This window comes from Nonlabens sp., from assembly GCF_965657255.1.
In the GTDB taxonomy this organism is placed as follows: domain Bacteria; phylum Bacteroidota; class Bacteroidia; order Flavobacteriales; family Flavobacteriaceae; genus Nonlabens.
The window spans coordinates 57,672-115,342 of record NZ_CBFHNM010000005.1 but is presented as its reverse complement, the minus strand read 5'-3'; the positions used below and the strand labels follow the sequence as shown (position 1 = coordinate 115,342).

General features: G+C 35.3%; 48 protein-coding genes and 1 tRNA gene (1 of these 49 only partly in view). 21 read left to right on the top strand and 28 right to left on the bottom strand.

Annotated elements, in window-relative coordinates; genetic code table 11:
- The 4 genes from ACTF54_RS07900 to ACTF54_RS07885 form a co-directional block, all read right to left on the bottom strand.
- Positions 1 to 705, bottom strand: partial view of a glycoside hydrolase family 65 protein gene (locus ACTF54_RS07900; protein ID WP_438969108.1) — the 5' end (the start) only. The gene continues 1,599 nt to the left of window position 1, outside the view; only the first 705 of its 2,304 coding nucleotides appear in the window; the start codon lies at positions 703 to 705; its stop codon lies off the left edge, out of view.
- Positions 702 to 1,364, bottom strand: coding sequence for a beta-phosphoglucomutase (gene pgmB, locus ACTF54_RS07895; protein ID WP_438969107.1), 663 nt, complete (start codon positions 1,362 to 1,364; stop codon positions 702 to 704). Before pgmB ends, ACTF54_RS07900 begins: the two co-directional genes overlap by 4 nt.
- Complete coding sequence (locus ACTF54_RS07890; RefSeq protein WP_347196039.1) at positions 1,365 to 2,822, bottom strand: MFS transporter; 1,458 nt, start codon at positions 2,820 to 2,822, stop codon at positions 1,365 to 1,367.
- 122 nt (positions 2,823 to 2,944) lie between these two features.
- Positions 2,945 to 3,964, bottom strand: a complete 1,020-nt coding sequence (locus ACTF54_RS07885; RefSeq protein WP_347196038.1) for a LacI family DNA-binding transcriptional regulator — start codon at positions 3,962 to 3,964, stop codon at positions 2,945 to 2,947.
- Positions 3,965 to 4,154: 190 nt separating this feature from the next.
- Here ACTF54_RS07885 and ACTF54_RS07880 point away from each other — a divergent pair, with 190 nt between their 5' ends.
- The 4 genes from ACTF54_RS07880 to ACTF54_RS07865 all read left to right on the top strand — a co-directional run bounded on the left by ACTF54_RS07880 (position 4,155) and on the right by ACTF54_RS07865 (position 12,575).
- Positions 4,155 to 7,058, top strand: a complete 2,904-nt coding sequence (locus ACTF54_RS07880) for a SusC/RagA family TonB-linked outer membrane protein (protein WP_347196037.1) — start codon at positions 4,155 to 4,157, stop codon at positions 7,056 to 7,058.
- A gap of 11 nt (positions 7,059 to 7,069) precedes the next feature.
- On the top strand, positions 7,070 to 8,659 hold the full coding sequence (locus ACTF54_RS07875; RefSeq protein WP_347196036.1) for a RagB/SusD family nutrient uptake outer membrane protein: 1,590 nt from the start codon (positions 7,070 to 7,072) through the stop codon (positions 8,657 to 8,659).
- Positions 8,660 to 8,675: 16 nt separating this feature from the next.
- Positions 8,676 to 9,785: a SusE domain-containing protein gene (locus ACTF54_RS07870; RefSeq protein WP_347196035.1), complete on the top strand. Its 1,110-nt coding sequence runs from the start codon at positions 8,676 to 8,678 to the stop codon at positions 9,783 to 9,785.
- 87 nt (positions 9,786 to 9,872) lie between these two features.
- Positions 9,873 to 12,575 carry an alpha-amylase family glycosyl hydrolase gene (locus ACTF54_RS07865; protein ID WP_438969106.1) on the top strand — a complete coding sequence of 901 codons (2,703 nt, stop codon included), beginning with the start codon at positions 9,873 to 9,875 and terminating at the stop codon, positions 12,573 to 12,575.
- 134 nt (positions 12,576 to 12,709) lie between these two features.
- Here the strand turns inward: ACTF54_RS07865 and ACTF54_RS07860 are convergent, their stop codons facing one another.
- From ACTF54_RS07860 to ACTF54_RS07810, 11 genes are all read right to left on the bottom strand, one after another.
- Positions 12,710 to 13,639: a DUF58 domain-containing protein gene (locus tag ACTF54_RS07860; protein WP_347196043.1), complete on the bottom strand. Its 930-nt coding sequence runs from the start codon at positions 13,637 to 13,639 to the stop codon at positions 12,710 to 12,712.
- Positions 13,640 to 13,788: 149 nt separating this feature from the next.
- The gene (gene trxA, locus ACTF54_RS07855) at positions 13,789 to 14,106 is read right to left on the bottom strand and encodes a thioredoxin (RefSeq protein ID WP_347196033.1); all 318 of its coding nucleotides are present in this window, start codon (positions 14,104 to 14,106) and stop codon (positions 13,789 to 13,791) included.
- 126 nt (positions 14,107 to 14,232) lie between these two features.
- Positions 14,233 to 15,075 (bottom strand): 16S rRNA (adenine(1518)-N(6)/adenine(1519)-N(6))-dimethyltransferase RsmA, encoded by an 843-nt coding sequence (gene rsmA / locus ACTF54_RS07850; protein WP_347196032.1) that lies wholly within the window; start codon positions 15,073 to 15,075, stop codon positions 14,233 to 14,235.
- A gap of 76 nt (positions 15,076 to 15,151) precedes the next feature.
- Entirely contained in the window at positions 15,152 to 15,475 is a 324-nt protein-coding gene (locus tag ACTF54_RS07845; RefSeq protein ID WP_347196031.1) for a DUF4286 family protein, read from the bottom strand.
- Positions 15,476 to 15,498: 23 nt separating this feature from the next.
- Positions 15,499 to 17,289 carry a tetratricopeptide repeat protein gene (locus ACTF54_RS07840; RefSeq protein ID WP_438969105.1) on the bottom strand — a complete coding sequence of 597 codons (1,791 nt, stop codon included), beginning with the start codon at positions 17,287 to 17,289 and terminating at the stop codon, positions 15,499 to 15,501.
- 10 nt (positions 17,290 to 17,299) lie between these two features.
- Complete coding sequence (gene serS, locus ACTF54_RS07835; RefSeq protein ID WP_347196029.1) at positions 17,300 to 18,571, bottom strand: serine--tRNA ligase; 1,272 nt, start codon at positions 18,569 to 18,571, stop codon at positions 17,300 to 17,302.
- A 68-nt stretch (positions 18,572 to 18,639) separates the two neighbouring features.
- Positions 18,640 to 19,980 (bottom strand): HTTM domain-containing protein, encoded by a 1,341-nt coding sequence (locus ACTF54_RS07830; protein ID WP_347196028.1) that lies wholly within the window; start codon positions 19,978 to 19,980, stop codon positions 18,640 to 18,642.
- Positions 19,961 to 20,896 carry a bifunctional riboflavin kinase/FAD synthetase gene (locus ACTF54_RS07825; RefSeq protein WP_347196027.1) on the bottom strand — a complete coding sequence of 312 codons (936 nt, stop codon included), beginning with the start codon at positions 20,894 to 20,896 and terminating at the stop codon, positions 19,961 to 19,963. Before ACTF54_RS07825 ends, ACTF54_RS07830 begins: the two co-directional genes overlap by 20 nt.
- A 144-nt stretch (positions 20,897 to 21,040) precedes the next feature.
- The gene (gene pth / locus ACTF54_RS07820) at positions 21,041 to 21,679 is read right to left on the bottom strand and encodes an aminoacyl-tRNA hydrolase (protein WP_347196026.1); all 639 of its coding nucleotides are present in this window, start codon (positions 21,677 to 21,679) and stop codon (positions 21,041 to 21,043) included.
- Between the two features lie 63 nt (positions 21,680 to 21,742).
- A complete protein-coding gene (locus ACTF54_RS07815) occupies positions 21,743 to 22,375 on the bottom strand; it encodes a 50S ribosomal protein L25/general stress protein Ctc (protein WP_347196025.1) in 633 nt (210 codons plus the stop codon).
- Between the two features lie 24 nt (positions 22,376 to 22,399).
- Complete coding sequence (locus tag ACTF54_RS07810) at positions 22,400 to 23,341, bottom strand: ribose-phosphate pyrophosphokinase (RefSeq protein WP_347196024.1); 942 nt, start codon at positions 23,339 to 23,341, stop codon at positions 22,400 to 22,402.
- 133 nt (positions 23,342 to 23,474) lie between these two features.
- Between ACTF54_RS07810 and ACTF54_RS07805 the strand changes: the two genes are divergently transcribed.
- The 6 genes from ACTF54_RS07805 to ACTF54_RS07780 all read left to right on the top strand — a co-directional run bounded on the left by ACTF54_RS07805 (position 23,475) and on the right by ACTF54_RS07780 (position 26,996).
- Positions 23,475 to 23,556 (top strand) — tRNA-Leu (locus ACTF54_RS07805).
- Between the two features lie 272 nt (positions 23,557 to 23,828).
- Positions 23,829 to 24,572, top strand: a complete 744-nt coding sequence (locus ACTF54_RS07800; protein ID WP_347196023.1) for a MotA/TolQ/ExbB proton channel family protein — start codon at positions 23,829 to 23,831, stop codon at positions 24,570 to 24,572.
- Between the two features lie 22 nt (positions 24,573 to 24,594).
- Entirely contained in the window at positions 24,595 to 25,074 is a 480-nt protein-coding gene (locus tag ACTF54_RS07795) for a hypothetical protein (RefSeq protein WP_347196022.1), read from the top strand.
- A gap of 3 nt (positions 25,075 to 25,077) precedes the next feature.
- Positions 25,078 to 25,710: an ExbD/TolR family protein gene (locus ACTF54_RS07790; RefSeq protein WP_347196021.1), complete on the top strand. Its 633-nt coding sequence runs from the start codon at positions 25,078 to 25,080 to the stop codon at positions 25,708 to 25,710.
- Positions 25,711 to 25,712: 2 nt separating this feature from the next.
- Positions 25,713 to 26,198 carry an ExbD/TolR family protein gene (locus tag ACTF54_RS07785; protein WP_347196020.1) on the top strand — a complete coding sequence of 162 codons (486 nt, stop codon included), beginning with the start codon at positions 25,713 to 25,715 and terminating at the stop codon, positions 26,196 to 26,198.
- Between the two features lie 87 nt (positions 26,199 to 26,285).
- Positions 26,286 to 26,996, top strand: a complete 711-nt coding sequence (locus ACTF54_RS07780; protein ID WP_438969104.1) for a porin family protein — start codon at positions 26,286 to 26,288, stop codon at positions 26,994 to 26,996.
- Positions 26,997 to 27,005: 9 nt separating this feature from the next.
- Here the strand turns inward: ACTF54_RS07780 and ACTF54_RS07775 are convergent, their stop codons facing one another.
- From ACTF54_RS07775 to pyrH, 7 genes are all read right to left on the bottom strand, one after another.
- The gene (locus ACTF54_RS07775; protein ID WP_347196018.1) at positions 27,006 to 27,611 is read right to left on the bottom strand and encodes a hypothetical protein; all 606 of its coding nucleotides are present in this window, start codon (positions 27,609 to 27,611) and stop codon (positions 27,006 to 27,008) included.
- Between the two features lie 6 nt (positions 27,612 to 27,617).
- A complete protein-coding gene (gene rpoN, locus ACTF54_RS07770) occupies positions 27,618 to 29,075 on the bottom strand; it encodes an RNA polymerase factor sigma-54 (RefSeq protein WP_347196017.1) in 1,458 nt (485 codons plus the stop codon).
- A gap of 166 nt (positions 29,076 to 29,241) precedes the next feature.
- Positions 29,242 to 30,690, bottom strand: coding sequence for an asparagine--tRNA ligase (gene asnS, locus ACTF54_RS07765; protein ID WP_347196016.1), 1,449 nt, complete (start codon positions 30,688 to 30,690; stop codon positions 29,242 to 29,244).
- Between the two features lie 145 nt (positions 30,691 to 30,835).
- Complete coding sequence (locus ACTF54_RS07760; RefSeq protein WP_438969103.1) at positions 30,836 to 33,229, bottom strand: efflux RND transporter permease subunit; 2,394 nt, start codon at positions 33,227 to 33,229, stop codon at positions 30,836 to 30,838.
- Positions 33,230 to 33,310: 81 nt separating this feature from the next.
- The gene (locus tag ACTF54_RS07755) at positions 33,311 to 35,503 is read right to left on the bottom strand and encodes a DUF5686 family protein (protein ID WP_438969102.1); all 2,193 of its coding nucleotides are present in this window, start codon (positions 35,501 to 35,503) and stop codon (positions 33,311 to 33,313) included.
- Positions 35,504 to 35,632: 129 nt separating this feature from the next.
- A complete protein-coding gene (gene frr / locus ACTF54_RS07750; RefSeq protein WP_347196013.1) occupies positions 35,633 to 36,187 on the bottom strand; it encodes a ribosome recycling factor in 555 nt (184 codons plus the stop codon).
- A gap of 44 nt (positions 36,188 to 36,231) precedes the next feature.
- Complete coding sequence (gene pyrH, locus ACTF54_RS07745; protein WP_347196012.1) at positions 36,232 to 36,939, bottom strand: UMP kinase; 708 nt, start codon at positions 36,937 to 36,939, stop codon at positions 36,232 to 36,234.
- A 250-nt stretch (positions 36,940 to 37,189) separates the two neighbouring features.
- Between pyrH and ACTF54_RS07740 the strand changes: the two genes are divergently transcribed.
- The 11 genes from ACTF54_RS07740 to ACTF54_RS07690 all read left to right on the top strand — a co-directional run bounded on the left by ACTF54_RS07740 (position 37,190) and on the right by ACTF54_RS07690 (position 51,731).
- Entirely contained in the window at positions 37,190 to 37,753 is a 564-nt protein-coding gene (locus ACTF54_RS07740; RefSeq protein ID WP_347196011.1) for a DUF3109 family protein, read from the top strand.
- Between the two features lie 361 nt (positions 37,754 to 38,114).
- Entirely contained in the window at positions 38,115 to 39,107 is a 993-nt protein-coding gene (locus tag ACTF54_RS07735; protein WP_347196010.1) for a ribonucleotide-diphosphate reductase subunit beta, read from the top strand.
- A 136-nt stretch (positions 39,108 to 39,243) separates the two neighbouring features.
- Positions 39,244 to 41,841, top strand: a complete 2,598-nt coding sequence (locus ACTF54_RS07730; protein ID WP_347196009.1) for a ribonucleoside-diphosphate reductase subunit alpha — start codon at positions 39,244 to 39,246, stop codon at positions 41,839 to 41,841.
- Positions 41,842 to 42,118: 277 nt separating this feature from the next.
- On the top strand, positions 42,119 to 42,565 hold the full coding sequence (locus ACTF54_RS07725) for a ferritin-like domain-containing protein (RefSeq protein WP_347196008.1): 447 nt from the start codon (positions 42,119 to 42,121) through the stop codon (positions 42,563 to 42,565).
- A gap of 360 nt (positions 42,566 to 42,925) precedes the next feature.
- A complete protein-coding gene (gene dnaE, locus ACTF54_RS07720; RefSeq protein WP_347196007.1) occupies positions 42,926 to 47,275 on the top strand; it encodes a DNA polymerase III subunit alpha in 4,350 nt (1,449 codons plus the stop codon).
- A gap of 152 nt (positions 47,276 to 47,427) precedes the next feature.
- Positions 47,428 to 48,777, top strand: a complete 1,350-nt coding sequence (gene mgtE / locus ACTF54_RS07715; protein WP_347196006.1) for a magnesium transporter — start codon at positions 47,428 to 47,430, stop codon at positions 48,775 to 48,777.
- Positions 48,778 to 48,885: 108 nt separating this feature from the next.
- Positions 48,886 to 49,362: a hypothetical protein gene (locus ACTF54_RS07710; RefSeq protein WP_438969101.1), complete on the top strand. Its 477-nt coding sequence runs from the start codon at positions 48,886 to 48,888 to the stop codon at positions 49,360 to 49,362.
- A 26-nt stretch (positions 49,363 to 49,388) separates the two neighbouring features.
- On the top strand, positions 49,389 to 50,333 hold the full coding sequence (locus ACTF54_RS07705) for a 2-hydroxyacid dehydrogenase (RefSeq protein WP_438969100.1): 945 nt from the start codon (positions 49,389 to 49,391) through the stop codon (positions 50,331 to 50,333).
- The gene (locus ACTF54_RS07700; RefSeq protein WP_347196003.1) at positions 50,330 to 50,725 is read left to right on the top strand and encodes a VOC family protein; all 396 of its coding nucleotides are present in this window, start codon (positions 50,330 to 50,332) and stop codon (positions 50,723 to 50,725) included. The genes ACTF54_RS07705 and ACTF54_RS07700 overlap by 4 nt, the downstream gene beginning before the upstream one ends.
- A gap of 36 nt (positions 50,726 to 50,761) precedes the next feature.
- Positions 50,762 to 51,169 (top strand): TM2 domain-containing protein, encoded by a 408-nt coding sequence (locus tag ACTF54_RS07695; RefSeq protein WP_347196002.1) that lies wholly within the window; start codon positions 50,762 to 50,764, stop codon positions 51,167 to 51,169.
- A 127-nt stretch (positions 51,170 to 51,296) separates the two neighbouring features.
- Complete coding sequence (locus ACTF54_RS07690; RefSeq protein WP_438969099.1) at positions 51,297 to 51,731, top strand: low molecular weight phosphatase family protein; 435 nt, start codon at positions 51,297 to 51,299, stop codon at positions 51,729 to 51,731.
- A 4-nt stretch (positions 51,732 to 51,735) separates the two neighbouring features.
- Here ACTF54_RS07690 and ACTF54_RS07685 read toward each other — a convergent pair whose 3' ends face one another.
- From ACTF54_RS07685 to ACTF54_RS07660, 6 genes are all read right to left on the bottom strand, one after another.
- Entirely contained in the window at positions 51,736 to 52,320 is a 585-nt protein-coding gene (locus tag ACTF54_RS07685; RefSeq protein ID WP_438969098.1) for a hypothetical protein, read from the bottom strand.
- 80 nt (positions 52,321 to 52,400) lie between these two features.
- Complete coding sequence (locus tag ACTF54_RS07680) at positions 52,401 to 52,781, bottom strand: carboxypeptidase-like regulatory domain-containing protein (protein ID WP_438969097.1); 381 nt, start codon at positions 52,779 to 52,781, stop codon at positions 52,401 to 52,403.
- Between the two features lie 8 nt (positions 52,782 to 52,789).
- Entirely contained in the window at positions 52,790 to 53,848 is a 1,059-nt protein-coding gene (locus ACTF54_RS07675) for a carboxypeptidase-like regulatory domain-containing protein (RefSeq protein WP_438969096.1), read from the bottom strand.
- 129 nt (positions 53,849 to 53,977) lie between these two features.
- On the bottom strand, positions 53,978 to 55,807 hold the full coding sequence (locus ACTF54_RS07670; RefSeq protein WP_347195997.1) for a lysophospholipid acyltransferase family protein: 1,830 nt from the start codon (positions 55,805 to 55,807) through the stop codon (positions 53,978 to 53,980).
- 50 nt (positions 55,808 to 55,857) lie between these two features.
- A complete protein-coding gene (locus ACTF54_RS07665; RefSeq protein WP_438969095.1) occupies positions 55,858 to 57,144 on the bottom strand; it encodes an aspartate kinase in 1,287 nt (428 codons plus the stop codon).
- Positions 57,145 to 57,618 (bottom strand): GNAT family N-acetyltransferase, encoded by a 474-nt coding sequence (locus tag ACTF54_RS07660; protein ID WP_347195995.1) that lies wholly within the window; start codon positions 57,616 to 57,618, stop codon positions 57,145 to 57,147. It lies immediately after the preceding gene.
- Positions 57,619 to 57,671 lie beyond the last annotated feature (53 nt).

Genomic DNA, 57,671 nt, shown 5'->3' with positions numbered 1-57,671 from the left:
AAAATGGTCTGCATATTGAACATGCTCACCATTTTTCAATAATTCAGACTGCATGAATGTGGCAACGTAAAAGTTGGTTTTATTGGTACGACTGCGTACTAAACCCTGATGATCATCAGAGATCAACTCTTCTATTTCCCAAAATGCATCATCCCAGTTGGTATCTTCATTTGTTATTCCAGCATCAATATACGGCTGGAAAGTAATTTTAATATCACCTCTTACCGCCGTTACTTGGTAATTAATTACTGCAAGCTCATCTATTTCTAGACTCATAAATCTGCGAGCAACAACTTTAATAGCTTTTTCATCAGAAAAGTGAGCTACAAATGAACGTTCATACCAGCCTTCTTTCATATTCAACTCGCGACGGTAATCTGTCACCTGGCGTATTGTTGCTAGATCTAGTTCTTCTCCGTCCACAAAAACATCAATTCCTATAAAATTAGGAGCGTTTAAAACCTTGGCAAAATACTCTGGATATCCATTCTTCCACCATCCTACTCTGGTCTTATCTGGATAATAGACTCCAGCAACATAACTTCCTTGAAATGTTTCTCCTGTATATTTTTCTTCAAAATTTGCTCGTTGCCCCATGGCACCATTTCCTATAGAAAAAAGGCTCTCACTAGATTTTACTTGAGACGGCTTCCATCCTTCTTCAATTATAGACCATGCATTGGGTATGATATATTCTTGATTCATTTCTTCTTACTTAATAATGTGTTGATATAATCGTTAGGCATGTCTGTAAAGTACTCAAATACTTCATCTGCCTCGTGTAATATTTCTTGTTCTCCTAATCCTATAGAGATCATTCCCGCTTTGTTTGCAGCTTGAACCCCTGCAACGCTATCTTCAAAAACAATACTTTCTTGTGCTTGATATCCTAATTGATTGCAAGCACTTAAAAAAACTTCTGGATCTGGTTTTGCCTTAGTTACGTTAGTTCCATCAACGATAACTTCAAACAAGTTTTTGATGCCTAATTTTTCTAAAATAGGTCTTGCATTTTTACTTGCACTACCCAAAGCAATAGGCTGCTGTCTTTGTTGTAACCTGAGAAGAAAGTCATGGACACCTGGCATAATATCACTAGTACTTAACGTACTGATTAGTTCTAGGTATTCTTCGTTTTTCTGGTCCATCTTAGACTGAAAAACTTCTGGAGAAATTTCTTTATTTCCCCATTCAAGTATTTTCTTCAAAGAATTGACACGTGAGACTCCTTTTAATTGTTCGTTTTCTACCTCGGTAAAATTAATATCTAGAGAAGCTGCAAGTCGTTGCCAGGCAATGAAGTGAAACTTTGCTGTATCCACAATTACTCCATCTAGATCAAATATGAATGCTTTTTTAATCATTTACTCGTTTGTGATAGGAGGCTGATATGTAATAGCCTTTTTATTTGTAATTAATAAATTTGAAAATGCAGCAATAATTAAGAAAATCCCTGCGATAGTCATCGCATGAATGGACTCTTCTCCTATTAAATTGTGTAATAATACTACACCACCAACGGCTGCAATAATTTGAGGGATAACAATAAACATATTGAAAACGCCCATTATCAAACCCATTTTTGAAGATTCTACAGAACTAGAAAGCATGGCATAAGGCATGGATAAAATACTACCCCAAGCAATACCTATCAAACCAAATGAAATATACAAGTTGTCTGGATTCCCTGGACTATAAAACATATACAAAAAGCCAGCTGCTCCTGCGAGTAAACTACCCATATGTATATATTTCCTATTAATAGAATTGTATGCAGTATAAAATGTCAGTAATAAAGCAAACACCATAGAGGTCAGCCCATAAATTCCCATTTTCGAACCTACATCATCACTAGCTTCATTATAGGCTTTATCTAACTTTTTATAATTTGCTTTTGCAGTATCGCTTAAGAAAAGTAATTCACCATTCTCATTTGTCTTTGCTATTTCTTCTCCTTCACTGTTAGTCGTTAATTGTGCATATTCAATAGCATCTGGTTTTGGCGCACTGTATATATGACTAGTTAATGCAGGATTTGCAAGGGTCCACATAGCAAAAAATGCAAACCATGAAAAAAACTGAACTACACCTAGTTTCTTCATAATGGTCGGCATAAGTGCATAAGTTCCCAGAATTGTTTCCAGCATTCCTTTTTTCTCTTCAGGCTCTCCTGCATCATCAAATGCAGCAGTTTCTTCTGGAGAATACTCTTTAGTTGTAAAAATCGTTACAAGAATTGAAGTAAAGAAAACAAAAGCACCAACTCCAAAAGCAACCTTCACAGAATCTGGAACCACACCAGGCGCTGCTTCATTAGAAATTTCTAACGTGTTATTTACCCATTTAGGAAGGTTACTTGCGACCCATGTTCCTACACCTATTATTAAGGTTTGTACTACAAAACCATAGCTGCGTTGTGATTCTGGCAGTTTATCTGCTACTAACGCACGGAAAGGTTCCATCGAGATATTAATGGAAGCATCGAGAACTAATAATAATCCGGCTGCCATCCATACCTCAGAAGAATATGGCATAAAAAGTAACGCAATAGAACTAAGAATAGCACCTATCAAAAAGAAAGGACGTCTTCTTCCTAAGGTTTTGTGCCAGGTATTATCACTGAGGTAACCTATAATAGGCTGTACAATAAGTCCCGCAAGCGGTGCCGCAATCCAAAGCAGCGGGATCTCAGATTCATCTGCTCCTAGAGTTTCAAAAATACGTGACATAGTTGAGCCCTGTAGGGCAAAACCGAATTGAATACCAAGAAATCCGAAACTCATGTTCCAAATATCCCAGAAACCTAACTTAGGTTTTTGCATATCGTTATTATTTTAATGACGATAAGCCTTATGGCTTATCAAAACTTATAGTGTGTGAAGAAGATAAGCTTTGATTTTATTGATAAATATAAAATAAATATCGATAGTGTAAAATTATAAATTTATGGCGTAGATTCCCTTTCTATTAAGGATGTTTTTACGATAACGGTTTCGTAACTTTCATTCTCATGATCTTTAGATTCTAATTTCTCTATAAGTTTTGCAGCAGCAATTCCTCCCATTTCTTCACCTTTCTGACCTATTGTTGTTAATGTAGGACTGGCATATTTAGAAAGAATACCATCTGTAAAAGCGACTATTGCTACATCTTCAGGAATACTTTTACCGTGTTTTTGTAGCGCCTTACTAGCCGTTACCGCAAAAAGCTCGTTTACCGCTACTAAAGCATCGAACTCGTTATTTACCACAAAGTTTTCTATATCATTCTCGCAGTGGTCGATATCTTCTATTTTCAAATACTGATAATCCTCCACTTCAAAACCACGCTGCTGTAAGGCTTCTTTAAAACCTTGTGAACGCAATCTACCTACATTTACATAATCTACGGTGCTTATAATCCCTAATTTTTTCTTTCCCTTTCTAAGCAAGAACTCTGCAGCTGCGTGACCAGCGGCAACATCATCGATAATGACTTTATCACATGGGATATCGTTAGACACACGATCAAACATGACAATAGGCATTCCTTGATTTGCCACTTCTCTTAAATGATGAAAATCCTGTTTTTCCATTGTTTCCTTGGAAAGACTCATAATAAATCCATCTATACTTCCATTAGCGAGCATTTCCATATTTACTACTTCTTTATCAAAGCTTTCTCCAGATAAAGTAATAATCACTTGATATCCTTTTTCATTTGCTACTCGTTCAACACCAGAAATAACGGTTGCGAAAAAATGATGCACAATCTCAGGAATGATGATTCCTATCTTTTTAGTTTTCTGATTTTTTAAACTTAAGGCGATACTATTAGGCTTATAATTAAACTCTTTTGCATATTCTTTAATCTTATCTCGAGTCTCTGCACTGATCTCGTGAGAATCCCTTAAAGCTTTAGAAACAGTTGAAATAGAGACTTTTAAGTCTTTTGCAATTTTCTTTAATGTAATTTTTTGAGCCATTTTAAATTAGATTGTCAGATAGTATTTGTCTCGCTTTCGCGAAAGTGAAGATAATACAAAATAATAGTACGAATTGCCGAAAACGTTTTCGTAGAATCTATTCCCGAAATGGATTTCTTAACATTTACTTTACATAATTTAGCAGCCGTGTGAGAAGAAGAGAACACTAACAATTAATTAAATCAATAAAATGAATCAAAAATTCAAAACAGTTTTACTGTTATTTTTATTACCGTTTTTTGCATTTGCACAAAGTGTAATTACTGGTACAGTATATGAATCTAACGGCTTACCGGCTTTAGGAGCAACTGTGTCTGTAAAGGGAACTTCAAACGGTACGTCAACAGATTTTGACGGAAAATACACTTTAAACAATGTTCCTGATAACGCCATAATCGTTATTTCTTTTATTGGGTATACCACTCAAGAAATACCTTTAAATGGTCAAACGGTTATTAATGTTACTCTTCAAGAAGATGCATCAGAATTAGACACTATCGTTCTAATAGGATACGGTAGTACGACAAAGGAAAATGTTACAGCAGCTCAAACTACTGTAAAAGCTGAAGAGTTTAATAAAGGAGCGATTGTATCACCTGGTCAATTACTTGCTGGTAAAGCGGCTGGTGTGCAGGTAACTGCCGCTACAGGACGTCCAGGCGATGGACCTCGTATTAGAGTAAGAGCTGGATCCACCTTAAGTGCAAATGCAGATCCTTTGTATGTGGTAGACGGAATCCCTTTAGATGCTACTAATGCAAACCTTAATACCATCAACCCAGCAGAAATTGAAAGCTTTACCATTTTAAAGGATGCGAGCGCAACCGCTATTTACGGTAACAGAGCTTCTAATGGTGTTATCTTAATCACCACGAAGAAAGGTAAACTAAGTAGCGATCTACAAATTGGGTACAACGTTCAATTTGCGATCGATAATAATACAGATCGTTTAGATGTGTTGACTGGTGATGAATTTAGAGCTTTAATAAATGAAGTAGGCTCTCCAGAGGATATTGCTTTATTGGGAACAGCGAATACAGACTGGCAAAATGAAATTTATCAAACCGCTACTCGAGCTATTCATAATATCACTTTACAAAAAGGATACGAAAACACCGCGATAAGAGCTAACATAGGATATACAAATCAAAATGGAACACTAAGATCATCTGGTTACGAAAGAGCTAGTTTAAACGCTAGTGTAATTCAGAATCTTTTAAATAATGATTTGAAAATTACATTAACCGTGCAAGGAGCCCTCGAAGAAGTACGTAGTGCAGATGAAGGAGCAATAGGTGCAGCTATAGACTTTGATCCAACACAACCAATATTTGATGCAAATGGGCCTAATGGCTTCTTTGAATACTTTCAAGGCAATGGAACAATTAGCAACCTTGCACCTCGCAACCCACTAGGTCTATTAGAAAGTTTAAATGCTGAGACAGACAACAATCAAATTCGAACCACATTACAAGCAGATTATAAAATTCCTGGTGTGGAAGGTTTAAAATTTAACGGTACAGTAGGTATTGATTATAATGAATTTGATTCATTTTCGAATAGACTGCCTAACTCTGGAGTAGGGTTAACAACCGGAGCCTTAAGATCAAGCTCTAACGGATTAAGAATAAACCAGCTAATAAACGGTCGTTTTGATTACAAAAAAGAGTTGACAAGCATAGAGTCTACACTAGACTTAACTGTAGGTAGTAGTTTGCAAGCGTTTAGAAGAGAAAGCACTAGCTTTAGTCAAGATAACACTGGTGTTTCTATTGATCCATTTGAAGCATTTAATGAAAACAGACTAGTATCATTATTTGGTAGAGCTTCTATTGATATTAAAGACTTATTAGTTCTTTCTGCAAGTATCTCTAGAGATGGAACCTCTAGGTTTTCTCCTGAGAATAGATGGGGAACTTTCGGAGGAGCAAGTGCAGCCCTAAAATTAACGAATACAGATTTCATACAGAACAGTGGTTTTGTTTCACAGTTGAAACTAAGGGGTGGATTTGGTGTAACAGGACAGCAGGAAATTGGACAAGACTTTTTATTCATTCCTCGTTCTACTCCTAGTAATGCACAAGCTCAAGTTCAGATAGGAAATCAGTTTTTCACAACACTGAGACCGGAATTAACTACTGATTTAAAATGGGAAGAAACTACTCAATATAACGTAGGGTTAGATTATGGCTTCTTTAATGACATATTAACCGGTTCTATTGATGTATATACCAGAGACACAAAAGATCTTCTTCAATTTGGACCTTTAGCAGCTGGTTCTCTTGGAAATTTTGCTTTACAAAATGTAGGCGCCACAAGAAGTAGAGGTATTGAGCTTGGAGCAAATGTACAATTGATTCAAAGTGAAAATATAAATTGGAATGTAAGCGGTAACTTAACCTTTAACGAAATTGAAATTACCGACCTTTCATTGGGTACTAATGATGCACCAGTACCACAAACTCCAGTAGGAGGCGCAGGTTTCAATAACTTCATACAAGAATGGGCCGTTGGTGCAGACCCAACTTCTTTCGTAGTTTATAGACAAGTTTATGACAATGATGGAAGACCAATTGACGGTGTTTTTGTTGATAGGAATGGAGATAATGTTATTAACAGTGAAGATCGAGTTCGTTACAAAAAAGGAAATCCAGATGCATTTTTTGGGTTCACATCAAATTTTAATTACAAGAAATTCGATATGAGCTTCACCTTAAGAGGCGCTGTTGGTGGCTATAATTACAATAATGTAAGAGCAGCAAGAGAAAATGCAGATGCTCTTACCGAAAATGCTGGTGACTGGTTGAATAATTCTACATCAGGAATTTTAGATAACACATTTCAAAGTGCTCCACTAAACTTATTATTTTCTAGTGAGTATATAGAAAAATCTGACTTTATTAGACTAGATAACCTGTCGTTAGGATATACCTTTAACACCGACAGTATAGATGTAAGAGCTTCAGTAACAGGAACAAACCTTTTTGTAATAACTGATTATAGTGGTCTTGATCCAGAAATAGGAAATGGAGTCGATGGTGCTATTTTCCCAAGAAGTAGAGGTGTTATTTTTGGTCTAAACTTTCAATTTTAAAATAAAAGCAAATGAAAATATACAAATCAATATTAGTATTATTCCTTGCAGCTACGGTATTTGTTGCTTGTGAAGATGTTCTTGAACTAGAGCCAGAAGGAAATACTTCAAATGAAGCCCTTGATAGTTTAGAAGCTTTTCAAGAAAGATGGGCAAAGCTCTATGCAGGGCTTATTATTGGCGGTCAACAAGGTGGTGATGGTAGTGCAGATATTCAAGGAATAGATGGAGGTTTTTCTAATTATGGACGTTTATTCTGGAAACTACAAGAATTAACTACAGATGAAGCCATCATAGCATGGAATGATGGAACAATCAAAGATCTTCATTGGCAAAACTGGACACCTGACAACGAATTTATTGCAGCCATGTTTGCTCGTTTAAGTTATCAAGTGACTCTTAATAATGCGTTCTTGAGAGAAACAACTGATGCCGCTTTGTCAAATGCTGGACTATCTGATGAGGATGCTAATATAGTGCGCAGCTACAGAAGTGATGCTCGTTTTCTAAGAGCATATTCTTATTATCATGGATTAGACCTTTTTGGAACTATGCCGTTTACTACAGAGAACACAGCTGCAGATGGATCTGAACTTCCAGCTTATATCTCTCGTACAGAGCTTTTTGAATATGTAGAGTCAGAATTACTTGACATTCTTGACGATCTTCCTGCGGGAAGAGGTAGTGAGTATGGAAGGGTTAGTGAAGGTGCTGCACAAATGTTACTAGCTAAACTATATCTAAATGCTGAGGTTTACACAGGCACACCTAGATATACAGAAGCACTTACTTACGTAAACGCATTAATAAATCAAGGATACTCTATAGATACTAATTTAAGTTATCAATCTCTTTTTCTTGCAGATAATGATAGTAACGGAGCTCAAAATGAATTTATCTGGACCCTTAATTATGATGGTGATAATACTCAAACCTTTGGTGGTACTACGTTTTTATCTCATGCGCCTGTTGGCGGATCAATGGATCCTAGTGCTTATGGACTAGATGCTGGTTGGGGTGGAATACGCACGACACCAGAATTTGTAGAGCTTTTCCCGAATGAAGAAAATTCTTCTGATACAAGAGAGAATTTTTATACTGACGGACAAACAAAGAGTATTGCTGATGTGGGAGCATTTACCGATGGTTTTGCTATTGTTAAGTTTCAAAACATAGCGTCTGATGGAACACCTGGAGTAAATCCTACTTTTGTAAGTACCGATATGCCTGTCTTTAGACTAGCTGATGCTTATTTAATGTACGCTGAAATAGTAGCCCGTGGCGCTGGTGGAGACGCAGCAACAGCTGTAGGATACATCAATACCCTTAGAGAAAGAGCCTATAGAAATACCAATAACGGTATAACTGCGACAGACCTAACTCTTGATTTTATTTTAGCAGAAAGAGCAAGAGAATTACATTGGGAAGGACATAGACGTCAAGACCTTATAAGGTTCAATCAATTTACATCTAATGGTATCTGGGAATGGAAAGGAAATGTACAAAATGGAACGACTACTCCTTCCTTCAGAAATTTATTCCCAATTCCTACTACAGAACTTAATTTAAATTCAAATCTCATCCAGAATCCTGGATATTAATATTAAAACAAACAAAATGAAAAAGTTTTCAATTTTAATGTTGTCTTTTCTAGCGATTGCGACAACTATTTCTTGTGATGATAATGATGAAGAATTACTTATCGGACAAGCAGAAGGTCAACTTCAATTTAAATCTACAGCAGCTACTTCTTACCTTCTAACCTTTGAAACAAAGGACAACCTTGCAGAAAGATTGGTTTGGGAAACTGTGAGTTTTGACACGCCCATATCAATCACTTATGAAGTACAAGCTTCTACGGACGCATCTAACTTTGATGATGCCTTAACAATAACAAGCACCAACGGAGATAGTGCAGATTTAAGTGTTGAAAGATTAAATGAAGTTGCTGCCGAATTAGGTTTGACTCCATTTACACAGGCAAATATCGCCATGCGTATAAAAGGAACAACAGCAGATGTTTCTATGGAAGCACTTTTATCTGATGTACTTGTATTGCCAGTAACTCCTTATACTACAGATAGCCCTAAATTATGGGTTCCTGGAAATTATGCAGATTCAAGTGGTTATGGAGCAAACTGGTCACCGGATGATGCAGAAACTCCATTCCTAGAAGCAGTAGAATTTGGTAGTACAGAATATGAAGGTTTTATATTCATGAGCAATGCGAGTCCAGAATTTAAGTTCACACCGACAGATGTTAACTTTGATGGTGCATTCGGTGATGGTGGTGCAGGAATGCTATCTAATGATGGTGGTGCAGGAAACCTAACGGTGCCTGCTGCTGGATACTATTATATTACTGTAAATACAGATCCTAATGGAGATGGAGATTTTTCTGACGCAACATGGGAAGCTACTCCAAGAGTTTGGGGTATAATCGGTGCAGCAACAACGCCTTCAAATGCAGCAGGTTGGGGAGACGAACTTGACATGACGTATGATCCTGCTTCAAAAGTTTGGAGCGTTGAATTAGACATGATTGCAGATGAATTTAAATTCAGAGCTCAGCAATGGAATCCAAATGAATATAACTTCGGTATCAACGGCGATGGGGAACTTGAGTTTAATGCTGGAAATATAAGTGTAGGAACCGCTGGTCGCTACAGAGTAGAATTAGACCTAAGCACACCTAGAGCTTATACTTATTCTCTTACAGCTATTTAATTTCAAACTTGATTGAAGGGCTGCTTAATTATGCAGCCCTTTTTTTTGCTTTAAACTCATGCTATGAAAAACTTTACTCTCTGTATAATGGCTTTTATATTTGGCGCTTTCGCGAAAGCGCAAGTAAGTATAACACCTTCAACAGCAACACAAACAGACCAAGTTACCCTAACCTTTGACGCTACAGGAACAGCATTGGAAAATGTAACAGGAACCTTATATGCGTACACTGGAGTAAATATTAATGGACAGCGATGGCAAAACATTATTGTGCCTTCCTTTACTGAAAATAATGGTGCACCACAATTTGTAAACACTACTGGTAATATATATACGCTAGACCTAGGTACAAGTGTAGAACAGTTTTACAATGTAAGCCCTGGCGATGTAGTTTCAGAAATCTGCCTAGTGGTTAGAAACTCTAGTGCTACAGCGCAAACTAGTCCTGATATATTTATTGATATTTTTCCACCAGGTTTAAATACTACGATTACCTCACCGCAAGATGGGGCAATTTTTAACATTAATGATAACATCACTATAGCAGGTGATTGTTCCCAAAATACAGCACTGACTCTAAGTGTCAATGGCACTAATATAGCAACATCTAACGCGATGTCTATAAGCAGTCCCTATACTTTTGCAGCTTCTGGATCCTACGATATTACTTTTACGGCAAATAACGGTACTGTAAGCTCTAGTGATACCGTAAATGTATTTGTCCCTGGTACAACTCAAAACCTTGCGCGACCTGCTGGCTTAAAAAATGGTGTCAATGAAAACGCTGATGGAAGTGTAACCTTTTTACTTGCAGCACCACTTAAAAATGATGTAGTACTAGTAGGTAGTTTTACAAATTGGAATCTGGACCCGAATTACCAGATGAATAAGGATGGCGACTATTTTTGGATAACTGTACCAGCATCAGAATTTACTGCAAATACAGATTTCATGTATCAGTATTTAGTAGACTTTGAAATCAAAGTGGCAGATCCATACAGCCAGATGATCCTTGACCCTAGCAGTGATCAGTTTATTACAGCTGGAAATTACCCTAATTTACCTGCCTATCCTAACGATGAAACTACAGGCGATGTGACTGTTTACACTTATCAAAACACACCTTATAACTGGACAGTAAACAATTTTGTACGTCCTGATCAAGAAAATTTAGTGATCTATGAACTTCTGGTTAGAGATTTTTCTGAACAAGATAGTTTTCAACAGGTAATTGATCGCATGGATTATTTAGAGACTTTAGGTATAAATGCATTGCAACTTATGCCAGTAAATGAATTTGAAGGTACTGACAGTTGGGGCTACAATCCTAAATTACATGGAGCAATAGATAAGGCTTATGGACCATCAGACAAATTAAAAGAACTAGTAGATTTATGCCATTCTAAAGGCATAGCGGTAATTGTAGATGTAGTTTACAATCACGCTTTCAGTCAAAGCCCTTTATGTCAGATGTGGTGGGATGAAACTAATTTTAGGCCTGCAGCAAACAGTCCTTATATGAATGTTACACCTAGACATGATTTCAATGTAGGATACGATATGAATCATGAAAGTACACTTACTCGTGACTATGTGAAACAAACAGCGATATTTTTAATTGAAGAATTTAGAATAGATGGTTTTAGATGGGACCTTTCTAAAGGGTTTACTCAAAATAATACCTTAGGTAATGTAGCAGCCTGGAATGCTATTGACCAATCCCGAATCAATATTTTGAATGATTACAAAAACACTATCTGGAACGCCACAAGTAACGATATCTATATGATATTAGAGCATCTATCAGATAACAATGAAGAGAAAGTTCTAGCTGATGCAGGTTTCATGTTATGGGGTAAAATGACCGATGAATACAATCAGAATTCTATGGGGTACAATAGCAATACTAATGTTTTTAGGACATATTTTAACTCTAGGAATTTCAATGATCAACACCTTGTTGCTTATGCAGAAAGTCATGATGAACAACGCTTGATGTATAAAAATCTACAATTCGGTAATAATGCAAATGGCTCTCATAATGTGAGAAATTTATCAGTAGCCCTTGATAGACAAGAAGCAATTGCTGCAATTCTATATAGTATTCCTGGTCCTAAAATGCTGTGGCAATTTGGAGAATTAGGTTATGAGTTAGATATAGACTTAAATGGCCGTACTGGTCGTAAACCTATTCCATGGACTCTAGGGTATGATACAGATGCTGATCGCATGGATTTATATGATGTTACAGCTACAATGATTAATTTCAAAACGCTGTATCCTGAAACATTTAATACAATTAATAATAATCTAGATGTTTCTGGACTCGTGAAAAGAATAAACCTTGATGGGCCAGTTTTTGATGCGGTTGTTATTGCAAACTTTAGCATCAATGCACAAACGGTAAATCCTAATTTCTCTCAAACCGGTACATGGTATGATTACTTTGGGAATAACACCGCTGTAAACATAACTAACACTACAGTGCCTATAAGTTTACAACCTGGAGAATATAAGTTGTTTACAACGCAACAACTACAAAATCCTTTGAGTAATGAAGATATCGTTTCCTCCCAATTAATCAAGTTATTTCCTAATCCAACTTCTGATAGTTTTAAATTGTCAGAAGAAATAGATAGCCTTGATATATTTAATGTTTCTGGTCAACTTGTTAAGACTTTCCAACAATCAGAAAATAGGTACCAAATCGAAGACCTTAATACTGGTATCTATTTTGTTAAAATAGTTTCTGGAAATCAAGTACAAGTAGAAAAATTGATAAAAAACTAATTTTCCAATTATTTAGATTGATTTCTTTTAAAAGAAATCAGAGATTAATTTGAGAGCAGTTTATTAATTACGAGGACAACCTTGGTATTATTATATTTAAGTTACAGAAAAGCCTATCTGATGATAGGCTTTTTTTACCTAAAAAGCTGTCTTTCTAAAATAAACGTAGTCATTACAACATCAAAGTTTTTCTGTATATCAACTGGCATGTATTTGATTTTATTTTGGCCACAGCGTACTCTTAATTTTTCAAAGTATTCCCTTATAGCTAGCTGGTAATCTTCTCGTACATTATCTGCATAAAGATTAATAAATTCACCTGTTTCAACATCGGTATATCGTGTAGGTTTATTTGAAAAATCAAAATTTACTTCTGTGGCACTGTCATAAGTATGAAAAAGAACCACATCGTGTTTATTGTATTTTAAATGTCTTAATGCCTCAAACAATTCATCTTCATGTCTATCGCTTTGAAACATATCTGTAAATAGAAAAATAAGAGATCTACGTTTAATGTTTTCGGCAATTTCATGCAAGTATTTATAAGTATCTGTCGTCTGTCCTATAGGTTTTTCAATACTGATCCTTGATAATTGATCCAGTAACATATTATGATGTCTTTCGCTTCCTTTTTCTGGTGCGTAATACTCATACTCATTTGCATAAATGCTCATACCTACCGCATCACGTTGCTTTTTAAGCAAATTCATTACACTAGCTGCAGCAAGTACTGTGAAACCTATTTTATTAAGAGATCCTATTTCCTGCTTTTTAGTAAATGGATAGTGCATGGATGGACTGTTATCTATAATTAAATGACAACGCAGGTTAGTTTCTTCATCATATCTTTTTGTATAAAGCTTATCTGTTTTTGCAAAAAGCTTCCAGTCTATATGTCTTGTGCTCTCTCCAAGATTATAGGTTTTATGCTCTGCAAATTCTGCACTAAAGCCGTGAAAAGGAGATTTGTGCATACCACTTATATAACCTTCCACTACTTGACTTGCTAGCAATTGTAAATTTTTAAATCCAGTGGTTTTATTCAGTTCCTTTTGTACATCCATATTGTGAAGATAATGAATTTCATTCTGAATATGTCTCGAATCATTAGCCTGATATCGCTTTCGCGAAAGCGAAATAACACTTAAAACAACGACATAAAAAAGCCTATTCAAAGAACAGGCTTTTTTATAAATCTATGTAAACTACTCTACTACATTAAAGCGTCCAAAGCTTCTGTGTAGGCATTTTTAGGAGCAACTCCTACCTGACGTCCTACTACTTCACCATTCTGAAAAACCAATACAGTAGGTATGTTACGCACGCCATACTTTGCTGCAAATTCTTGATTTGCGTCAACATCCATTTTACCTACAACTGCTTTATCTGCATATTCTGTAGAAACCTCGTCAATGATAGGACCTACCATACGACATGGTCCACACCATGCAGCCCAAAAGTCAACCAATACAGGTTTATCACTTTTTAATACTGTTTCTTCAAAATTTGCGTCTGTTATTTCTAATGCCATTTTATGTGTCTTTAATAATTATTTACAAATTTAAACAAAAGTCTGACCACAATAGCCTTATCAGTATTGTAGTTACTTATATTGATATATTGCTTTGTAATGTAACAGAATTCATTTTGTAATGATCTATACATCTTTAATAGTCTCTATCTCTTGAACTAGTTCCACAAACATCGCAACACTAATCTGTTCTGGACGCAGATTGAAAATATCTTTTTCTCGCATTTCATCAGGTAAATTCATTGTCTTTAACGAATTGCGCAATGTCTTTCTACGTTGTTGAAATGCTAGTTTTACTACCTGACGCAGCTTTGCATAAGAACAAGGCAAATCATTGTAATCCTCCTTACGAGTTAAACACAAGACACCGCTATCCACTTTAGGTGGTGGATTAAAAACGTCTGGACCTACCGTAAATAGATACTCTGCATGATAATAGGCCTGTGCTAAAACTGATAGAATACCATAAGTTTTAGACCCATGTGGTGCACAAATACGTTTTGCGACTTCTTTTTGAAACATCCCACCAAATTCTGGTATCTGATCGCGATTCTCGATGGTTTTAAACACTATTTGTGTACTAATATTATATGGAAAATTACCAATGATCGCATAAGATCCATCACCATAAATCTCTTTCAAGTCTTTTTTTAAAAAGTCTGCTTCTATGACTTGGAAAGTCTTTTCATTGACAATTTTAGAATGTTCTAAAGGAAAACTATGTTTTAAATAAATCACAGATTCACTGTCTAACTCTAGAGCTGTCACCTTAATATCTTTTCTGATCACATGCTTTGTAAGCACACCTGTACCTGGTCCTATTTCTAGCACCTGATTATAACCTTTATAAGATAGAGAGTCTGCAATACGTATAGCAACTGTGTCATCTTTAAGAAAATGTTGTCCTAAGTGCTTTTTTGCTGTAACACCTTTGTCCTGAGATTTATATTTAGGTTTATATTTTGCCAATTATTTTTTTGTTTTCTGTCGTAGATTATGGAGGATCGCAACGCTTAAAAGTTACTTTCTATATTGCGTTATATTTTTAATTACGCCTTACGTTATACTCATCAATTACTTCAAGCTCAGTTCTAAAGGAAAGCACTCGTTCTCCAAATTTCTCAATACTCTCTTTACGCAACTCTGGTGCATGTTGATCGTAATATTTAAGAAGGGCTTCTTTACTATTTGCTTTGTACTGAATAGAAAATGTGCTGTGACCATCCTTATCTTCAACCAGTACTCTAGTAAATCGAGCATCCATAAAAAGACCTGTTCCTAATACTTTTGCTATATGCTCTCTGATCCATGGAATCCACTCTGGTTCTACCGAGGCGTGCATATTACAAGTTACATTATATATAATCATAGAATAATTTTTAAAAAGGTGTTTTAGAATGCCTTTTCATTTTCATCACCACGCAGCCTACGATAACGCCTGCGCGCATCTACAAAGTGAATACTATCTGCATGTGAAAATATTATTTTTTCAAAAAGTTGTTTTGCTTTATCTAGCTCCATAAGCTTTTCCTGATACAACAAACCTAGGTTGTAGTAGGCGTCATCTGCCAGAATACCATCTTGATAATTATCAATAATCAGTTGGTAATTATCTCTTGCTTTTTCAAACCTACCTTCTACTTCGTATAGTTGGGCTTGTTTTAATAAAGCTTCATCTTCAATGGGATCGCCTTTGTGATCTAACAGTAATTGATCGTATAATGTAATTGCTTCAGAACGTTTGTTTTGATATTGTTTCAATTCCGCTTTCGCGAAAGCTTTCAAAGCAACAAACGTCGTATCTTCCAGAGAATGATCTGCAATAATAAGACTTAACTCCATGGCATCATTTGCAATCAATTTACTAGTTGCACTGCGCAATACTTTCAATTGGGTGAGGCTCCAAGGAAAATCGCCTTGATAATAACTGGTACGAGCCACTTTAAACTGAGATTCTTGAGAACGCAAATCGTTAGGAAGGTCATTTTGTATCTGACTGTAAAAAATCAATGCCCGATTGAATTGTTCTTGCAATACTAAAATATCTGCCAGTAACATTTTAACGTCTGCCTTCTGAAATTTGCTCAAGTCTGTTTTTTCTAAAGCAACCAAAAGATCTGTTGCCTTTTGTGCTTCATTAGTCTTAAAAGCTAAAAAGTTAGCATAATCTAGTTGCAGTCTAAACGTCTCTTTACCGATTCCATAAGCCTGTAGAAGATTTTCATATTCCTGACGGATGGCGGCATACTGTTCCCCAGTAGCTGTGTCTGCTTTAAGTTGAATCTTAAGAACTTGTGCTAGATATTTTACCGTTATAGACTGTGTTTCACCTATCATGTAGTCTAAAATCTCGTCTGCAGCCTCGATATCGTTTTCATCAATTGCTGTTAATACCAGATCTTGAATATTATCCATATTGGTTTCATCCCGCTTATAAATTGCTTTCTCTTGAATAAATGCTTTCATAAAATCCTTTTGCTGTACAAAAAGCCATGAAAGCAACTGATTATAAATAGGATCAGGATTATCTCGCAATCTTAGGATCAACACCTTTCTTAGAATTTTATTGCTCTCATTCTCTGCATCATCGGTTACATATTGTGAAAATAATGCTTGTGCACGTGGACGATAAACTGGATTTCCTTCTATAAGCTCAATGTTCTTTTCAAACATTTTCTCTAGATTGCCTTGTTCTCCATAAAGTTTGGCTAACTGGAAATTATAGTTCAGTTTATCATTGATAGCCATGCCTTTTTCATAAGATTTAATAGCAGCATCCAACTCATTACGTTGCTCAAATCTATAAGCAATAGAATAAGTAAGTTGTGGTAAAGAATCTATGGTTTTGATCGCTTCTTTATAATAAGAGTTAGCGATACTATCCTTTCCTTGAAGCTTTGCGTTGTAGCCTTTCTCAATTAGAAATTGCTCCTTACGAGAAGTTAAACTAATAGCTTCATTTATTAAGGAGTCAGCACTTTGATATTGCTCTAATTGTTGATAAACCTCTACGAGTGCAAATACACTTCTAGGATTGCGTTTATTTAAATTATAAATTTTTTGATAAATCTTTAAAGCTTTATTATACTCACCTTGATCCATATAATTTTCGGCAAGTTTAGAATCTTGAGCAACACTCAAAGAACAAAAAAGAGCCAGAACAATTATAACAAAGTAACGCATAAGTTTAAAGTTAATCTATCGTATCAAAACCACAATAAGGAATCAAGACTTTAGGGATTTTAATGCCGCCAGCAACTTGATAGTTTTCTAAAATGCTAGCTAGAATACGTGGCAACGCGAGAGAGCTACCATTCAAAGTATGTGCCAATTCTGTTCCTTTCTCTCCAGATCTATAACGCAATTTCAAACGATTTGCTTGAAAAGTCTTGAAATTAGAAACACTACTTACTTCTAACCATTTTTCTTGAGCAGTGCTGTATACCTCAAAATCATATGTAAGCGTAGATGTAAAACCTAAATCACCACCACACAGTCTTAAGATACGGTAAGGCAATTCTAGTTCTTCTAGAATATCTTTTACATGAACAACCATTGCGTCCAGAGCGCCATCACTTTGATCTGGATGCTCGATACGTAGAATTTCTACTTTATCAAATTGATGCAAACGATTCAAACCTCTAACATCACTTCCATAACTACCAGCCTCACGACGGAAACACGGTGTATATCCTGTCATAGTGATAGGCAAATCTTTTGAATCTAAAAGACTACCTCTGTATATATTAGTAATAGGAACTTCTCCAGTTGGGATCAAATAAAGATCATCTATACCTACATGATACATTTGTCCCTCTTTGTCAGGTAGCTGTCCTGTTCCATAACCACTAGCTTCATTAACTAAATGCGGTACTTGCATCTCATTATAACCAGCTGCGGTATTTTTATCTAAAAAGTAATTGATCAAAGCGCGTTGCAGTCTCGCTCCTTTATTTTTATATACTGGAAAACCAGCACCAGTGATTTTATTACCCAGTTCAAAATCTATGATATCATAGTCTTTGACTAGTTCCCAGTGTGGTTTTGCTCCTTCATGCAATACCGGTATTTCTCCATGTTGAGAAACCACTTCATTATCCTCATCACTATTACCTGCGGGAACACTTTCCTGAGGAATATTAGGAATCGTGTAAAGAATTTGCTGCAACTCTTCTACAGCAGCATTTAGTTCATCACCTAATTCTTTTGAAGATTCTTTTAATTCAGTTGTTTGAGCTTTAAGCTCATTTGCCTCAGCAGCTTTACCGGACTTAAACAACTCTCCTATTTCTTTAGAAAGCTTGTTACTTTTTGCTAGCGTTTCATCTAGTTGGGCCTGCAAATTACGTCGATTTTCATCTGCCGCTATGGCGCTTTCCAATAATGGAAGTGCATCCATATTTCTCTTTTGCAATGCTTTTGCAAAAGCTTCCTTGTTTTCACGTATTTCTGCTATTTGAAGCATGTGATCTAGTTTAAAATATAAAGGGTAAAATTAGGGATTATCGTTAACATAACGACATGTTCATCGCCTTAGTTTTTAAGAGGATCTTTTTCTTCGTAAAGAGAAGATGGCATGATCCAAGAATGGTGTTTAAAATGACTCCACTCTTCTTTTGTAAGATCTATTGTTGGATCTGTTAGTTGTTTTCTAGGTCTTCCATTGATAGACACTTTAACATCTGCATACACTTCTATTTCTTTGCCTTTTGCTGCATAAATCTCCTCTAATTTTTGCGCAAATTGCCAGATAAAATCAGGTTTAGAAACGACAGAACGTTCTTGTTTAAAGCTCAAATATTTTTGTAATTGAACTGGTGTTTTCTTTCCAGTATCTTTTTCTACTATGTAAAAAGTTCCAACGCCTGCTCTACTACGCAACATCATGCGCCAGCTTAACCGATGTCCTTCTTCTGTCCATAGAACATCGTCTTTAATAACCCAATGTCTTAAGGGCAACAACAACATTATTAACAGAAATGTGGTGGTTGAGAAAACTATAAAATTTCTAGTTTTAGGAACGATTACTTCTGCTGCTGCATAGTAAGTTTTCTTCCATATCAATCTTTTATGTAAGACCTCTGTAGAAAAGAAAAACAACAGGAAAGATAGTGCTAGATATGGGAAAATACCTATTTGAAAAACTACACTATTAAAAATATGAAAGAAAACAGAAGCAATAACTGCAAGCCATCGCGTTCTTTTCCATAGCAAGAATGGGACAATTAAAAGATCAAAAAATAAACCAAAATATAAAATTGCTTGATGCGCCCAGTCTTGTTGTAAAATATCAAAATTCCTGCCCCTAGTACTCATAAGAAATTTAGGAAAGCTACCATCTAACCAATCTGGATAAAATTTTGCAACACTTGCATAGGCATAAATAATTCCTAGAAAGGCTACGATAAAAATGTAAATCCATCTAGACATATGCTCTTTCCTGATAGAAGGATTTAATCGAGCGTCCAGAGAAGCAGATTTATTTGCTGGGAGCAAGACCATTAAAAAGTTAAGTAACATCAACAGATAACAATGATTATTGTAGCTACTTTTTTGCATTAAATACACATAAGCCCAGGTAATCGCATAAAACAACATCGCCATACGGTATTTGTAACCTAGCATCACCAGTAAACCTGCTATTCCCATGGTCATATATAGAACATACATCCAGTTTCCTGGTAACGGTTCTAAAAATTCAAAGCCTATAAAAGTAAAGGTAAATTGAGGATCAATAAAAAGCCTTTTTACGGCACCCAATGCTATAGATCCAAAAGCTTCACAAGCAATCAATAACCCAAACAACATTCTAAAAAGAACTAACGCTGTGTTGTCTACTTGTTTAAACAGCCATTTATCTAGCTTGCTGTGCATAAGCAGTGGTGTTTTGCTCGTCTATTTTCATAGCAGCAATTAAATCTGGAAGGTTATCAAATTTCTCCTCGCTTCTAAGACGTTTATGAAAAAATAACTCCATTTCTTGATCATAAAGATTTGCTTTGAAGTTAAGGTAGTACGTTTCTATGGTTTGTAAAGCATCATTAGAGACAGTAGGATTAGTTCCTATATTAGTCATTCCATAAACACGTTCTCCATTTATTATGGAACTTGTTATATAAACACCTGTAGCTGGGATCATCTTATAAGCTTCACTTACAGCAAGGTTTGCTGTAGGATAACCTATGGTACGACCTAATTTCTTGCCAGAAATAATCTTACCATGAATACTGAAATCACGATTCAAATAGGTATTCGTTTTTTCTATAGATCCGTTTTCTAAAGTGTTTCTGATTTTAGTACTACTAACCGCCACTTCTTCTACTTCCTTTTTTGAAATTTCAATTACTTCAAAATCAAATTCTTTGGCAAATTCTTTTAATTCATTAATACTTGCAGATCTATTGATTCCAAATCTATGGTCATAACCTATCACTACAATTTTAGCCTGTAAACTGTCTACTAGAATGTTCTTCACATAATCTAGTGCTGTTGTTCTAGAAAATTCCTTTGAAAACGGATGAATAACAACATTCTCTATTCCTTGATTTGCAGCAAGCTGCACACGCTCCTCAATCGTATTAATCAATTTGAGGTCTTGATCTGGCTGCAATATCATTCTAGGATGAGGAAAAAAAGTGAGCAATACGCTGGTTAAAGCATCCTTTTCAGCTCTTTGAACAACACGTTTAAGAATTTTTTGATGCCCTTGATGTACACCATCAAAGGTTCCAATTGTTACTACAGCACCTTTAGAGGATTTGTATTGATTAATATTATGGTATGTATTCAATTCAGAATGTTCTTATGGATGTTGCAAATTATAATAATCTGTTTACATTTTAAGGATTTTAAGAGCCTTTTAATGGTTTATGAATTAGTGTTTGTTTCGCTTTCGCGAAAGCGGAATTCAATCAAAATTAATTTATGAAAATAATCACTTCCCATTATATTGATTCATGGTATTTGCAAGACCAGCATGAGTGAAAGATAAAGCCATGCTTGCTGCAGTACTTAAACGCTCTGGCAAGTCTTTTTGCTCTTCTTTGTTCCATTCTCCCAATACATAATCTACCTGACGACCTTTTGAAAACGCGTCTGATATACCAAAACGCAATCGTGGATATTTAGGCGTATTTAAAGTAATCTGAGTATCTTTTAAACCATTATGTCCACCATCTGTGCCTTTTGCCTTCATACGTAATGTACCAAATGGCAAATTCAAGTCATCTGTAATGACAAGAATGTTTTCAATATCTATTCCTTCTTGTTTCATATAAAACTTAATGGCTTTACCACTAAGATTCATAAAAGTACTAGGTTTTAATAAAATAACACTTTTACCTTTATGCTTGATACTTGCTACATCACCTAGTTTCAAGGTTTCAAACACAACTTCTTTCTCTCCTGCAATTTCATCTAAAATCTTGAAACCTATATTATGTCTAGTCTCTAAATATTTTGAGCCAGGATTTCCTAAACCTACAATCAAGAATTTTTTCATTGGGTCTTGTTCCTTTAAAAGGGATGTGAATTTAACCTCACGATGCCATATGTTTTTAAGCCAATTCAACATGGTGTAAAAATAAAAAAGCTGCGAGAAATAGATCTCGCAGCTTGTAAAAATTTTGAACGCTTATTAATTTTCTTTAACAGCAGCTTCATCATCTGTTTGTGCAGAAGGAACATCTCCTGCTTCTGTATCGTCATCATCCTCAACGATAGCAGTACGAGAAGTTTTGATCATTACAACAACTACAGAGTCTGGATGCATGATTTCATACTCCTCTACTCTTAGGTCACGTACATATTTCTTATGACCGATTTTCATATCAGTAATATCAATAGTAATAAAATCTGGTAAATTAGCTGGAAGTGCTTTTACTTTTAATTTACGGTTGTTACGACGTAACACACCACCGTTAAGTACACCTCTTGAAGCACCTGTTAACTGAACTGGAACTTCCATTGTTACCATTTTATCATCAAAGATTTGGTAAAAATCTGCGTGTAAAAGAAGCTCTTTTACCGGGTGCCATTGCATATCTTGAGCAATTGCATTGTACTTTCCATCTTTACCTAGATCAACAACAACTGTGTGAGCGTCTGGAGTATAGACTAATTTTTTAAATGCTTTCTCTTCTGCTGAAAAGTGTATAGGCTCGTCTCCTCCGTAAATTACGCAAGGAACCAATCCAGCATTACGTAAGGCTTTTGTTGACTTTTTGCCCACGCTTTCTCTTTTTGATCCTGAGATCGTGATTGATTTCATGTTATATATATTTAGTTAATGAAATTACATTATAAAGTGTTCACTAATAGATTCATTGTTTTGCACGCTTTGCATGACTTCTGCAAACAGTGATGCGCAAGAAAGCACTCTTATCTTAGCACTTTGCTGCTTCAATGGAATCGAATCAGTAACGATTAATTCTAATAATTGTGAGTCGTTGATACGCTCATAGGCTTTTCCTGAAAGAATTGCATGTGTACAAATAGCTCTAACGCTTTTTGCACCTCTTTCCATCATCACATCTGCGGCCTTAGTCAATGTCCCTGCCGTATCCACCATATCATCTACAAGGACTACGTTTTTTCCTGTTACATCACCTATAAGTTCCATGTGGGAAATTACATTTGCTTTTTGACGTTGTTTGTAACAAACTACTACATCACTTTCTAAAGTCTTTGCATAAGCATAAGCACGTTTAGAACCTCCCATATCTGGAGAAGCTATAGTTAGATCGCTTAAATTAAGACTCTTTAAATAAGGTATAAATAATGCACTCGCAAATAAGTGGTCTACTGGCTTTTCAAAAAACCCTTGAATTTGATCTGCATGTAGATCCATGGTAATAATACGAGTAGCCCCTGCAGACTCCAGTATTTTTGCAATCATTTTAGCTCCTATTGGCACACGAGGTTTATCTTTACGATCTTGTCTTGCCCAACCAAAATAAGGAATTACAGCAGTGATGTGCCTAGCACTTGCACGCTTTGCAGCATCAATCATCAATAGCATTTCCATAAGGTGATCACTACTAGGTTGTGTAGAACCGATTATAAATATACGCCTACCTCTTATAGATTCTTCAAAAGATGGTTGAAACTCACCGTCGCTAAAAGTGGAAAAATTTACTTTACCTAAAGTGGCTCCGTACTTGTCTGCTATTGCGATTGCAAGGTCCATACTCTGGCGACAACCGAATAATTTAGCATCTTTTAAAGCGTAGTTCATATTAAAATCTTTAAGGACATGATTTTAGGGCTGCAAATGTACTTATAATTTTAGAGATGACATTCTAAATAAGAGTCAATTTGTGTATGAATAGTGTTTTTATTTATTACTTTTGCCATCCCAATGATCAACTGCCTCAGTGGTGGAATTGGTAGACACGTTGGATTCAAAATCCAATGCTTCACGGCGTGCCGGTTCGATTCCGGCCTGAGGTACAAAAAGAGCTCTTCATCATAAAATGAAAGCTCTTTTGTTATTTAACACAAAAACTTAATTGAGTTTACAATTAAATAACACTGGCGACACAGAACACCCTAAACTACTGAATCCCTATGTTTTCTGCATAATAATTGATATTAAAGACTGTTATTAACTGACACATATGCCAAATAAATTAGACATAGATTAACAAATCTTGTGTTATTTTAGCCCAAGAAATTATATATTTACCCCTTAACTTGAAAATTCAATAAATCAAATAAGTCAAATGAAACGATCACTTTCAATTTTATTCACGGCAGCCATGACATTAGGTGTTACTGGTGTAGCTTCAGCATCATCACTAATTCAAGATGACGCAACGACAAAAACAACGGAATCATTTCACCAGGTATTAAAGAAGAACTTTATAGACGGTGGACCTGGTTTTATGGCGATTGTATTGGTATGTCTTATATTAGGACTAGCAGTGGCAATTGAAAGAATTATCTATTTGAATCTTTCTACTACAAATTCTAAAAAACTTGCAGCAGATGTAGAGCAAGCTCTTAAAAGCGGTGGTATTGAAGCAGCAAAAGATATTTGCCGCAACACCAAAGGACCTGTAGCATCTATTTACTACCAAGGCCTTGATAGAGCTGATGAAAGTATAGAAGCAGCAGAAAAAGCAGTTGTAGCTTATGGTGGTGTACAAATGGGACAACTAGAAAAAAATGTTTCTTGGGTATCTTTATTTATCGCTCTTGCACCTATGTTAGGTTTCATGGGTACAGTAATAGGTATGATAGGGTCGTTTAATAGTATTGAAGAAGCAGGAACAATGGAACCTTCTCTTGTAGCTGGTGGTATTAAAGTAGCACTTCTCACAACTGTATTCGGTCTAATTGTTGCAATTATTCTTCAGATATTTTACAATTATATCGTCTCAAAAATCGATAGTATTGTAAACGATATGGAAGACGCTTCTATTACACTTATTGACATTCTTGTGGATTACAAGAACGGTAAGTAATTAACCATTACAAAAACAAATCATGGTTTTACATAAAGTATTAAAATACCTAGTTCTTCTTCTGAGCATAGTAGCGATGGGATTCTTTTTCTATACGCTGGCTTTAGGTGATGAAGCAATTGAACTAAACACGGAAGGCAGCCAGGCTGTAACCGTATCGCCCTTAATTATTCTTGCATACATAACTCTAGGTCTTACTGTTGTAATTGTATTACTTTTTGTCCTAAAAGGATTGTTTACCAATCCAGAGGCCCTCAAAAAAGCAGGTGTTTCTGTTGGATTATTGTTGTTAGTTGCAGTGATTTCTTACTTTTTAGCAAATGACCTTAATACAGAAGGTTTTGTAGAAGGTGGCAAGGTTATTGAACTAGATAATGGACAAGAGCTTTCTAAAAACACTTCTAAATGGATAGGAGCATCGTTATATATGTTCTATATATTAGGAGCTGTTGCAGTTGCAACTGTTGTATGGGCTGGAGTAAGCAAACAATTAAAAAAATAAATTATGGCTAGAAGATCTGCACCAGAAGTAAACGCCGGATCGATGGCAGACATCGCATTCCTATTATTGATCTTCTTCCTGGTAACTACTACCATTGAAGTGGATAGTGGTATTGCTAGCAAACTACCACCGCCATTACCTCCAGAAACAAAGCCTCCACTTATTAAGGAAAAGAATATTTTTCAAGTTGTTGTAAATGCAGAAAATCGTTTACTTGTTGAAGATGCTGACATGGAAATAGGAGATTTAACTGATGCTGCTGTTAAATTTCTAGATAATGGAGGAGGAACTTTACCTCAAAATTCATGTTCCTATTGTAGAGGAGATAAAGATCCAGAATCTTCAGATAATCCTAAGAAAGCTGTAATATCTCTTGTTAATGATAGACAAACCTCTTACAAGATGTATCTAGCTGTTACTAATGAGTTAGTGAGAGCTTATTCAATTCTTAGAGATCGTGAAGCAAAACGTTTGTACAATGAAACTTTTAGTTCCATGACAAACAGATTTGCAGAATGGCCAGCTACTGAAAAAGAGAATAATCCAGAATATGATGAATTAGAGGAAAGAATCAAAAAAGTACAGGAATTATTCCCTAGAAATCTTTCTGAAGCAGAACCTCAAAACAGAGAATAATTATGTCTAAGTTTAAGAAAAAAAAGAATTCTGAAGTACCTGCTGTAAATACGGCATCACTTCCTGATATTGTATTTATGTTATTGTTCTTTTTCATGGTTGCGACTGTAATGAGAGATGATGAGCTGCAAATTGAAAATCAACTGCCACAAGCAAATCAAGTGGAAAAGTTAGCGGAAAAAAAGAAAGTAGTAACTATTTACATAGGTAAACCAAGTCCTAATTTCACTAAACAATACGGTGTAACAGAAGTAATACAACTAGGAGATAAAATATCACCTATTACCGATGTAAGAACGTATGTTGATACAAAGAGAAACGCTATGGATGAAGATGTTAAGGACGAAATGATGGTTTCTTTAAAAGTTGATCAAAATTCTCAAATCGGTATATTGACTGATGTAAAACAAGAATTGAGAGAAGCTATGGCATTAAAAATTAGTTATACTTCGGTAGAAGGAGACCCTTTAAGAAACTTAAAAAACTAAAATTTCTTTCTTTTAAATTATTCAAAATAGCCGTTCTTAAAAGAACGGCTATTTTTATATCTTTACTTATATTCGTACAGCGTCCATATGAGAATCATTATACTTACTCTATTGTTTTTATCTAGTTTTTATAAATCAAAAGCTCAAGACAGTAACAAGTATAATAACGCTATTCCCAATGTAGTAGATTCCTTATACAGAGAAGATCAATTCTACATAGGATTGACATTTAATCTTATTACTAATCAGCCAGAATCTTATTCTCAAAATGGGTTTTCTGGTGGTTTACATTTTGGGTTTATTAGAGATATGCCTTTTAATAAAAGACGTAACCTTGCCATTGGAGTTGGTTTAGGGCATTCTTTAAATACGTACAATTCCAACTTATTTATAGGAGAAGAACCTTCAGGAGAAACGATTTTTCGTACACTAGGAAGTAGTGACAATGCAGATCGAAACAGATTCAATACTAATTTGATCGAAATGCCCATTCAATTCAGATGGCGCACATCTTCACCAATGAATTATAGCTTTTGGCGCATTTACGGTGGAGTAAAGCTTTCTTACATATACTACTATAGAGCAGTATTTGAAAATAAGGATATTAGTATCACACAAACTGAAATTCCAGAATTGAACAGAATGAGATATGCAGCAATTTTAACCTTAGGTAACGGTAGTTTCAACGCCTTTTTTCAATATGATCTAAACACACTTTTTGATAAAAATGCCATGATCAATTTAGATCGTATTAATTTACAAACCCTAAAATTTGGAATAGAATTTTATATTCTTTAAAAAACTTTTCTAAGAGACTGAATAACTAAAAGCTAATATCTGACTGATCAGCCCTATGGAGAAACCAAAAATAAGCTCATGACCTTTATGGGCTTGCATACTTAATCTAGAAGTGGCTGTGAGACCAGAGATTATTCCTACAAAAGCCATTGGTGACAAAAGACTCATTCCTTCAATAAAAGATAGCATAATTAGAAAACCTAAAACACCACCACAAGCAAGTAAATGAAGGCTGATTTTGTACCTTAAAAAAGTAATCAATGTAGCAACTAATGTAGCTATAAATGTTCCTAAAAAAAAGTAATAAAGAGATGAGTGAAAACCATCCCTAAAGGTACCTCTTAATAAAATCAATAGTAAGACCAGATAAACTAGCAAAGGCGTAATGCGTTCTTTTGTCGTCGTTAAGTGAACACTTTGTACTATTCCTAGAATTTTTAGAATCGTATAAATTAATAATGGAATAGCAGCAGTGAGAATAACTATTAAGTACAGCTTTAACCTGACACTTTCTGCATCACTATAATAGCTAAAATTAAAGTACCACAGTGACGCTAACGATGGAATAAAGATAGGGTTAACTATGTAGCTCCATAACTTTAAAAACCTCTTCATGCGCTATTAAATCTCTTTCCTTAAACGTGCTACAGGTATATCTAGCTGCTCTCTATATTTAGCAACAGTTCTACGTGCTATAGGATAACCCTTTTCTTTAAGTAGTTCTGCTAATTTTTGATCCGTAAAAGGCTTCTTCTTGCTCTCCTCACCAATTACATTTTCTAAGATCTTTTTAATTTCACGTGTAGAAACTTCCTCACCATCAGAATTGGTCATAGATTCTGAAAAGAACTCTTTGATCAACTTTGTACCGTATGGAGTGTCGACATATTTAGAATTTGCAACACGAGAAACTGTAGATACATCCATATCAATCTTATCTGCAATATCCTTTAGGATCATAGGTTTCAAATTGCGCTCGTCACCAGTTAAAAAATATTGTTGCTGATAGTACATAATTGTAGACATGGTAACAAATAAGGTTTCTTGTCTTTGCTTTATCGCTTCAATAAACCATTTTGCGCCATCTAACTTCTGTTTAATAAACATAACCGCGTCTTTTTGCGATTTAGTTTTTTCCTTGGCTTCCTTATAGCCACGCAACATATTAGAATAATCTCTAGAAACATGCAATTCTGGCGCATTACGCCCATTGAGAGTCAATTCTAATTCTCCATCTTTGATTCTTATCGTAAAATCAGGAACAACCTGTTCTACGATACGTGTACTTCCGCCAGTATAAGAACCGCCTGGCTTTGGGTTTAAATGCTCGATATCATCAATTGCATCGCGCAATTGATCTTCTGTAATATCATACTTTGCTATGATCTTAGAGTAATGCTTCTTACTGAAAGCATCAAATGAATCTCTAATTAACTTAATGGCCAGCTCAATACTTTCTGTGTTCCGCTTTCGCGAAAGCTGTATAAGTAAACATTCTTGCAAATCTCGAGCTCCTACTCCTGCAGGATCAAGTTCATGAACGACTTTAAGCACTTTTTCTACCTCATCCACTTCCGTATACAGGTTCATGGTAAAAGCAAGGTCATCAGTGATATCTTCTAATGATCTTCTAATGTAGCCACTTCCATCGATACTACCTACTAGAAACTCTGCAATGGCTCTATCATCTGCGCTCAGTCTGCGAGTATTTAATTGCTCTACTAGTGTTTGTGTAAAAGATTTTCCTGCAGCATAAGGAACACTTTTTTCATCGTCATCTGCACTGTAATTATTTACTTTAGTGCGATACTCAGGCACATCGTCATCACTCAAATAATCATCTACATTGATGTCGGTATCTATAGACTCGTTACCATCGTCGTATTCGTTTTCATTAGAAAACTCGTCATAATCTTCGTCAGACTTTTCTTTACCATCATCCAGCGCTGGATTTTCTTCCAGTTCTGACTTTACGCGTTGCTCAAAAGCCTGCGTAGGCAGTTGTATCAACTTCATCAACTGTATTTGTTGCGGAGATAACTTTTGAGATAATTTAAAATTGAGCGACTGTCTTAGCATGGTTGTTTTCTAACTACGTAAAAATACTAAAAGCCAATTTGATAAAAGCTATAGTTGTTAAAATTATAACGGATCGTAATCAGTAAATGTATTTGAAATACATATAAAATCAAAAGTCCTGATATCAATTAAGAAATCAGGACTTTAAAAATACTTTATAATAATTTTAGAACGCTGCGTTTCCTGGCGTGCGTGGATAAGGAATCACATCTCTTACGTTACCCATTCCTGTTACAAACATAACTAGACGTTCAAAACCAAGTCCAAAACCACTGTGCACCACACTACCGAATTTGCGCATTTCCAGATACCATCCTAATTCTTCCTCTGGAATTCCCATAGCATCCATTTTACCTTTCAACACATCATAACGTTCCTCACGCTGCGATCCACCTACTATTTCACCTATTCCAGGGAAAAGTATATCCATAGCTCTTACTGTTTCACGACCTTCTTTATCAGGATCGTTTAACCTCATGTAAAACGCCTTAATTTTTGCTGGATAATCAAAAAGAATAACAGGACATTCAAAATGCTTTTCTACAAGATAACGCTCATGTTCTGACTGCAAGTCTGCGCCCCATTCTTCAATAATATACTTGAATTTCTTCTTTTTGTTAGGCTTAGAATTTCTTAAAATATCAATCGCCTCTGTGTAAGAAACACGCTTAAAGTGATTTTTACCTATAAACGCCAGCTTCTCACGCAGTGGCATTGGACTGCGTTCTGCTTGTGGTTTGCTTTTATCTTCTTGCTCTAATCTTTTTTCTAAAAATTCAATATCGTCAGCACAGTTTTCTAGTGCATAATCCACCACATATTTAATAAAATCCTCTGCAAGATCCATGTTAGCATCTAGATCATTGAAAGCCACTTCAGGCTCTATCATCCAGAATTCTGCAAGGTGGCGTGACGTATTCGAGTTTTCTGCTCTAAAGGTAGGACCAAAAGTATATACATTACCTAATCCCATTGCATAGGTCTCTGCTTCTAACTGTCCAGAAACGGTAAGATTAGATTCCTTTTCAAAGAAATCTTGCTTATAATCAATTTTACCTTCTTCATCCAGCGGCGGATTCTTAGGATCTAACGTAGAAATACGGAACATTTCTCCTGCACCTTCTGCATCGCTCCCTGTAATAATAGGCGTATGTGCTTGATAAAATCCGTTCTTTTGAAAATAACTATGTACCGCAAAAGAAAGTGCCGCTCTTACACGCATTACTGCGCCAAAAGTATTAGTTCGCACACGTAAATGCGCTTGTTCTCTTAAGGTTTCTAGCTTGTGCTTTTTAGGAGAAAGAATAGTCTTCTTTACCTCTTCAGGATCTGCAGTGGCAAGAATTTGAATTTTTGTGGCTTGCAATTCTATGCGCTGTCCAGAACCTTCACTTTCTACTAAAGTTCCAGTCACGGCAACTGCGCTCGCAACGGTAATTTGATCTAATACATCTCTTTCCTGATCTTCTGGTTCTATAACGGCTTGTAAATTATGAATGGTAGAACCATCGTTAAGCGCTATAAATCTATCATTTCTAAAACTACGTACCCAACCTTTTACGGTAATCTCTACCATGCTAGGTTCTGATTGTAGTATTGCTGCTATTCTTTTCATTAGTTTCTTAAATAAATTAAGTGCGGCAAATATAATTTTTATGAGTCGTTGCTACAATAAATTAAGATGGTTAATGTGATAAGGAAGGTTGTTATCTCGCTTTCGCGAAAGCGAAATAATAACAAACTATGATACAATGAATGACTTAATGCACTTCTTCCTCGTCTTTATGCGGCTCTACAAGAGGAATAGACGGCTTTTTAAAGGTACGCTCGTTTGCAACACTTCTTTCTAGCGAAAGCAGCATACTAGGCAACAACAACAAGTTTGCGGCCATTGCAAAAAGCAATGTAGCACTAACCAATGCTCCTAAGGCTACCGTACCACCAAAACTGGAAATCGTAAACGTAGAGAAACCAAAAAACAAAACAATGGATGTATAAAACATGCTTACACCTGTTTCTTTTAAAGCCCCATAAACAGACTTTTTAATACGCCATTTGTTTGCCATAAGTTCCTGACGGTATTTGGCAAGAAAGTGAATGGTATCATCTACCGAGATTCCAAAAGCAATAGAAAAAACCAAAATAGTAGAAGGTTTTATAGGGACGCCTAAATAACCCATCAATCCAGCTGTAATCAACAGCGGCAATAAATTAGGTACGAGTGATACAAAAATCATGCGCAGGGAACGGAACATCCATGCCATGAAAAGAGCAATCAAAACAATAGCAAGCGATAAAGAAAGAATCAAATTATTAATCAAATAATCTGTTCCTTTTTGAAAAACTAGGGCTTTACCTGTAATGGTCACCTCATAGGCATCTTCTGAAAATATAGCATTGATTTTCTCTCTTAAGTTTTCTTCTACACGCTCCATGCGGTCGGTTCCCATATCTTTCATAAAGGTTGTGATACGCGCATTTTGTCCTGTACTATCGACAAAGCTTTTCATTAGAGAAATATCCTCACCACTCTTCTTTACTAATTGTGACATCGTTACTGCATCATAGGTAGATGGTAAATCAAAATATTCTGGATCACCACCATAGAAAGCTTGTTTACTAAATTTAACTGCAGATACTATAGACATTGGTCTAGAAAGTTCTGGAGTTTCTATGATGTGTTCTTCTAATTTATTGAGCTTTTTGAGTGTTTTAAGACCTGTTACTTTTTCGTTTTTACTATAGACCACTATTTCTAATGGCATAATACCGTCAAAGCTTTCTTCAAAAAACTTAATATCCTTATAAAACTGCATTCCTTTAGGCATGTCTTCAATAAGGCTACCAGAAACTTTAATTTGGTAAATTCCTATAAAACTTAAGATAAGAACGATCACACTTGTGATGTAAATAGGAATACGCTTACCTTTTACCATGCGCTCATTCCAGTTGACAAAACTATTGATCCATGATTTTCCTAAGTGTTTTAAATGACGCTCTTTAGGAATAGACAAGTAGCTATAAATGATAGGAATAATCATTAAGCTCAATAAAAATATAGCGATAATGCATATACTAGCTACTACACCAAATTCTACTAGCAATTTGCTTTCAGTAAAAATAAAAGTGGCAAAACCACTTGCTGTTGTAAGATTAGTCATTAAAGTAGCATTACCTACTTTGGTAATTACTCGCTGCAATGATTTAGCTTGATTACCATGGTTCTTAATTTCCTGTTGATATTTATTGATTAAGAAAATACAATTAGGAATACCGATAACAATAATCAAAGGTGGAATAAGCGCTGTAAGAACAGTAATTTCATAGCCTATCCACCCTAGAATACCAAAAGCCCACATCACTCCTATTACTACAGTAATTATAGAAATAAAGGTGGCACGCCAAGATCTAAAAAAGAAAAAGAAAATTCCAGAAGTGACTAATAAAGCTGCCAGTAAAAACATCCCTATCTCATCAACAATGTTTTGAGCATTGAGCGTGCGTATATAAGGCATTCCAGAGATTTTAATCTCTAGTTCATTACTCTCAGAATACGAATCTACTAACGGCTTAAAATGATCAATAATAAAATCTTTGCGCTCTATAGTATTGACGATTTCTTTACGCAAATAAACGGCTGTGCGTATCACACTATCATTTTCTGAATAGATCAGGTTTTTGTAGAAAGGTAAATCGTTAAAAAGCTTCTTCTTAAAATCTTGAAGTTCGCCGTTATTTTTTAACTTCTCTTTTAATACAGGAGCTACTATAAATCTAGTATTATCATCGGTTTTTGAAAGGTTGGGCAAGTTAGAAGTAGAAAGTACTAATTCTACCTCGCTAAATGTCGCAAGTGAATCTGCTAGTTCATTCCAGGCATTAAAGTTTTTGAAGTTGTCTAAATTCTTATTCTCTACACCTAAAATGATTAGATTTCCTTCTTCACCAAATTTATCTAAGAATTGATTATAAACCTCGTTTACAGGATGATCATCAGGAAGTAAATTTGCCTCGGTATGAGTAAATTGCATATGCTTCCATTGCGTAGCAAGTGCAATAGTAATAACAACAATAAGTCCTAAGATAATCTCTCTATTGCGCAGTATTAATCTGGCAATACTATTCCAAAATCTAAAACTAAATAACTTTTGCATGGATTTTTATAAGGCTTGCAAAGGTACTTTTAAATGAATTAACTAGAGAATGATAAAAAGTTAATTATGTGCTGCATAGCGTCATAGTTCTAGATAAAAAGTAAACTTGAGCGCCAGGTTGTCTTCAAAATCTGGAAGATGATAAGGACCATAGCGATAACTAGCACTTAATCCAAAACCAAAAATCAATTTATTTAATTCAAAGCCACTTTCAAAATAGCCTTTTTCTAATGTATTGAAACTAACATTTTGATGACGATCTATGTTGTCTAAATTTCCCCAAGCCGCTTTGGTAATCAAAACCATCTCTGGTTTAAGAAATGAAAAGATATTAAACGGCGCAAGACGATGGCGCACCTGTCCGATTATAATTCTATCAGAGAAAAACTCATTGAAATACATGGTCTCAAAACTTCTCGTTCCTGCTACAGAAAATCTTTGCAGCACCTCGTCTTTATTAGGCGCATTAGGATAAGCATGAAACAAATGCGTTAAAGGGACCTCACCAGTACTGTAATGTCCTTCCAGTAAAAATTCTGTACCTGATTGATCTGGTCTACTCAAAACATATTGCGCCTTTCCAGAAACCTTAAAATAGTTAAAATTACTTTCTGTCACACCTCTAAAACCCTTGGTTATTTGACCACTTAGAATAGGATAACCTCGAGATATTTCTTGAAAACCTCTTGGCGTGCGCATGAAATCACTTTCAGGGCTCCATCGCACTCCTAAAGTAGCCTCAGCAAGAACGTATTCTGAAAAAGAATCACCTTGGTCAGAAATATATTGATAACTGGTTGTTTGGTTGATTCGCTTTCGCGTAAGCGAAACCTCGCTAATCACAGAAGGGAACAAACGTTGCTGCAAGGACATCCCATATTGCTCATAAAGATAAAATGTTGGAATATTAATCAGCCGTGGTTCAAATAAAGAATACACTCGAGCGTCCGTTAAAAAACTCTCTGCAGCAAATTCATTAATATCATCTTGCTTATAAATATTAAGCCAAGTGTTTTTTTCTTTATTTATGCGAAAACCTATTCCTATTTTATGCTTAAATACTGCATCTTTTGTACCATATGCTAGATAGCCATTGATTCTAAAGTTCTCACTTAGCTTTTCATTGGTCTGTCCTCCCATTCCCAATCTAAAAGCCTCGTAATCGTTATATTTAACAAGGTATTTTAAATCAACATCTATAAAGCTTATAGGGAAATAACCTACTTTAAACTTATCTAATATTTCTAATTTACGTGTTATTTTTGAAGCACTAACGATACTATCAAGATCCATAAATTGAGCAAGCTCTGTAGTTGAAAATGCGTCTTCACCGCGATACTTTTCCCAATATTCCTCTTTTAGGTGAATAGAACTATCTTGGACCTCAATTTTTAATCCACGTCTACCATATTCTATTTCTTGATTTGCCTGAAAGTTAGAATTTAAAGCTTCAATAATAAGGTAAAGTTCTTCTGCAGCGTTTTTATCATCGTCGGTTTTTTTCTCGATTCCTACTTCAAGTCTTCCACCAAATAATTCAAACTCTTTACGTGTTTTTTCTTGTCTAACATATAACTTACGAGAGCTATTCAACCACAATGAAAACGCCTCGTTGTATATAAAGTCATGATAAGCATCTATGTTAAGCTTGCCAGATTTTTCAAAAACCGCTTTTGCGACACCGTAAGTTTCTAGATCTATATATAAATTTCCAGAAAATAGTTGTGGCACCTGACTATCTTTAGGTGTAAAGTTCAATTTAGAAACTGCTCTTCCTGCTACAGTCGTATCTTTTTCTATTTGAAAATTATACAACGTCATGGACTTTTTATTAAGCGGACTTATAAATTCCTGATCAAAAATAATATACCTATCCTCGTACACATTTTCTGACTGAAAATCTATATTATAAATAGGATACACTGGCTCTTCAAAACCTGGCATATTTGCACCAGTAATGATCTCTTTATAGCCTTCTTTATAGTCATAAATATGACGAGAAGTTTTTTCTGCAAAAAAGACTCTTGTTTTCTTTAAAGTTTTTCTGAGTTCTGTCTTTTTATAACCAGGTCCAGTTAGTGCTTCTGGATCTCCAGAAACTTTTAAATTCTCGTAAGAATCGTATTTGTAAGAATTAAGTTTATGAGTAGGATCATTCTTTTTTGTAGATATAAGTACTTTGGTCATCAATAGATCTGCCTCTCTCGCACTCGATTTCTGTGCTAACACAGTAGCACATGAAAGTGTCAACAAAATTCCAAAAAGTAGCTTCATAAAATCATAATGCCTAAAAAATTGAGACTAGAAAAAGAAGATCGTTATAATTATTGTTCTTAACGGTAGATGATCTGTACAAAAAACGCCAGATTGTAGTCTGGCGTTTTATTTGAAATAAAGCCTTTATTAGACTTTCATTATTTCTTTCTCTTTGATCACTAGGTGATCGTCTATTTTAACAATGTATTTATCTGTTAACGTTTGCACATCTGCTTCTGCGTTTTTAAGTAAATCTTCAGAAATATCTAATTTTTTAAGATCATTCATTGCCACTTTACGGTCGTTACGCACCCCTATTTTTGCTTCTTCAGCTTCTGCTTTTGCTTGTTTAACAAGTTCTTTACGTCGTTCTTCTGTAAGAGCAGGAACATTAATAATGATACTCTCACCATTATTCATAGGATTTAAACCCAGATTAGCATACATGATTCCTTTTTCAATTTCAGTAATCATTCCTTTTTCCCATGGTGATATACTCAAGGTGCGTGCGTCTGGAGTAGAAACATTTGCAACTTGTGAAAGCGGTGTCTGACTTCCATAATAATCTACCATTACAGTACTTAACATAGCAGGCATTGCTTTACCAGCGCGTATGCTTAATAATTGTTTTTCTAAATGAACAATGGCATTGTCCATATTTTCCTTTGCAGTATCGAGAATAAAATTAATTTCTTCGTTCATCTATAATATTTTTATGAAATCTTATGCAAATATATTGCTGTTTTTTACAATTGTACTTTAGTTCCTATTTGCTCACCACTCAATAGTTTGATTAAATTACCATTTGTATTCATATCAAATACAATAATAGGCAACTCATTTTCTTGACTTAAAGTAAATGCTGTTGTATCCATTACTTTAAGACCTTTACGTAATACTTCTTCAAAGGTGATAAAGTCAAATTTTGTTGCAGATGCGTCTTTCTCAGGATCTGCCGTGTAAATACCATCTACTCTAGTTCCTTTCAAAATAACATCAGCTTCAATTTCTATGGCTCTTAAAACTGCCGCACTATCTGTCGTGAAATAGGGATTACCTGTTCCTCCACCAAATATGACCACACGACCTTTTTCAAGATGTCTCATCGCTTTGCGACGTATGAATGGCTCTGCAACCTCATTAATTTTAATAGCTGTTTGCAACCTAGTCGGCACACCAGCATTTTCAAGCGCACTTTGCAGGGCAAGACCATTAATAACCGTAGCAAGCATACCCATGTGATCTCCTTGCACACGATCCATTCCATTACTTGCACCAGCGACACCTCTAAAAATATTTCCACCACCTATAACTATGGCAACCTCGATACCTAGATCAATAACCTCTTTGATTTCCTGTGCATATTCTGCGAGGCGTTTTGGATCAATACCATATTGTCGTTCGCCCATCAAGGCTTCTCCAGATAGTTTTAATAAGATACGGTTGTACTTCATAATAGCTTTGTGTGTGATGCAAATATAAATGAATTACAAATCCTATTAAATATTAATTTAAAGTTCGCTTTCGCAAAAGCGAGACTCTTCAAATCGATTTTGAACTCTAATTATAAAACCCTTGGCAGGAATCTTTAATTAAAATTAAGTCAAGTACTCCATAATATTTACTTCATTTTTTAATTCCACATCAGGTTCGAATTCAAATTCAAGTTCAAAAGGTATCTTTGCAGTCTTAATATATATAGACATGTTCCAACTAGGAAAAACGATTGTTTCTGACGATCTTCTTGAAAAAGATTTTGTATGTAATCTTACTGCTTGTAAAGGTGTTTGCTGCGTGGCTGGAGAAGCTGGAGCACCTTTAGAACAAAAAGAACTAGATATATTAGATCGCGAGTACAAGAAAATTAAACCGTTCTTACGTCCAGAAGGAATCGCTGCAATAGAAGAACAAGGCACCTGGATAGAAAGAGAAAATGGCGAGCTGGAAACCCCATTAGTTGATGGAGCAGAATGTGCCTATGCTACATTCAAAGAAGATGGAACAGCACTTTGCGGTATAGAAAGCGCTTATCGAGATGGAAAGACTACTTTCTACAAACCTATTTCTTGCCACCTATATCCTGTACGCATTCAAGAATACACAGATTTTAAGGCCGTAAATTATCACAAATGGCAAATTTGTGATGATGCTTGCAGTTTAGGTGAAGAATTAGGCGTTCCAGTTTACAAATTTTTAAAAGAACCTTTGATCAGAAAATTTGGCCATCAATGGTATTCAGAATTGGAAGAAATTGCAAAAGATTTTTAATCTAAAAACCAAAATCTGCGTTTTAAAATTTGTTTTTGACACATTTTGCTTTTGTTAAAGGGTGGATAACTTCTTAAAAATAATTCATAAGTATGCGTAGGAAATTTCTACAAAAAACTGCTTAGTAGCGATAAAAACTACTGTTTTAAAGCTCTTGTTCTACGAATTATAATAAAAATAGATAAAAAATAAAACAGTCTGTTTTTCAAACACTTGCACCTCTCCCATTTAATATTTGTTAACTTTTTACCTTGTTGAAAACTTGTGAAAAAGGCAAATGTTAAAAACTAGATATGACATGAAACATTCGTCATCTTTGTTATTCCGAGATTTTAAAAAGTAACCGAAAAAATTATTTCAGATGCAAAATACTTTAGAACCTATATTACAAGACAACCCTAACCGTTTTGTTATTTTCCCTATTCAACATGATGATTTATGGGAATGGTATAAGAAACAACAAGCTTGCATCTGGACAGCAGAAGAAATAGATCTTCAAGTTGATTTAACCGATTGGCAAAATTCTCTCAATTCTGACGAGCGTTACTTTATAAAACACATTCTTGCTTTTTTTGCAGCTAGTGATGGAATAGTTAATGAAAACCTTGCAGAGAATTTTGTAAATGAAGTACAATATTCTGAAGCAAAATTTTTCTACGGTTTCCAGATCATGATGGAAAACATTCATTCAGAAACTTATTCTTTGTTAATTGATACTTATGTAAAAGACGACAAAGAAAAAGATCAATTATTTAAAGCTATTGAAAACTTTCCTGCAATTAAACTTAAAGCAGACTGGGCAATGAAATGGATAGAAAGTCCTTCCTTTGCAGAGCGTCTTATTGCTTTTGCAGCTGTAGAAGGTATTTTCTTTTCTGGTGCTTTTTGTTCAATTTACTGGTTAAAGAAACGAGGTTTAATGCCTGGACTTACTTTTTCTAATGAGTTGATATCTCGTGATGAAGGTATGCACTGTGATTTTGCAGTACACTTACATAATCACCATTTAATCAATAAAGTACCTAAAGAACGTATTACAGAAATTATTGTAGACGCATTAAATATTGAGCGTGAATTCATTACAGAATCTTTACCTGCGAGTTTGATAGGTATGAACGCAAAGTTAATGACACAGTACCTAGAGTTTGTAACAGACCGTTTACTTGTAGAACTGGAATGTGATCCTGTCTACAACGTAACAAATCCATTTGATTTTATGGATTTAATAGGTATGGAAGGAAAAACCAATTTCTTTGAAAAAAGAGTAGGTGAATACCAGAAAGCTGGTGTAATGAATAGCACAAAAGAAGATAAGAGCACGATGGACTCTTTCTCTCTTGATGCAGATTTCTAAATTAAAGAAATACAGCCTGTAGGCTGTTCCTATATATAAGTACCGAAAATATTTAAAAGTATTTTCATATAAATTAACCAAATTGTTAGATTCTGGGATGTAAATTCTTGTGTCTAAATCCAAAAAATAGTTCCATATGTTTGTAATAAAAAGAGACGGCCACAAAGAGCCAGTCATGTTTGACAAAATCACAGCTAGAGTACGTAAACTATGTTACGGTTTAAGTAACCATGTAGATCCTGTGAAAGTTGCCATGCGTGTTATCGATGGTTTATATGATGGTGTTACGACAAGTGAACTAGATAATCTTGCAGCAGAGACAGCAGCAACGATGACCACAGCACATCCAGATTATGCCCGCCTAGCGGCACGCATTTCTGTCTCTAATCTACATAAGAATACAAAAAAGACGTTCTCCGATGTAGTGACCGATCTTTATGAGTACGTAAATCCGCGTACAGAGAGAAAAGCACCAATGATTTCTGACGAGGTCTATAAAGTGATTCAGGACAATGCAGACCGATTGAACTCGGCTATCATATACAATCGTGATTTTGGATACGATTACTTTGGATTTAAAACACTGGAACGCAGCTACTTGTTAAAAATAAACGGTCAGATTGCAGAGCGTCCACAACACATGTTAATGCGTGTTTCCGTTGGTATTCACATGGATGATCTTGATGCTGCCATTGAGACGTATGAGTTGATGTCAAAGAAGTTTTTCACTCATGCAACACCTACTTTATTTAATGCTGGAACACCTAAACCTCAAATGTCCTCTTGCTTCTTATTAACCATGCAAGACGATAGTATTGAAGGGATTTACGATACATTAAAGCAAACAGCTAAAATTTCACAAAGCGCTGGTGGAATAGGACTATCTATTCATAACATACGCGCAAGAGGTTCTTACATCGGTGGTACAAACGGTACTTCTAATGGTATCGTTCCTATGTTAAAAGTATACAACGACACGGCTCGTTATGTGGATCAAGGTGGTGGAAAACGTAAAGGTTCTTTTGCGATTTATATGGAACCATGGCATGCAGATATTTTTGATTTTCTAGATCTAAAAAAGAATCACGGTAAAGAAGAAATGCGTGCACGTGATTTATTCTATGCCATGTGGATTTCTGATCTTTTCATGAAAAGAGTAGAAACTAACTCTACATGGACCCTAATGTGTCCACATGAGTGTCCAGATCTTTACAATGTTCATGGAGACGAATTTGAGGCTTTATACACAAAGTATGAAGAAGAAGGAAAAGGTCGCAAGACTATTCCTGCACGTGAACTTTGGGACAAGATTCTAGAATCTCAGATAGAAACTGGTACACCATACATGTTGTATAAAGATGCAGCAAACAATAAGTCCAACCAGAAAAACTTAGGTACGATAAGATCTTCTAATCTTTGTACAGAGATAATGGAGTACACTTCTCCAGATGAAGTAGCGGTTTGCAACCTTGCCTCTATCGCATTACCTATGTTTGTAAAGGATGGTGCATTTGATCATAAAGCACTATATAAAGTAACTAAAAGAGTAACGCGCAACTTAAATAAAGTAATTGATCGCAACTATTATCCTGTAAAAGAGGCAGAAAACTCTAACATGCGTCACAGACCAGTAGGATTAGGAATCCAAGGTCTTGCAGATGCGTTTATCATGTTACGTCTTCCATTTACTAGTGATGAAGCTAAGAAATTGAACTCTGATATTTTTGAGACACTTTACTTTGCAGCTTGTGAAGCCTCTATGGAAATGGCTCAAGAAGAAGGGCCATATTCAACATTTGCAGGATCACCTATGTCACAAGGGCAATTCCAGTACAACATGTGGAATGTAAATGATGACCAATTAAGTGGTCGTTGGAACTGGGCAGATTTAAGAACTAAAGTTATGGAACATGGAGTAAGAAACTCACTTCTTGTTGCACCTATGCCTACGGCGAGTACCTCTCAAATTTTAGGAAACAACGAGGCGTTTGAACCTTATACTTCTAACATCTACACACGTAGAACACTTTCTGGTGAGTTTATAGTAGTAAACAAGCACCTTTTAAAAGATCTTGTTGATCTAGGACTTTGGGATGACAGCTTGAAGAATGCCATCATGAGAAACAATGGTTCTATTCAAGCAATAGAAGGAATTCCAGAAGATATCAAGGAGCTCTACAAAACTGTTTGGGAACTAAAGATGAAAGACATCATTGATATGTCTCGTGAAAGAGGTTACTTCATAGATCAATCTCAATCCTTGAATTTATTCATGGAAAACGTGACTACTTCAAAGTTAACATCTATGCACTTTTACGCTTGGAAAAGCGGTTTAAAAACTGGAATGTATTACCTAAGAACAAAAGCAGCGGTAGACGCAATCAAGTTTACAGTAACTAAAGAAAAGAAAGCTGTACCAGTTACTGCACCAGTAGAAGCTCCTGGTTTGAACACGTCAGCACCTGCTCAAGCAGCAAATACGTTGAGAGCACAGAAACAAGCACAACCTGCACCAGCGCAGCCCGAAGCTCCTGCTCCTGCACAAACGCAGTCGTTATTTATGGACGATAGTTCTCCTGCTGCAGCAAATGTCATGAATCAAACGCAGCCTATTGTAAACACAAATGTGGTTACAGAGAATGAAGAAATGAGCGCAGAAGAATATAGATTAATCCTTCAGCGTGCAAAAGACGCTGCTAGTAACGGCGATGACTGTGAAATGTGCGGCTCTTAATAAGCAATATTTCCATATATTTAAAAAGCCTGATCTGATGATCAGGCTTTTTTATTGCTTATCATTTCGCTTTCGCGAAAGCGGTATCTCCAACCACTATTAGAATTAACACTATAGAATCGTCTTCAATCGTTAATCTATTTAACAAAGACTCCTGTATATAGGTCAATTCCTTAAATCTATATTAAGTTTAAACTAAACCCATCATAATCAGTCGTTTTCAACGGTATTCTTCTTTTATATTGTAGATATAATTAAAACCATACAAACTAATATTATGAATTACACAAAAGAAATATCAGAAAAATTAAATGATTTACTAACTAAAAACTATGATGCAGAAGCTGGATATAAGTTAGCAAAAGATAAAGTAGATAGTACACGATTACAAAACTTTTTTGAAGCACAGCAAAAAGAGCGTTATAACTTTGGACACGAGTTAAAGGAAGAAATTAGAAGTTTTGGAGAAGAAGTAGACAAAGGAACAAGCGCGAAAGGAGACATGCACCGCACATGGATGAATATTAAATCTACCTTCACTTCAGATAATGAAGAAGCAATTTTGGAAGAAGCGGTACGAGGTGAAAAAACGGCGGTAGAAGAATATAATTCAATCATTAGCGAGACTACTCTGCCACCGTCAACTAAAAATGTACTGACAAAACATAGAGATAACATACTCAACTCTTTAACGAGAGTCACTGCAATGGAGGAAATAGCCTAATAAAGGATTATCAAAAATCCTTTTGAATCCGATCAATTTTTGGTCGGATTTTTTTTGTTCAAAACTATTCCTTAAGTCAATCCTTTCTTTAATGCTTAAAAGTAGGTTTCTGAATTGTTTAAAAACAATCTAATTTTAACGCCTTTGGTGAGTAGAAAATAAACCAAATCTATTTATCAAAAAGTATTGTAACGTTCAAAACTGTTCATAACTCGGTTTTCAAAACGGCTTTCAATGAACTATATTTAAAATCCTAAAAATTATTTTAAAATCGCTATCAAATTATTGATATTCAATGTAATTAAAATAATTTTTAGTTGGAATTTCATTTGATTATTTGACCTTTTAGAAGACGCTCCTATGTACTTGATTTTTGACACAGAAACTACTGGATTACCTAAACGCTGGGATGCGCCTTATACTGATGTAGATAACTGGCCACGTGTGATACAAATCGCATGGCAATTACATGACGAATTAGGAAACCTTATTGAAGCGCAAGATTATTTGATCCAGCCAGACGGCTTTGATATTCCTTACGATGCAGAGCGTATTCATGGGATCTCTACAGCGCTGGCTCAGGAAAAAGGAATTTCACTAGCAGAGATGTTAGGAAAGTTCAACAATGCGTTAAGCAAGACTAAATTTGTAGTAGGTCAGAATTTAAAATTTGATCTCAATGTTACCGGTGCCGAATTTGAAAGACTTCAAATAGGTAATGATTTACAAGAGCTTCCAGTTCTAGATACATGTACAGAACGTACCGCAAACCTGTGTCAAATCCCAGGTGGTCGTTATGGAAAATTCAAATTACCCACATTAACAGAGTTGCATCAGTTCCTTTTCAATCAACCCTTTGGAGAAGCGCACAACGCAACTGCAGACGTAGAAGCCACAACTCGCTGTTTCTTAGAGTTACTAAGAAAAGGAAATTATACCGAGCAAGAATTAGGATTAGGAGATGGGTATGTGGCACGCTTTCGCGAAAGCAACCCTACAACAATTACTGCAGTAGGCATTAAGCATGTCAACCTTAAAAAAGCTTCTGAACAACTGGTCTCTGATGATAGTCCTGCAATTTCTAAGGAAGAAATTAAAGAGAACCTCAATGAGCTGAGTGATGCAAAGTTTGCTCATTTACATTCTCACAGTCAGTTTTCTATTTTACAATCTACAGCAAGTGTGCAGGATCTCGTAAAAGCCGCTGCAGCAAATAATATGCAAGCGGTAACCATGACAGATCATGCTAATATGATGGGTGCTTTTCATTTTGTAAAAGCTGTAAAAGCGCATAATGCAAGTCTTGTGGATAATGAAGATGGTGAACATCGCGAGCCTATTAAACCTATTTTAGGATGTGAGTTTCAAGTTTGTGAAGACATGCTGGACCGCACACACAAGGACAATGGTTATCAAATAGTAATTCTTGCCAAGAATAAAAATGGATATCACAATCTCGCAAAGATGGCCAGTAAAGCCTACACAGATGGCTTTTACTATGTACCAAGAGTAGATAAAAAACTGATAGAAGAATATAAAGAAGATCTTATTGTTCTAACTGGTAATATGTATGGTGAGGTTCCTTCAAAGATTTTAAATCTAGGAGAAAAACAAGCAGAAGAGGCACTATTGTGGTGGAAAGAACATTTTGGTGAGGATCTTTATATAGAAGTAATGCGTCATGGTCAAGAAGATGAAACACGTGCAAACGAGGTTTTGATCAATTTTGCGCGTAAACACAACATCAAAATAGTCGCTACTAACAACACGTATTATGTACATAAAGAAGATGCAAACGCACATGATATTTTACTTTGTGTAAAAGACAACGAGAAACAAGCTACACCTATAGGTCGTGGCCGTGGTTACCGTTATGGATTACCTAATCAAGAGTATTACTATAAAAGTTCTCAAGAAATGAAAGAACTTTTTAAAGATTTGCCAGAAGCAATTCTTAATGTTCAAGAAGTCATTGACAAAGTAGAGGCTTATGAACTGGCTCGTGATGTTTTATTACCAGCATTTGATATTCCGTCTGAATTTATAGATGCAAATGATGCGATAGAAAAAACTAAAAACGGAGAAAATAATTACCTACGTCACCTTACTTATGAAGGTGCCAAAATACGTTATGGAGAAATCACTCCAGAAATTGAAGAGCGATTAGAATTTGAACTAGATACCATTGCAAGAACTGGTTATCCTGGTTATTTCTTGATTACCTGGGATTTTATAAAAGCAGCAAGAGAAATGGATGTAGCCGTTGGTCCAGGACGTGGATCTGCAGCTGGTAGTGTGGTTGCTTATTGTTTATGGATTACAAATGTAGATCCAATCCATTACGATCTACTTTTTGAGCGTTTCTTAAATCCAGATCGTGTATCGATGCCCGATATTGATATTGATTTTGATGATGAAAATCGACATAAAGTAATGGAGTATGTGATTGAAAAATACGGCGCCTCTCAAGTAGCACAAATCATCACGTACGGAACCATGGCTGCAAAATCTTCCATAAGAGATACGGCAAGAGCACTAGATTTACCATTGCAAGATGCTGATCGCGTAGCAAAGTTAATTCCTGATTTTGCAAAATTGAAAAAGATATTTGCTCTTGAAGATAACGAGATCAGTGGTAAATTTAGAGGTGACGATGCAGACATGGTGCGAGAGTTAAGAAGCCTCGCAGAAGGAAACGATCTTACTGCTGAAACTTTAAAGCAAGCACGCATTCTAGAAGGTTCTGTTAGAAACACTGGTGTTCATGCCTGTGGTGTTATTATAACACCAGACGATCTCACCAACTTTGTTCCTGTTGCTACTGCAAAAAATTCTGATCTTTATGTAACGCAATTTGATAACGAGGTTGTAGAAAGTGCCGGATTATTGAAAATGGATTTCTTGGGATTAAAAACCTTGAGCCAGATTAAAGATACGGTTGCCATTATAAAAGAACGACATGGCATAGAACTCGATATAGAAGCGATACCGTTAGATGATGAAAAAACCTATGAGCTTTTCCAGCGTGGAGAAACCACTGCGATATTCCAATATGAAAGTGTTGGGATGCAAAAGTATATGAGAGAACTGAAACCTACACAGTTTGCAGATCTTATTGCCATGAACGCATTATATCGTCCTGGACCCTTAGAATATATTCCAGAATTTATTGACCGTAAACATGGTCGTAAAGAAATCGTTTATGATCTAGATGCAATGGAAGAATACCTTAAAGAAACTTATGGTATTACCGTTTATCAAGAGCAAGTGATGCTGCTTTCTCAAAAGCTAGCTAACTTTTCAAAAGGTGATGCCGATGTTTTGAGGAAAGCAATGGGTAAAAAGCAAATGGCAACCCTACAAAAAATGAAACCTAAATTTCTAGATGCTGGAGAAGCAAATGGTCATGATCGTACTATTCTAGAAAAAGTATGGAAAGATTGGGAAGCATTTGCTTCTTATGCATTTAACAAATCACACTCTACTTGTTATGCATGGATCGCCTATCAAACTGCTTATTTAAAAGCTAACTATGGTGCAGAGTTCATGGCAGCAACGCTTTCTAATAACATGAACCAAATTAAAGATGTAACTAAGTTTATGGACGAATGTCGTCGTATGGGACTAGATGTTTTGGGACCTGATGTAAATGAATCCAATTATAAATTTACAGTAAACCCTAAAGGAGCAATTCGTTTTGGTATGGGAGCGGTTAAAGGTTTAGGTCATGGTGCTGTAATGACCATTATTGATAATAGACAAGATGGCCCTTATAAATCCATCTTTGATATGGCAAAGCGTATCGATTTGCGCGCGGCCAATAAAAAGTCCTTTGAAGCATTAGCTTTGAGCGGTGGATTTGATGGTTTGGGCGGCGAGAATAGAGCACAATTTTTCCATGAGTTTGAGAACGGACAAATCTTTTTAGAACAAGTAGTGAAGTATGCGCAAAAGTTTCAAGAGAATGAAAACAGCGCACAAGTAAGCCTTTTTGGAGAGGCAAGTGATGTACAAATTCCAGAACCTCAACTTCCTATTTGCGAAGATTGGGGAACAATGGAAAAATTAAAAAGAGAAAAAGAGGTCGTTGGAATCTATATCTCTGGACATCCATTAGACGATTACAAAAAAGAGATCGAGTTCTTTTGTAATGCAAATCTTGCGGCTATGAAAGATCTGGAACCTTTAGTAAATAGAGAACTTACGTTTTGTGGTGTAATCACAGAAGCAAGACACATGATGAGTAAGGCAAATAAGCCATGGGGAATATTTACTATGGAAGATTATGAAGAGACTTATGAATTCAGAATATTTGGTGAAGATTACTTAAAATTCAGGCACTTTTTGATACCTAACTCATTTCTTCATGCTAAAGTAAAAATTCAACAAGGCTGGATAGATAAGAATACAGGAAGACCTCGCGATCCTCGAATTTTGTTCACTCAAATGGCACAGTTACAAGATGTAATGGCAAACGCTGCAAAAAAACTTACTATAGAATTTCATATTAGTGAAGTCATTGAAGAGCGTATTGAATTATTAAAAGATGCATTAGATAAGCATCAAGGTGATCATCGATTGTACTTTAACTTGAAAGATCATGAAGAAAAAATCTCGATAGACATGTCTGCTAGACTACAAAAAGTCAATGTAAGTGCAGAACTACTAGCATTGCTTGATGAAAATGAAATTTCTTACGGTGTAGGATAATGTTTTACTGTTCAAAAAACTACTGATTTAATCCTTCGTAAAAAGGTCCACCATATTTCTAAAGGATAAAATTATCTCTGTCCTTAGGAAAATGGTTAAAAGTTATACTTGTAAAGTTCAAAAAATTATCTTTGCTCGCTTAAGCTATTTTCATGCAATTCAATATCACAGAAGACTTTCTCGACCAGATCAAATCACTAATTGAGGTTAGCGATAGAGAACAGCTGGAACATATTCTAGAAGAACTTCACTTTGCAGATATTGCAGAGATTATTGACGAGCTTAATCTAGAACAAGCTGTTTTTATTGTTAAACTTCTCGATTCTGAAAAAACTTCTGAGGCTCTTATGGAGCTGGATGAAGCGCAGAGAGATCGCGTTCTAAATGCACTTTCCCCTAAGGAGATTGCAGAAGAACTAGAAGAAATGGATACCGATGATGCTGCAGATATCCTTAATGAACTTTCTGATGAAATGGCCCAATCTGTTATCAATGAAATCATTGATGAACAACACGCTGAAGATATTGTTGACCTACTGCGCTATGAAGAAAATAGCGCTGGTGGACTTATGGCAAAAGAATTGGTTCGAGTGAATGAAAACTGGACCGTAACTGGTTGTGTGAGTGAAATGCGCGCACAAGCTGAAAATGTAACGCGTGTACACTCTATTTATGTAGTCGATAATAACAATAAGTTAAAGGGAAGGCTGTCTTTAAAAGATCTTTTAACCAGTGCAGAAACAACTCCTATTAAAGACGTTTACATTCCCAAGGTAGATTATGTATCGGTAAATACTTCTGGTGAAGAAGTAGCCCGTATTATGCGTAAATACGATCTAGAGGCAATTCCTGTTGTAGACGAATTAGAACGTCTTGTAGGACGTATCACTATTGATGATATTGTAGATTTTATAACAGAAGAAGCAGAAAAAGATTACCAACTGGCTAGTGGTATTTCTCAAGATGTAGAAGCAAATGACAGTATCTGGGAACTTACTAAAGCGCGTCTTCCTTGGCTGGTTCTGGGACTTTTAGGAGGAATAGGTGCTGCAGCCATAATGGGCGGTTTTGAAGAAATTTTTGAAAAGTACGCAGTGTTGTTTTTCTTTACTCCATTAATTGCTGCGATGGCAGGGAATGTAGGTGTACAATCCAGTGCCATCATCGTTCAAGGTATTGCAAATGATGATCTTAAAGGAAGCATAGGTAATCGATTGCTTAAAGAGGTTTTGCTTGCCATGTTAAATGGTGTCATACTAGCTATCCTTTTATTTGCCTACACTTTCATTGTAGAGAGTGACTTTTTCACGTCTCTAGCGATTTCAATATCTCTATTTGCAGTGATTATTGTGGCAGGTCTGGTGGGCACTTTTGTACCACTAGCATTACATAAAAGAGGTATTGATCCAGCACTTGCAACCGGTCCATTTATCACCACTAGTAATGATATTTTTGGAATTTTGATTTACTTCATGATTGCAAAAGCTATAATTGGGATTTAATAGATGGATATTTTTCCGCTTTCGCGAAAGCAAGATCGTTATAAATCTACCAACATTTTCTAACTTTTCATTGGGTAATAAATATAGTCCATTGCTTATCTTTCACATATGAAAACGGCTACGGTAAAAGAGTTAAAAGAAGAACTTAAATTCAGGTCTGATGAAGATTTGATGAAGATTATTTTACGCCTTTCTCGTTTTAAAAAAGAAAATAAAGAGCTACTCTCCTATTTGCTTTTCGAATCTACTGATGAAGATGAGTATGTGGCTAATGTAAAGACATTGCTGGACAATATGTTTCTTGCGTTAAATACAGCAAACAATTACCGCCTTCAAAAAGGATTGCGTAAAGTGTTAAGAGAGGCAAAGAAATATATAAGATATTCTGGAAGTAAAGAAACTGAAGTTGCGGTATTGATACATTTTTGTCGCCTTATGAGAGAAACACATCCACAAGTTTTGCGCAGTAAAACCATGAGAGATTTAATGAGTAGACAAATTGTACTGATCAAAACGCGTATTTCTACCTTACATGAAGATCTTCAGTATGATTTTGAGCAAGAACTTAATATGATTGAAATTTAGGTTTTTAATTATCTTATTTTTACAACATGAAAGTACTTCACCTAGATACTAACCATGATGTTCTTGCAGAAAAACTAGAACAAGCTGGTTTTGACAACCACTTTGATTTCACTTCTTCTAAGGAAAATATAATGACAGCAGTAGACACTTATGATGGTCTCATTGTACGTAGCAGGTTTCCTATAGATAGTCAGTTTTTGCAAGCGGCTACAAATTTGAAATTTATAGGTCGTATAGGTGCTGGACTCGAGAATATAGATCTTAATGTTGCTGAAGAATTAGGAATAGCTTGTTATAATGCTCCAGAAGGAAATAGAAATGCCGTAGGAGAACATGCGCTAGGAATGTTGTTATCCCTTTTTAATCATTTAAATAGAGCCGATAAGGAAGTAAGATCAGGTCAATGGCGTCGTGAAGAAAATCGCGGGATAGAACTAGAAGGCAAAACCGTTGGATTAATAGGTTATGGTAATATGGGAAAAGCATTTGCCAAAAAGCTATCTGGTTTTGATTGTAAAGTAATTTGCTATGATATCAAACCGCATCTAGGTGACATCTATGCTGGCCAGGTAAGCCTTGAAGAATTGCAAAAACAAGCTGATGTATTAAGTCTTCATATTCCGCAGACTCCAAAAACAATTAAAATGGTAAATGCATCTTTTATAGGAGCATTTAAAAAATCGTTCTACCTCATCAACACAGCTAGAGGAAAATCAGTAGTTACTGAAGATCTTGTAGCCGCCTTGAAAACTAAAAAAATTCTAGGTGCAGGTTTAGATGTTCTTGAGTACGAAAAAAGATCGTTTGAATCTCTTTTCCGCAATAGTGAAACGCCGACCGCATTTAAAGAATTACTAGAGGTGGATAATGTTTTATTGAGTCCGCATGTGGCTGGATGGACAGTAGAATCTAAATTTAAGCTTGCTGAAGTAATTGCAAATAAGATTATAGCAAATCATAAATTGTCATGAAAAAAGTTACAGGAATAGGTGGTATTTTTTTTAAATGTAAAGATGTTGCTATCACAAAAGCATGGTATGAAAAACACTTAGGCTTACCAGTAGATGATTATGGCTGCACATTCTGGCAAGCGGATAGTGTAAAATTAGATGAAAAAGCGAGCCAACAGTGGAGCCCATTTAAAATAGATTCTGATTATTTTGAACCTGGACAGCAAGACTTCATGATCAACTACCGTGTTGCCGATTTAAAAAATTTGCTAAAAGAACTGAAAAAAAATGGCGTGGAAGTAGTCGGTCATGTAGAAGAATATGAATATGGCGATTTTGCATGGATAATGGATTGCGATAATCGTAAAATCGAATTATGGCAACCACGCAATGAACAGCTATTTGAAAAATAACATACATTTACAAAATCTAACCAAAATTTTAAATACATGAGTACAGAAGGATACGACAGTTCAAAAAGTAGCTTTGATGACGCTGCAGAAAACGCTAAAGAAAACTTCAAAGATGCAGCAAATAGCACTCAAAATAGCGCAAATGAGTTTAAACAAAACTTTAATCAAACTATAAATCAAGACAACAAAAAGGTTCTAGCAGGAATATTAGGAATATTTTTTGGAGGTATAGGCGTTCATAAATTCATATTAGGCTACAATACAGAAGGTTTTATATTGTTGGGAATAACACTTATTTCAATACCACTTATGTGTTTAATTATAGGTGTTTTTACTATTTATATCCCTGTATTTATTGGACTTATAGAAGGCATTATTTACCTAACTAAGTCAGATGAAGAGTTTTATCACACCTATCAGCTTAACAAAAAAGCCTGGTTTTAAAATCTTTGATTATCAAACAAATAAGACCTTAAATGTTAAGTTTAGGGTCTTTTTTTGTGATCTAATATTAATGGTCTTAACTTTGCTTTAACACAAACATGATTAGTTATGTTTGTTTATACAACTCATGGCTTTAAAAATACTAGTTCTCAGCACTAATAATTCTACACTAGGACCTATGGCTCAAGGTTTTCTTGATTACTATAGTTCTAAAAAAACACAGGTTCTAAGTGCTGGGATAGAATCTGTACCTATTCACAACATGACTTTAAAAGTCATGGATTCTTTAGGCATTCCTGTAGAGGAGTCTCGAATGAGCTATAAGGATGTAGAAGAGATGACCTTTGATTACATTCTTACTTTTTCAGACAAGGCTCATATACTAGCTAAGTCTAAGGCTAAAAAGGCAACTGTTTTTCATTTAAAAATGGATAACCTTGATAAAATAAAAGGAACAGAGAAAGAAGTAAAAAATGCTTTTAAATCTAGCCGCAAAGAACTACAGACCTATTGTACCGACTTTGCAGAAAAGCATCTTCAAAAGAAATCTAAAACTGCTTGACGACTTATTCTGGTAATTCATAATCTAGTGGTAACATTCCTGATATTTTTAGTCTAGATATAAAACCACCCATTTTAATTTCCTCATAATTAAGCACATTACCAGTTTCTGAAATAATCAACTTAGGAACATCTAGGTAAATCGCCGATTGAAATCCATCAGCATCCATAATTTCATAGTTCTTTTCTCTAAAATCAACCACATAAACTCCTGATCTTTTCTTGCTGCGTATATGGTCTTCAACAGCAACTTTTTTTCTTTCAAAAACTAAATGGTATTTTTCTTGTTCTAATCTATTTTCTGCAATAAGTTTAAATAATCGTAATTCAGAAACTTTATACGCTCGTTTGCGATGACGCCTAACCCAACGCCTGTTTGCATCCTTTTCATCTAATTCTTTAAAAAAAGCACTTCCCACATAGTAGGAAGAAATCATGCGGTGTGTAGACACCTCAAAATCTTCAGAAATTTTTACATCTTCTAAATCAATTCTTTCAAATATTATTTCAAAATCTCTAAGGTCATAAACGACTAAATAATTGAGATCTCTATTTTCAACAAGCACAGGTTCTTCTGTGTAAGCGGACATTTTGTTAGTGGAAGGATTAAATCGCATCCTTATTTTTTCTAGGTTAAGAATTTTACATTTATCAGCAACAAGAGTTGTTCCTAAAACTGTTTAATGAAATACTTTTCCTTTTTCTCACGACTCCAAGGATCAGGATTGATAAAGACCGCAGGAAGATCACCTACTTTCGGTTTTAATTGAATGTTAGTAAAATCAGTATTTACCGGATCTGTAAATTTTAGAGTCTCATAACCCAAAAGACTTACTGTTAGAACACTTAAACTATTTTCATAAAGTGCTATTTCAAAGTTACCATCTAAGTCGGAAATAGTTCCTTTTGAAGTTCCAGAATGATAAACGTTTACCGATGGAATAGGCTCATTTGTGATCGCATCAGTAATTTTACCTTTTATGATTTGAGCACCGTTAAAAATAGGAATACATCCTATTAAGAGAAAAAACAGAAAACTAATATTTTTCAAAATATACTTTAAGGTTGATAATCAGTAGGTAATAAACCGCTCTTACCTAATCGTGCAAAGTGCCCTTGAAATATCAAAGATCCCTTATTTGTGGCTATACCATTTGATCCTATAGCCTTACCATTCTTATTTATTAAGATAGTATGAAAAACAGGAGCTATTATCGATTCATTTTGTTTAGAGTCCACTACCGTATAAAATTCATTTCTAAAACTAATTTTGTAGAACTCTCCTTTCTTTCTAACCCTAATATGATTTTTTGCTTCTACTCTTTGATTATCGTAATAAAGCGTTAAACTAGACCTTTCTATATCGTCCTCACATAAAGTTCTATAAAAGTATAGGCTAGACAATGGATAATAATTCTTACGCCTTTTAATAGAACGTTTTAATTCACGTTCCTTCGAATACAGCTCCGTAAATCTTGCAGTACTTGCTCCTTCAATATAATGCGCAGATAATGAAAAATCAGTAGGATTATTTTTAAAAATGATTTTATACTTTTTCCTATTTATCTTTCTAAAATGCATGTCAAAAAAATCTAGATCTATTTCCACCAGATATCCTAATTCTTTATTTTCTAACTTAATAGGAACTTCTGATCTAGCTGACAAAATTGCCGTCGATGGATTGAATCTCAGGCGTATACTGTCTAGGTTTATAATTTTGCAAGACTTGGCCAATTCTGTTCCGCCTATAAAATACTTGATAAATTGATTCTCTTTTCTTTCTCTAGTCCATGGATCAGGATCAATAAACACAGTGTCAAGTGACTCAATTTTCTCAATGAGTTGAATAGAACTTAAATCAAGGTTTGAAGGGTTTTCAATTTTTAAGGTTTCATAACCTATCATTCTTAAAACTAATTTGGCTTCTGTATTTCCAGAATACTTTAAAGAAAATTCACCTTCTAAATTAGTAATCACACCTACCGTTGTTCCATCGATATAAACGGTAACACCGCTTAAAGGCTTTTTAGTTTTACTATCTATGACATTACCAGTTAATTTTTGACTGTAAGAATATAAAACACCAAGGAATACAACAAAACATAGCAATAACCTCATTAGATAAAGTTTCTCAAGAATGGAATTTACATAATTGACCTTAAATGTACTATAATCATCAGGAGGAAACAATAATACTATTCTTGAAAAGAATTTGGGAACTATTTGATTAAGTTAAAGTTCCTAAACTTAATTGTCGTCTGAAGTACCGCCTTGTTGATTGAAATACTTGGACTCCATTTCTGCCTGAAATTCTTCCATAACAGGTTTTACCGTACTTTCTGGAAGATCAGCTATACGTATATACATCAATCCATCCACGGCATTATTGAATAATGGATCTACATTAAATGCTACAACTTTTGCATTTTGTTTTACGTACTTTTTTATCAATACTGGTAGTCTTAACTCGTTAGGCTCTAACTCATCAATAAGTTTATCAAATTTATTGAGATCTGCTTCACTCTCATCAAAAATAAAATCCTTATCAGCATCCTCTAATTTTACTTTAAAATCCTGTTTAGGTGTTATGTACTGCGCTACATAAGGATCATAATAATTACTTTTCATAAACTCTATCATAAGAGACTTTGAAAAATTAGAAAACTTATTACTAATACTGACTCCACCTATCAAGTATTTGTGCTCTGGAAATCTTAAAGTACAATGCACAATACCTTTCCACAATAAGAAAAGAGGCATAGGCTTCAATTGGTATTCTTTAATAATGAAGGCACGACCCATTTCTATGGATTCACTCATCATTTTATGTAATTCTGGCTCAAACTTAAATAACTCATTCAAATAAAAGCCATCCAGTCCATATGCTTTACTTATCTCACTACCCATTCCCATGCGGTATGCACCTGCAATACGATTTGCATCACTATCCCAAAGAAACATTTGGTGATAGTAATCATCATATTTATCAAGATCCGTAGAGTTATTAGTACCTTCTCCTATCGCTCTAAAAGTAATTTCTCGCAACCTTCCTAATTCTTTAAGGACATTAGGAATATGTTCTTTTTTTGCAAGAAAAATCTCATAATTTTTAGATACAAGCAGTCGCTTATCGCCCATATCTCGCAGCGCATCCACTTCCTTAATCATTGAGTTTTGATCAGTAGTATCAATAATTTTTTTAGGTGCCTTGGGTATTTTAATAGCATTAGGAATATCACTCAGTTTTTTGGATTCCTTTTCATAGGGCTTAGATAACATATAAGTTTTCTTGCGTAAGAATTCGGTAAAATCCTCTAAAGACTCGTGCTCCTTTTGAGCTTTTATAGAAATAGGGTTTCCTACCCTTACCTTTACCACACGTCGTCGTTGAGATAGCACTTCAGAAGGCAGCTTTGCAGTTCTAAAGACATCACTCAATTTTGCAAGTCTATAGAACATGTTGCTGTTCTTTGCATGAAAATATATAGGAATTACAGGAACCTCAGCTCTTTGAACTAATTTCATGGCACTTTCTTCCCATTTTTTATCCACAACTAACTTTCCATCCTGATATGTAGAGACTTCACCTGCGGGAAAAATTCCTAATGGCATATCACTTTTAAGATGTCTTATAGCTTGCATAAAACCAGCGGTACTAGACTTCACGTCCTTCCTGTCTTCAAAAGGATTTACTGGCATGATAAACGGCTTTAAAGGCTCAATACGATGCAGTAAAAAATTTGCAATAATCTTATAATCTGGGCGGCGTTCTAGAAGTAGTTTTAATAATAGAATCCCATCTACACCACCCAAAGGATGGTTAGAAATAGTAATAAAAGAACCTGTTTTAGGAATACGTCTTAAATCTTCTTGTGGTATTTCAAACTCTATTTGAAGGTCTTCTAATAAGGCATTCAAAAAGTCTGGAGTATCTTTATGTTTATGCTTATTGTATAATTTATTCAAGGTAGAAATGCGCAAAATCTTCATCAAAGACCAGCCCGCAACTGTCCCAAAGATGCCATATTTATCTATATTGATAGCTTTTGCTACCTCTTTTGCATTTACTAGACCCATGAATATTGATTGGTTGGTATGTGTACAAATATAATATAAATGTAAACCGACTACTCTTTAACGATTAATTGAAGTGTTTCTTGCGTACGTTGTTTTAATAAAACGCTCTTTCCAGATTCTACTAGTTGAATAGCATCACCGTTATAATGTCTTATTGTATAAAGTGAAACATCTTCCACAGGACTCACTATATATCGTTTTTCTAAGTCTTTAAGTAACTCTTTGATTTTATGATACTTATCCTCAAAACAAATAGAAAAACTAATCGCACTATTTTGCAATAAGCCTACTTGCATTTTATGTCTACTCAATTCATGAAAAATATCTGAAATATTATTTTCTCCTATAAAACTAAAATCTCTAGAAGAGATCTTTAAAAAAACCATGTTTTTCCTCACAATATAACAAGGTATCAATGGCTCAAGGGTTTCTACAGCGGTAATAATAGTCCCATCTCTATCTGGTTGTAAAAAGGACTTTACATAAAGTGGTATTTCCTTTCCTTGAAGTGGTTGCAAGGTTTTGGGATGTATAACAGACGCTCCATAAAAAGCCAACTCGATCGCTTCATTATAAGGTATTTTATGAAGTAAAACCGTATTTTCAAAAACACGAGGATCTGCATTTAAAACACCAGGCACGTCTTTCCATATGGTCACACTAGAAGCGTCCAGACAATAGGCTAGAACTGCGGCAGTGTAATCACTTCCTTCCCTTCCTAATGTGGTCGTAAATCCATTTTCGTCTGACCCAATAAAGCCTTGTGTTATAAATAATTCCCTTTGACAAGACTCCTTAATTAACTTTTCACTTTCTTGCCAGTTCACACCAGCATCTCGATATTTATGATCTGTTTTTATAAGTTGACGCGCATCTTTCCAATTAGTTGCAGTACCACAAGCATTAAAAAATGCGGTAACAATTTTTGTGGAAAGTAATTCTCCATGACACACTACTTGATCATAGAGAAAACTATAATTTTTACTTTTATTGCGCAGCATTTCACCTTTTAAAGACTCCATGATAGATTTAATATCTTTTTTAATTCCGCTTTCGCGAAAGCGAGATAAACAAACCTCTTTTACACCTTCAAAAGGCATCTCTAATTCTTCAACAATTTCCAGATGAGCCTTATGCAAATCATCTATAAGTTGCAGATAAGTGGCATCGTTTTTTTGATAACTAGAAATAATATCCTCTAGAGCGTTAGTTGTTTTTCCCATGGCAGAGATGACAATCCCAAGGTTATCTACACCCATAGTTTGCACCACTTGCAGCACGTTACGAACACCAGTTGCATCCTTAATTGATGCTCCTCCAAATTTGAATATCCTCATTTATCTATGAATATATTTATCTAATGATTTTTCATCCATTTGAGCAAGATACCAATCCTTTTCCATAGTAGCTCCTGTACTCTCATAGAATGCAATCGCATTAGTATTCCAGTCGAGAACTACCCATTCTACACGCCGTACATTCTCTTGATGTGCATACTTCAATACTTCATCATATAAAGCCTTACCCAAACCTTTTCCTCTCATTTTTTCAGTAACAATGAGGTCTTCTAGATGAATGGTCTTTCCTTTCCAAGTTGAAAAACGAGGATAACACAAACTTATTCCTTCTATATTTCCTTTGTACAACCCCACAAAGCATTTAAAAATAGCATTTTCACCTAATCCATTATTTTCAAGTTCATTTACAGTAACTTCTACTGCGTTAGGTTCCTTTTCAAAAATAGCAAGTTCTGTAATTAGCTCTAGAACTCTAGGGAAATCCTCTTTTCTGGCTTCTCGTATCTGGATCATAGATATAATTTTTGGGTAAATATAATTGACGTGGTGTAAAGAAATGTGAAAAG

Coding starts and splice junctions, on each gene's coding strand:
- ACTF54_RS07705 (WP_438969100.1), top strand. CDS start 49,389: ATGAAAGTACTTCACCTAGATACTAACCATGATGTTCTTGCAGAAAAA.
- ACTF54_RS07870 (WP_347196035.1), top strand. CDS start 8,676: ATGAAAAAGTTTTCAATTTTAATGTTGTCTTTTCTAGCGATTGCGACA.
- ACTF54_RS07880 (WP_347196037.1), top strand. CDS start 4,155: ATGAATCAAAAATTCAAAACAGTTTTACTGTTATTTTTATTACCGTTT.
- trxA (WP_347196033.1), bottom strand. CDS start 14,106: ATGGCATTAGAAATAACAGACGCAAATTTTGAAGAAACAGTATTAAAA.
- pth (WP_347196026.1), bottom strand. CDS start 21,679: ATGTTGAATTGGCTTAAAAACATATGGCATCGTGAGGTTAAATTCACA.
- ACTF54_RS07710 (WP_438969101.1), top strand. CDS start 48,886: ATGAAAACGGCTACGGTAAAAGAGTTAAAAGAAGAACTTAAATTCAGG.
- frr (WP_347196013.1), bottom strand. CDS start 36,187: ATGAACGAAGAAATTAATTTTATTCTCGATACTGCAAAGGAAAATATG.
- ACTF54_RS07840 (WP_438969105.1), bottom strand. CDS start 17,289: ATGCGTTACTTTGTTATAATTGTTCTGGCTCTTTTTTGTTCTTTGAGT.
- ACTF54_RS07785 (WP_347196020.1), top strand. CDS start 25,713: ATGTCTAAGTTTAAGAAAAAAAAGAATTCTGAAGTACCTGCTGTAAAT.
- ACTF54_RS07740 (WP_347196011.1), top strand. CDS start 37,190: ATGTTCCAACTAGGAAAAACGATTGTTTCTGACGATCTTCTTGAAAAA.
- pgmB (WP_438969107.1), bottom strand. CDS start 1,364: ATGATTAAAAAAGCATTCATATTTGATCTAGATGGAGTAATTGTGGAT.
- ACTF54_RS07695 (WP_347196002.1), top strand. CDS start 50,762: ATGAGTACAGAAGGATACGACAGTTCAAAAAGTAGCTTTGATGACGCT.
- ACTF54_RS07885 (WP_347196038.1), bottom strand. CDS start 3,964: ATGGCTCAAAAAATTACATTAAAGAAAATTGCAAAAGACTTAAAAGTC.
- ACTF54_RS07665 (WP_438969095.1), bottom strand. CDS start 57,144: ATGAGGATATTCAAATTTGGAGGAGCATCAATTAAGGATGCAACTGGT.
- ACTF54_RS07845 (WP_347196031.1), bottom strand. CDS start 15,475: ATGATTATATATAATGTAACTTGTAATATGCACGCCTCGGTAGAACCA.
- ACTF54_RS07830 (WP_347196028.1), bottom strand. CDS start 19,980: ATGCACAGCAAGCTAGATAAATGGCTGTTTAAACAAGTAGACAACACA.
- ACTF54_RS07860 (WP_347196043.1), bottom strand. CDS start 13,639: ATGGATGTACAAAAGGAACTGAATAAAACCACTGGATTTAAAAATTTA.
- ACTF54_RS07800 (WP_347196023.1), top strand. CDS start 23,829: ATGAAACGATCACTTTCAATTTTATTCACGGCAGCCATGACATTAGGT.
- ACTF54_RS07795 (WP_347196022.1), top strand. CDS start 24,595: ATGGTTTTACATAAAGTATTAAAATACCTAGTTCTTCTTCTGAGCATA.
- serS (WP_347196029.1), bottom strand. CDS start 18,571: ATGCTTCAAATAGCAGAAATACGTGAAAACAAGGAAGCTTTTGCAAAA.
- ACTF54_RS07775 (WP_347196018.1), bottom strand. CDS start 27,611: ATGAAGAGGTTTTTAAAGTTATGGAGCTACATAGTTAACCCTATCTTT.
- asnS (WP_347196016.1), bottom strand. CDS start 30,690: ATGAAAAGAATAGCAGCAATACTACAATCAGAACCTAGCATGGTAGAG.
- ACTF54_RS07875 (WP_347196036.1), top strand. CDS start 7,070: ATGAAAATATACAAATCAATATTAGTATTATTCCTTGCAGCTACGGTA.
- mgtE (WP_347196006.1), top strand. CDS start 47,428: ATGCAATTCAATATCACAGAAGACTTTCTCGACCAGATCAAATCACTA.
- ACTF54_RS07815 (WP_347196025.1), bottom strand. CDS start 22,375: ATGAAATCAATCACGATCTCAGGATCAAAAAGAGAAAGCGTGGGCAAA.
- ACTF54_RS07685 (WP_438969098.1), bottom strand. CDS start 52,320: ATGTCCGCTTACACAGAAGAACCTGTGCTTGTTGAAAATAGAGATCTC.
- dnaE (WP_347196007.1), top strand. CDS start 42,926: ATGTACTTGATTTTTGACACAGAAACTACTGGATTACCTAAACGCTGG.
- ACTF54_RS07865 (WP_438969106.1), top strand. CDS start 9,873: ATGGCTTTTATATTTGGCGCTTTCGCGAAAGCGCAAGTAAGTATAACA.
- ACTF54_RS07660 (WP_347195995.1), bottom strand. CDS start 57,618: ATGATCCAGATACGAGAAGCCAGAAAAGAGGATTTCCCTAGAGTTCTA.
- ACTF54_RS07780 (WP_438969104.1), top strand. CDS start 26,286: ATGAGAATCATTATACTTACTCTATTGTTTTTATCTAGTTTTTATAAA.
- ACTF54_RS07690 (WP_438969099.1), top strand. CDS start 51,297: ATGGCTTTAAAAATACTAGTTCTCAGCACTAATAATTCTACACTAGGA.
- ACTF54_RS07755 (WP_438969102.1), bottom strand. CDS start 35,503: ATGAAGCTACTTTTTGGAATTTTGTTGACACTTTCATGTGCTACTGTG.
- ACTF54_RS07670 (WP_347195997.1), bottom strand. CDS start 55,807: ATGGGTCTAGTAAATGCAAAAGAGGTAGCAAAAGCTATCAATATAGAT.
- pyrH (WP_347196012.1), bottom strand. CDS start 36,939: ATGAAGTACAACCGTATCTTATTAAAACTATCTGGAGAAGCCTTGATG.
- ACTF54_RS07890 (WP_347196039.1), bottom strand. CDS start 2,822: ATGCAAAAACCTAAGTTAGGTTTCTGGGATATTTGGAACATGAGTTTC.
- ACTF54_RS07730 (WP_347196009.1), top strand. CDS start 39,244: ATGTTTGTAATAAAAAGAGACGGCCACAAAGAGCCAGTCATGTTTGAC.
- ACTF54_RS07810 (WP_347196024.1), bottom strand. CDS start 23,341: ATGAACTACGCTTTAAAAGATGCTAAATTATTCGGTTGTCGCCAGAGT.
- rpoN (WP_347196017.1), bottom strand. CDS start 29,075: ATGCTAAGACAGTCGCTCAATTTTAAATTATCTCAAAAGTTATCTCCG.
- ACTF54_RS07790 (WP_347196021.1), top strand. CDS start 25,078: ATGGCTAGAAGATCTGCACCAGAAGTAAACGCCGGATCGATGGCAGAC.
- ACTF54_RS07675 (WP_438969096.1), bottom strand. CDS start 53,848: ATGAGGTTATTGCTATGTTTTGTTGTATTCCTTGGTGTTTTATATTCT.
- ACTF54_RS07700 (WP_347196003.1), top strand. CDS start 50,330: ATGAAAAAAGTTACAGGAATAGGTGGTATTTTTTTTAAATGTAAAGAT.
- ACTF54_RS07725 (WP_347196008.1), top strand. CDS start 42,119: ATGAATTACACAAAAGAAATATCAGAAAAATTAAATGATTTACTAACT.
- ACTF54_RS07760 (WP_438969103.1), bottom strand. CDS start 33,229: ATGCAAAAGTTATTTAGTTTTAGATTTTGGAATAGTATTGCCAGATTA.
- ACTF54_RS07735 (WP_347196010.1), top strand. CDS start 38,115: ATGCAAAATACTTTAGAACCTATATTACAAGACAACCCTAACCGTTTT.